This window comes from Ruegeria halocynthiae (assembly GCF_900106805.1).
GTDB classification, from domain to species: domain Bacteria; phylum Pseudomonadota; class Alphaproteobacteria; order Rhodobacterales; family Rhodobacteraceae; genus Ruegeria; species Ruegeria halocynthiae.
Genome location: NZ_FNNP01000015.1, coordinates 1 through 44,664, shown reverse-complemented (window position 1 = coordinate 44,664; position 44,664 = coordinate 1). Strand labels below are relative to the sequence as shown.

General features: G+C 57.4%; 39 protein-coding genes and 1 tRNA gene. 21 read left to right on the top strand and 19 right to left on the bottom strand.

Annotated features, from left to right (window positions below; translation table 11 throughout):
- Positions 1-158 precede the first annotated feature (158 nt).
- Positions 159-629: a hypothetical protein gene (locus BLU89_RS20225; RefSeq protein WP_074739416.1), complete on the top strand. Its 471-nt coding sequence runs from the start codon at positions 159-161 to the stop codon at positions 627-629.
- Complete coding sequence (locus BLU89_RS20220) at positions 630-1,337, top strand: hypothetical protein (RefSeq protein WP_074739414.1); 708 nt, start codon at positions 630-632, stop codon at positions 1,335-1,337.
- 1,190 nt (positions 1,338-2,527) lie between these two features.
- Here the strand turns inward: BLU89_RS20220 and BLU89_RS20210 are convergent.
- From BLU89_RS20210 to BLU89_RS20200, 3 genes are read right to left on the bottom strand one after another with little or no spacing between them, the layout of a single operon-like run.
- Positions 2,528-2,914 (bottom strand): carboxymuconolactone decarboxylase family protein, encoded by a 387-nt coding sequence (locus BLU89_RS20210; RefSeq protein ID WP_074739412.1) that lies wholly within the window; start codon positions 2,912-2,914, stop codon positions 2,528-2,530.
- Between the two features lie 12 nt (positions 2,915-2,926).
- Complete coding sequence (locus BLU89_RS20205; protein WP_074739410.1) at positions 2,927-4,015, bottom strand: aromatic ring-hydroxylating oxygenase subunit alpha; 1,089 nt, start codon at positions 4,013-4,015, stop codon at positions 2,927-2,929.
- Positions 4,012-4,899 carry a MurR/RpiR family transcriptional regulator gene (locus BLU89_RS20200; protein ID WP_074739408.1) on the bottom strand — a complete coding sequence of 296 codons (888 nt, stop codon included), beginning with the start codon at positions 4,897-4,899 and terminating at the stop codon, positions 4,012-4,014. Before BLU89_RS20200 ends, BLU89_RS20205 begins: the two co-directional genes overlap by 4 nt.
- A 65-nt stretch (positions 4,900-4,964) precedes the next feature.
- Between BLU89_RS20200 and BLU89_RS20195 the strand changes: the two genes are divergently transcribed.
- The 9 genes from BLU89_RS20195 to BLU89_RS21425 all read left to right on the top strand — a co-directional run bounded on the left by BLU89_RS20195 (position 4,965) and on the right by BLU89_RS21425 (position 13,616).
- Positions 4,965-7,424, top strand: coding sequence for an FAD-dependent oxidoreductase (locus BLU89_RS20195; RefSeq protein ID WP_074739406.1), 2,460 nt, complete (start codon positions 4,965-4,967; stop codon positions 7,422-7,424).
- The gene (locus BLU89_RS20190; protein WP_074739404.1) at positions 7,421-8,503 is read left to right on the top strand and encodes an alcohol dehydrogenase family protein; all 1,083 of its coding nucleotides are present in this window, start codon (positions 7,421-7,423) and stop codon (positions 8,501-8,503) included. The genes BLU89_RS20195 and BLU89_RS20190 overlap by 4 nt, the downstream gene beginning before the upstream one ends.
- A gap of 2 nt (positions 8,504-8,505) precedes the next feature.
- Positions 8,506-9,078, top strand: a complete 573-nt coding sequence (locus BLU89_RS20185; RefSeq protein WP_245709810.1) for a dimethylsulfonioproprionate lyase family protein — start codon at positions 8,506-8,508, stop codon at positions 9,076-9,078.
- Positions 9,075-9,227: a hypothetical protein gene (locus BLU89_RS21620; RefSeq protein ID WP_176797739.1), complete on the top strand. Its 153-nt coding sequence runs from the start codon at positions 9,075-9,077 to the stop codon at positions 9,225-9,227. Before BLU89_RS20185 ends, BLU89_RS21620 begins: the two co-directional genes overlap by 4 nt.
- Positions 9,224-9,508 (top strand): cupin domain-containing protein, encoded by a 285-nt coding sequence (locus tag BLU89_RS20180; protein WP_074739400.1) that lies wholly within the window; start codon positions 9,224-9,226, stop codon positions 9,506-9,508. The genes BLU89_RS21620 and BLU89_RS20180 overlap by 4 nt, the downstream gene beginning before the upstream one ends.
- Entirely contained in the window at positions 9,505-10,620 is a 1,116-nt protein-coding gene (locus BLU89_RS20175) for a mandelate racemase/muconate lactonizing enzyme family protein (protein ID WP_074739398.1), read from the top strand. The genes BLU89_RS20180 and BLU89_RS20175 overlap by 4 nt, the downstream gene beginning before the upstream one ends.
- Positions 10,621-10,729: 109 nt before the next feature.
- The gene (locus tag BLU89_RS20170; protein WP_074739396.1) at positions 10,730-11,833 is read left to right on the top strand and encodes a mandelate racemase/muconate lactonizing enzyme family protein; all 1,104 of its coding nucleotides are present in this window, start codon (positions 10,730-10,732) and stop codon (positions 11,831-11,833) included.
- A gap of 3 nt (positions 11,834-11,836) precedes the next feature.
- On the top strand, positions 11,837-13,114 hold the full coding sequence (locus BLU89_RS20165) for an aspartate aminotransferase family protein (RefSeq protein WP_074739394.1): 1,278 nt from the start codon (positions 11,837-11,839) through the stop codon (positions 13,112-13,114).
- A 64-nt stretch (positions 13,115-13,178) separates the two neighbouring features.
- A complete protein-coding gene (locus BLU89_RS21425) occupies positions 13,179-13,616 on the top strand; it encodes a PLP-dependent aminotransferase family protein (RefSeq protein WP_143030640.1) in 438 nt (145 codons plus the stop codon).
- On the opposite strand, the gene BLU89_RS20155 is transcribed toward BLU89_RS21425, so the two are convergent.
- The 5 genes from BLU89_RS20155 to BLU89_RS20135 all read right to left on the bottom strand — a co-directional run bounded on the left by BLU89_RS20155 (position 13,558) and on the right by BLU89_RS20135 (position 19,811).
- Entirely contained in the window at positions 13,558-14,640 is a 1,083-nt protein-coding gene (locus BLU89_RS20155) for an ABC transporter ATP-binding protein (RefSeq protein ID WP_074739390.1), read from the bottom strand. The genes BLU89_RS21425 and BLU89_RS20155 overlap by 59 nt on opposite strands.
- A gap of 3 nt (positions 14,641-14,643) precedes the next feature.
- Complete coding sequence (locus BLU89_RS20150; protein WP_074739388.1) at positions 14,644-16,299, bottom strand: alpha-glucosidase; 1,656 nt, start codon at positions 16,297-16,299, stop codon at positions 14,644-14,646.
- 9 nt (positions 16,300-16,308) lie between these two features.
- The gene (locus BLU89_RS20145) at positions 16,309-17,457 is read right to left on the bottom strand and encodes a carbohydrate ABC transporter permease (protein WP_074739386.1); all 1,149 of its coding nucleotides are present in this window, start codon (positions 17,455-17,457) and stop codon (positions 16,309-16,311) included.
- 11 nt (positions 17,458-17,468) lie between these two features.
- The gene (locus tag BLU89_RS20140; RefSeq protein WP_074739384.1) at positions 17,469-18,476 is read right to left on the bottom strand and encodes a carbohydrate ABC transporter permease; all 1,008 of its coding nucleotides are present in this window, start codon (positions 18,474-18,476) and stop codon (positions 17,469-17,471) included.
- A gap of 66 nt (positions 18,477-18,542) precedes the next feature.
- A complete protein-coding gene (locus tag BLU89_RS20135) occupies positions 18,543-19,811 on the bottom strand; it encodes an ABC transporter substrate-binding protein (protein ID WP_074739382.1) in 1,269 nt (422 codons plus the stop codon).
- A gap of 215 nt (positions 19,812-20,026) precedes the next feature.
- Here BLU89_RS20135 and BLU89_RS20130 point away from each other — a divergent pair, with 215 nt between their 5' ends.
- Both BLU89_RS20130 and BLU89_RS20125 read left to right on the top strand, forming a co-directional pair.
- On the top strand, positions 20,027-21,058 hold the full coding sequence (locus tag BLU89_RS20130) for a LacI family DNA-binding transcriptional regulator (RefSeq protein WP_074739380.1): 1,032 nt from the start codon (positions 20,027-20,029) through the stop codon (positions 21,056-21,058).
- Between the two features lies 1 nt (position 21,059).
- Positions 21,060-22,370 carry a GH1 family beta-glucosidase gene (locus BLU89_RS20125; RefSeq protein ID WP_074739378.1) on the top strand — a complete coding sequence of 437 codons (1,311 nt, stop codon included), beginning with the start codon at positions 21,060-21,062 and terminating at the stop codon, positions 22,368-22,370.
- Between the two features lie 51 nt (positions 22,371-22,421).
- Here BLU89_RS20125 and BLU89_RS20120 read toward each other — a convergent pair whose 3' ends face one another.
- Entirely contained in the window at positions 22,422-22,961 is a 540-nt protein-coding gene (locus BLU89_RS20120) for a ZrgA family zinc uptake protein (RefSeq protein ID WP_176797738.1), read from the bottom strand.
- Positions 22,962-23,188: 227 nt separating this feature from the next.
- Between BLU89_RS20120 and BLU89_RS20115 the strand changes: the two genes are divergently transcribed.
- The 6 genes from BLU89_RS20115 to BLU89_RS20090 all read left to right on the top strand — a co-directional run bounded on the left by BLU89_RS20115 (position 23,189) and on the right by BLU89_RS20090 (position 28,947).
- On the top strand, positions 23,189-24,457 hold the full coding sequence (locus tag BLU89_RS20115) for an imelysin family protein (RefSeq protein ID WP_074739374.1): 1,269 nt from the start codon (positions 23,189-23,191) through the stop codon (positions 24,455-24,457).
- 154 nt (positions 24,458-24,611) lie between these two features.
- Complete coding sequence (locus BLU89_RS20110) at positions 24,612-24,905, top strand: (2Fe-2S)-binding protein (protein WP_074739372.1); 294 nt, start codon at positions 24,612-24,614, stop codon at positions 24,903-24,905.
- Positions 24,853-25,338, top strand: coding sequence for a bacterioferritin (bfr, locus tag BLU89_RS20105; protein ID WP_074739370.1), 486 nt, complete (start codon positions 24,853-24,855; stop codon positions 25,336-25,338). Before BLU89_RS20110 ends, bfr begins: the two co-directional genes overlap by 53 nt.
- A complete protein-coding gene (locus BLU89_RS20100; protein WP_176797737.1) occupies positions 25,298-26,845 on the top strand; it encodes a di-heme oxidoreductase family protein in 1,548 nt (515 codons plus the stop codon). The genes bfr and BLU89_RS20100 overlap by 41 nt, the downstream gene beginning before the upstream one ends.
- A 2-nt stretch (positions 26,846-26,847) precedes the next feature.
- Positions 26,848-27,858 (top strand): imelysin family protein, encoded by a 1,011-nt coding sequence (locus BLU89_RS20095; RefSeq protein WP_074739368.1) that lies wholly within the window; start codon positions 26,848-26,850, stop codon positions 27,856-27,858.
- 3 nt (positions 27,859-27,861) lie between these two features.
- On the top strand, positions 27,862-28,947 hold the full coding sequence (locus tag BLU89_RS20090) for a DUF1513 domain-containing protein (RefSeq protein WP_074739366.1): 1,086 nt from the start codon (positions 27,862-27,864) through the stop codon (positions 28,945-28,947).
- A 335-nt stretch (positions 28,948-29,282) separates the two neighbouring features.
- Here the strand turns inward: BLU89_RS20090 and BLU89_RS20085 are convergent, their stop codons facing one another.
- From BLU89_RS20085 to BLU89_RS20045, 9 genes are all read right to left on the bottom strand, one after another.
- Complete coding sequence (locus BLU89_RS20085; protein ID WP_074739364.1) at positions 29,283-29,873, bottom strand: HD domain-containing protein; 591 nt, start codon at positions 29,871-29,873, stop codon at positions 29,283-29,285.
- 72 nt (positions 29,874-29,945) lie between these two features.
- Positions 29,946-31,085, bottom strand: coding sequence for an LPS export ABC transporter permease LptF (gene lptF / locus BLU89_RS20080; RefSeq protein ID WP_074739362.1), 1,140 nt, complete (start codon positions 31,083-31,085; stop codon positions 29,946-29,948).
- Positions 31,086-31,154: 69 nt separating this feature from the next.
- Entirely contained in the window at positions 31,155-32,570 is a 1,416-nt protein-coding gene (gene qhpG, locus BLU89_RS20075) for a flavin-dependent monooxygenase QhpG (RefSeq protein ID WP_074739360.1), read from the bottom strand.
- 4 nt (positions 32,571-32,574) lie between these two features.
- A complete protein-coding gene (locus tag BLU89_RS20070; protein WP_074739358.1) occupies positions 32,575-33,885 on the bottom strand; it encodes a radical SAM/SPASM domain-containing protein in 1,311 nt (436 codons plus the stop codon).
- Positions 33,882-35,642, bottom strand: coding sequence for a ferritin-like domain-containing protein (locus BLU89_RS20065; protein ID WP_074739356.1), 1,761 nt, complete (start codon positions 35,640-35,642; stop codon positions 33,882-33,884). Before BLU89_RS20065 ends, BLU89_RS20070 begins: the two co-directional genes overlap by 4 nt.
- A complete protein-coding gene (locus BLU89_RS20060; protein WP_074739354.1) occupies positions 35,635-37,308 on the bottom strand; it encodes a hypothetical protein in 1,674 nt (557 codons plus the stop codon). Before BLU89_RS20060 ends, BLU89_RS20065 begins: the two co-directional genes overlap by 8 nt.
- Positions 37,309-37,347: 39 nt before the next feature.
- Positions 37,348-38,913, bottom strand: a complete 1,566-nt coding sequence (locus tag BLU89_RS20055; RefSeq protein ID WP_074739352.1) for an FAD-binding oxidoreductase — start codon at positions 38,911-38,913, stop codon at positions 37,348-37,350.
- 123 nt (positions 38,914-39,036) lie between these two features.
- The gene (locus BLU89_RS20050) at positions 39,037-42,342 is read right to left on the bottom strand and encodes an AAA family ATPase (protein WP_245709809.1); all 3,306 of its coding nucleotides are present in this window, start codon (positions 42,340-42,342) and stop codon (positions 39,037-39,039) included.
- 229 nt (positions 42,343-42,571) lie between these two features.
- Positions 42,572-42,647, bottom strand: a tRNA-Trp gene (locus BLU89_RS20045).
- Between the two features lie 142 nt (positions 42,648-42,789).
- Here BLU89_RS20045 and BLU89_RS20040 point away from each other — a divergent pair.
- Together BLU89_RS20040 and BLU89_RS20035 are read left to right on the top strand one after the other, a co-directional pair.
- The gene (locus tag BLU89_RS20040; RefSeq protein ID WP_074739348.1) at positions 42,790-43,494 is read left to right on the top strand and encodes a lysophospholipid acyltransferase family protein; all 705 of its coding nucleotides are present in this window, start codon (positions 42,790-42,792) and stop codon (positions 43,492-43,494) included.
- 658 nt (positions 43,495-44,152) lie between these two features.
- Positions 44,153-44,494 carry a RidA family protein gene (locus BLU89_RS20035; RefSeq protein WP_074739347.1) on the top strand — a complete coding sequence of 114 codons (342 nt, stop codon included), beginning with the start codon at positions 44,153-44,155 and terminating at the stop codon, positions 44,492-44,494.
- Positions 44,495-44,559: 65 nt separating this feature from the next.
- Here the strand turns inward: BLU89_RS20035 and BLU89_RS20030 are convergent.
- Positions 44,560-44,664, bottom strand: a 105-nt coding sequence (locus BLU89_RS20030; protein WP_143030639.1) for an EF-Tu C-terminal domain-related protein, incomplete at its 5' end; no start/stop codon positions are given.

Below are 44,664 nucleotides of genomic sequence, written 5' to 3'. Positions count from 1 at the left end.
GACTCTGTCCGTTTCGTCAATTCGCTGAACTAGCGGTTTAAGCCGCAGGTTCGGTGTAAACTCTTCGTTCAGCCAGAAACTTCGCAACAGATCCTGATGCATCAGTTGCACCAACACGGGGGCTTCGGCTTGGGACCGATTGGTCCGGGACACTCACGGTGAAGCTTCAGGCCGCCGGAACAATAGCGGCTAATTCGAAGGAAGAGGCACCACAACCTAAAAAAGCCCCTTTTGAGGTGTTAGGGTTAGGTGTCGGTGACAACGTCAACACGCTGCGTGCATCTTTGCAGATTGGTCAGACAATCGTCCGGGCAAGCCGGATTGACGCCAAAGACGGCGCCATCCTGCACCTTTCCTTTGACGCCCTGACCCGCGCACGCGAGGCGCTTCAGGCGGCCACAGCCGATACGAAAATGTCGCTGACCCTTGTGTTTACCAACAGTGACGAAGCCGAAGCGATCACGTCGGAAACGCATCTGGAAACCGCCAACATGGTTCAGATGATCTTGCCGGTTATGCTGGATCCCGGCGCGCGGCGCGTCGTAGGGACACGCATGGATACACTGGTCTTTGGCGACCCATCCTACGACCGGCAACTGGCTGGTGAAACGCTTCCGGATCTGAAATGATTGGCAAAAGGCCCTTATCGGCTGGCCGTTGACCGGCGCGAATACATTGCTGACAGCCCGCTATATATCGCAGTCAGCCGCGTGAACGAGGCAACGGGAGGATTTCTGGACCGGACAGAGCTTGAAGATATTGAACGCAGCGCGCTTGGCGTCGTGAAATTCCAACGTATCCAACCTGACAAGAACGGTGTCACCCCACCGCCTACGGATCTGGTGCTTTACAAGCAGGATGGATCGCCCGCCGATACAAGTAATCTTGGCCTGGCTCGGGCAGTTCGCGTGAACGCAAGTGACCTGAGGAATAAAACGACCGGACTTGCGCCGCTTGAGCCAGGAGATACGCTGCTGATTCAGTTTACGATTCAGCTGGAGGATGAAAAGCTTGAACTCTCACTGCGTCCTCGGATTGTGGCAGCTCCCGTGATCGCTCCACCGCCTTCTGTTTATGTCCTGACGGAGGCGTTGCAAGGTTTTGTCGGGCGCGATGTGTCGCGGCTGCGCCTGCATGCCGCGTCAGCACTGCCTACGCGGATCGAACACCCTGACCTGTTTCAGGACCTAGGTCGGGGCCATGTGCGCCGTGAAGGCCTATTTGTCTGGCATTACGCGCGACCGAATTCCCCTGCACTACCCGCAGCATCTGACCCGGACGTGGATTTCATAAAAGTTGACCGGTCAGGAGGGGCGCAGTTGCCGGATGATCGTTGATGTCGGTTCTACTGAACCTGTCGAAACGCGCGCTCACTACGAACGATCACGCTGCAAATGGAAGCGTCGCTAACTCGGCGCTCGAACCGAGCTCAGTGCGTTTTCCCGTGCTTGTTTAATGATTCCGCTGTGCCCTGAACGCGAGGGCCATTTTTATTTCCGAGTAAATCCGAATAATCTCGATACCACGTTACTGGCCAAACAGAGCAATGGCATCAGATTAGCTCTCAGTTGAATAGCGATAATGTTCCGACGACATGCGCACGTATTGCACCTCGCGGAAGGAACGTCGCGTATCCTGTGTGTCAATCCTTAATCGCCGGAATTCGGAAATGTGTTTCCGAAGATGGGCAACACTTTTCCAAATCAGGACATTCGCAAATGAACAAATCAGACTATCGACTGGAAACAGCAGCGGCGCTGAAACGCGAACTTGGAGGATCACATCGGGCGGCAAAAGCGTCAATGAACTAGGCAGGTGTCTCGGAGCGAACCGCAAAGAACTGGCTTGCCGGAGCCAATGGACTCGCTGGCGAACCCCTGATCGACCTCATACGGCATTCAGGCGAGGTCGCTGCAACTGTTATGCCTCTTTGCGGTCGAAGCGAAGTTTGCATATCCTTGGAGCTAGCATGTCTCCGGGCCGTTCTTGTACGTTTGCCGACAACGACGTACGAAATCATGGGGACGTAAGCCTGAAAGAGCTACTCTTTCCCTGCAGTATCGTGAGTTTTCACTGAAAAGGCGGAAAAATTTCCCTGTTGGGATGTTCAGGGAACTCGCCCACAAGTCACTGATCTGTCTGCAGATTTCATGCCTACGGACGTCAACTAGCGTTAAAACGGTGCGATTTCCCTGTAAAGCCCCCTGTTATCAGGGAATTTTTGGGCGAGACTGGCTAGCTGCAAACTGCCTGCACAGCCATGATTTTCCAAAGCCAATAAAATCAAGGGGCAATACCTGCCCTGACGCGCCGCGTCACAATCCTCAGAAATTGTGACGCAGAGTGTGACAGATGCCGTTGCGCGCTATGCCCGCAAGCGCGCGGATTCGTCCCGTCGAAAACCACCAATGTTACGCATCTAGCTGATGCAAGCTGAACTGAACCCCGTATTTGAGGGAAGCTCCACTTAGGGCATCAGGGGTCATCCAGCATCGGCTGTTTTAGATCAAGATTAAGAGTGCAACCCCTAACGCGCGCGCTCTTCAAGCACCTTTCGCGCCACGCGGAAGCATTCCAGTGCCTGTGGAACGCCGCAGTAAATGCCGATGACATGGATGATCGCGCGGATTTCCTCGGTCGTGACGCCGTTTTTGATCGCGCCACGGCAATGGATTTCCCATTCGTGCATTTTACCCAACGCGCCGATCATCGACAGGTTCATCATTGATCGGGTCTTGGCGTCGATCACATCGTCACCCCAACCAAACCCCCAGCACCAGGCGGTCATCGCCTCTTGAAACGGACGGGTGAAATCGTCGGCAGCGGCCAGGTTCTTTTCGACATAGTCCGCACCCAGCGTCGCCTTGCGCTGCTCCAGACCTTTCAGGAACAGGTCTTCATCAAATGTGCTCATCACTCGATCCTTTTACTGAGGCTGTCCGTCAACGGCTTCGCGCATCCATTTTTGCAGATGCATGACGGGATGTTCCGAATTTACACCACCTTTGGGATCAACAACCAGAGGTCCGGGGCGATATCCGCGCGAATGCAGGCCGCGCTGCACGGATTCGACCAGCCTGATATCCTCTTCCACCGTAGTCGCACGGTCCTGTTCGGCCAGTTGCCGTATCTTGGGATCATCCACATCGCCCACAGAATACCAGCCGCGCCAGACCACAACATGATCCGCATCCACAGCGCGCCAGTGATAGGTATTCAGCACGTTCCCCGGATAGACCTGGAACGAAAACAAGGGCCAGAGGAACCAACTGGAATACCCATCAAAATGCTTGAAACCCGACTGAATGTCATAGGTCATGTTTTCAAGGCTCTGACATTCCGTTGTATGACGCAGACACATGCCTTGGGGTTGGATGTCGTAGGTTTCGGGTCTGACCACACCGTTCGCAAATGTCGGGTGGTTGAGCGAACAGTGATAGCACTCCGAGTAGTTCTCAACCGAGACTTTCCAGTTGCAGTGTTCCGGTATCTCGACCCATTCCAGCGGCTTCAGATCGGACCAGTTGGGAACCCAGCCTTCGAGCTCGACGCGGGCGCTCGGGAACCACTCGTCCATTGGCGCGGCTTCGGGATCGAGATTGACGAAGACAAAGCCGAGAAACTCTTCGCTGCACACTTCGGTAAGGCACACGGTTGATTTGTCGAAGCCTTCTACCGCCTTGAGGTTTGGTCCTGCCCGCAACTCTCCGGTCAGTTCATAGGTCCAGGCGTGATAGGGACAGACCACGACGCGCGTTGTACCCGTGCCTTCGACAAGCTGATGCGCGCGGTGCTGACAGACATTGTAGAACACCCGGATCTTGTCATCGCGACCCCGGATTGCAAACAGATCCTGCCCTGCAACTTCGAACGCGACGTATGCGCCTGGCTCAGCAAGTTCTGAAGCGTGGCAGCCAAACTGCCATGTGCGCGCCAGCAAGCCTTCGGTTTCCAACCGGAACACGGCTGGGTCTGTATAGTATCGGGCTGCAAGAGAGTGGATGGATCCTCTCACGTATCCTCCGAATGATACAGGCCTAGTTGATGACGGCGTTTGTGAAAAGTCTCGACACGGTTGACGATCTCATTGCTGGCAACCGCAATAACGAAGGACAACAGCGTCTCCAGCAACGCAATCGTGCTGACCGAGGACGGGAAGAATTGCGGCGTATCTGCCGAGATGACAAAGCTGTGGTCGGCGTTTCGCAGCACTGGGCTGGCTGGGCTGTCAGACAGCCCCACGATCTTAAGCCCTTGCTCGCGCGCGACGTGAACCGCCTCGACCACTTCGTTGCGATAGGGTTTGCAGGTCATGGCGATCAACACATCACGTTTATCCGCCCAGGCCAGATCGTCAATCGGGTTCGATCCGGAACGCGGGATTGCATGGAACTGCACCATCCCGGTTGATGCCAGATAAACGAAATTCCGGGCGTTCGAGTTGTTAACACCAACGCCAAGCACAAACACATTGCGCGAGTTCCAGATGTCTTCAGCCGCAGCCTTCAGCTGCCCGGACGAGATATTGGCAAAGGTCTCCTCGACATTGCGCAGCGCGTCCTGAACCATATCCGCGTAAAGCCCGCCCATGTTGCCTGACTTGCGAATGTCCTGCAACCAGCGCGCACGATCCGGGAAATCCGCCTGCCCGCGCCGGATCGCTTCTCGGAAGGGCACGCGAAAATCCTCGTACCCTTCAAAGCCCACCTGCCGCGCCATGCGGACGATGGTGTTGGGTTTAACATTAGCGGCCTCGGCGATTTCCCGCACGGTTGAAACCCCCACGTCGCGGGGATTTTCCAACACATAAGTGGCGGCTTTGCGTGCCTCGGGCGTCAGCTCTGACAGTTCGCCCGCCAACCGTTCCAGAATCGTATCTGATACATTTGTCCCAATCATGATTGACGATGGTACTTTTGTTTGCTTACGCTGTCGAGGTAAAATCGACTCAGAGGATTGATCCGATGGCACCTGTTTTCCCAACCCATGCACGCGTGGTTATTGTGGGCGGCGGCGTGATGGGGGTTGGTCTTGCCTACCACCTTGGGCACGAAGGCTGGGGCGCTGACACGGTCCTGCTGGAAAAGGCCGAACTGACCAGCGGCAGCACCTGGCACGCGGCAGGGCAGATCACTCATTCAACCTCGAGCTTTGGACTGGGAAAATGCGTCGACTACAATATCGGGCTCTATTCTGGCACCCTGGAGGCCGAGACCGGTCAGGCCGTGACATGGCATGGCTGTGGCTCATTCCGGCTGGCTTATACTGAAGACGAAATGGATTGGTTGCGCCATACCCTTTCGGTCGGCTGTTCTTTGGGCTTCAATATCGAACTGGTCGGTCCAGACCGGATTGCCGAACTGCATCCATTCTACAATCTGGACGGCGCGTTGGGTGCGTTGCACACCCCCGATGACGGCCATGTGGACCCGACCAATGTGACCATGGCGATGGCTGCGGGCGCCCGCCAGAAAGGTGTTCGGATCATCCGTCATTGTCAGGCGACCGACATTACGCAGGCCAAAAACGGCGAATGGGTTGTTGAGACACCCAAGGGCACAATCACCTGTGAACATGTGGTCAACGCGGGCGGCACGTATGCACGGCAGATGGGTGAATGGTCGGGCTTGCAATTGCCTATGACCTCGATGACGCACCACTACTTTGTGACTGAACCGGTGCCCGAGTTCGAAGCGTTGGACAAAGAACTGCCGGTGATCCGCGACGACAAAAAGGTCTCGGGCTATATCCGAATGGAACAAAAGCGCGGTCTGATTGGGATTTACGAGAAAGAAAACCCCAACTCAGTCTGGCATGATCATTGCCCGTGGGATTACGAGAACTGGCTGTTCGACGCCGATTACGACCGGGTTATGCCGTGGCTTGAAGAAAGCCTGAATCGGATGCCCATCTTTGCAGAACTGGGTATTCAACGCGAGGTGCATGGGGCCATCAGCCATCCGCCGGATGGCAACCCACTGATCGGTCCCGCGCCGGGTGTGCGGAACTACTGGTGTTGCTGCGGTACCCAGATCGGGATCGGTTGGGGGCCGGGCCTGACGCGCGAGTTGGCGCGGTGGATGGTGCATGGGGCGGCTGACATCTCGATGCGTGAGTATGACCCGCGCCGTTTCGGCAGCTACGCCGCAAAGGATTGGCAGGTGATCAAGGCCGAGGAAGATTATTGCCTGCGCCACGAAATCCCTTTTCCACATTTCAACCGGCTGGCTGGCCGTCCGATCAAACCGTCACCGCTGCACGAACTGTTGAAATCCAAGGGCGCCGTGCATGAAGAGGTATATGGATTTGAGCGCCCGCGCTGGTTCGCCCGCAATGAAGTGGCGCAGCACGATCATTATTCCTTCCGCCGCACCATCGTCGACAAGATGGTTGGACACGAGGTCAAAGCCGTGCGCGAACGGGTTGGCATCATGGACGTCACCGCCTTCACCAAAGTCGAAGTTTCGGGACCAGGCGCATACGCCCTGTTGGACCAGCTAACCGCCAACCGGATGCCGCAGAAGGACGGTTCGATCACGCTGACGCATATGCTGAACCGCAGGGGTCGGATTGAGCTGGAAACAACCATCGTCCGCATGGCACAGAATCGCTATTACCTTGTTTGTGCGGCGTTCTTCGAACAACGCCTGTTGGACCAACTGTGCGAGGCAAGAATTTTCGACGAAAATTCTGTCTCCGTCATCAGCCATTCGACCGACTGGTCAGCGCTGTCGCTCAACGGTCCAGATTCGCGCGATGTCCTGAGTGCCTGTACCGAAGCTGACCTAAGCAACGCCGGGTTTCGCTGGCTCTCTGCCCAGCTGATCAGGATCGCGGGTCACGAAGTCTGGGCATTCCGTCTGTCCTATGTCGGCGAGCTCGGTTGGGAATTGCACATGCCCAACGCCGCCTGTCTGGACGTCTATAACGCCCTTTGGGCTGCTGGTGAGGCGCACGGGATCGCCAATTATGGCAGCTTTGCAATGAATGTCATGCGGATCGAGAAAGGCTTTAAAGGAGCCGGAGAGTTGACGAACGAAGTCACGCTGGCCGAAGCGGGCCTGCTGCGCTTTGCACGCACGGACAAGAACTATCTGGGCCGCGATGAAACGCTGAACACGAATCTGCCGTGGGTCTGTGCGTATCTCGAAATCGAACCGGATGGCGAAATTGACGGCCATGGTGGTGAGGCCGTGCTGCTAAACGGGCGCGTTGTCGGCTCGACCGCTTCGGTGGCCTACGGGCACAGCGTCGGGAAGATTCTTGCATTCGCCTACATCAAACCCGCTGCCGCCGCCGCAGGCACCCTGCTGGAAGTGATTATCCAGGGCACGCCCCGTGCTGCGCGGGTTCTGTCTGAGCCCGCTTATGACCCGCAAAACCTGCGCCCACGCGCGGACATAATGATGGAGGTTTACGAATGACGCGGCCCGTTACAATGAAAGCCATGGTTACTAAGGGGCATGGGGATCTGGATCAGATGGTCTGGCACTCCGCGTGGCCCTGCCCCAGCCCTAAACCGGGCGAGGTTTTGATCAAGGTTGGGGCCTGTGGCCTGAACAATACCGACGTGAACACCCGATCCGGTTGGTACTCAAAAACCGTCAGCGACGCGACAACTGGAGACGCGTTTGAAGAGGTCGGCACAGACGACCCGACCTGGGGTGGTGCCCCTCTTGTTTTTCCGCGCATTCAGGGCGCAGACGTCTGCGGGCGGATCGTAGAAGTTGGCGCGGGGGTGGACCCAAAACGGATAGGAGAGCGCGTCATCACCGATGGCTGGTTGCGCGACCCGAAAGACCCGCTGAACAAGGATAAAACCGGCTATTTCGGATCAGAGCGGGATGGCGGCTTTGCCGAATATACGACCATCCCGGCGCAAAATGCGATTACTGTCCGCTCGTCCCTTTCGGATGCCGAACTGGCAACTTTTTCCTGCTCGTATTCGACTGCCGAGGGTATGCTCACCCGCGCCAAAGTGACCGAAACCGACACTGTGCTTGTTCCGGGCGCGTCGGGCGGCGTAGGCGGTGCTTTGGTGCAACTGTCCAAACGACGCAATGCCCGGGTCATCGCGCTGGCATCTGAAGCCAAACACGATGACGTGGCGCTTTTGGGGCCTGATCTCATCTTACCCCGCGCACCGGATGATCTGCGCGAATCCTTACGTACCGAGAAGATAACCGTTGTAGCCGATGTAGTTGGCGGACCCTACTGGCCGCAGCTTATCGCCATACTCGAACGTGGCGGGCGCTATGCCTGTTCGGGTGCGATTGCCGGTCCGATGGTCGAGTTCGACCTGCGCACGTTCTATCTGCGCGACCTGACCTTTGCTGGCTCAACCGTAATCGACCCCGAGGTAATACGGAACCTGGTGCGATATATAGAGGTGGGCGAGGTAAAGCCTGCCCTGGCTGCGATCTATCCCCTGGAACAACTGCATGAGGCGCAATCCGCCTTTATAGCAAAGAAGCACACCGGCAATATCGTGGTGATCCCATGATGATGGAGGACGTATTAGAAGCCGCCCGGCAGCTGCATCAGACCCACCCCACTTTGGCGGATTTTGGGGATTGGCCGACTGATCTCTCTGCTGCGGACGTGCAGCCAGTGCAGGTTCCCGCGACCCGGCTGATCAGGGAATTTGACCTTGACGGCACAGACACAACTCAAGCTCTGGTGACGGCCATCGCGGCAACTGCAAAGCTTGCACATTGGAAACAAACTTACACCGAGAAGGAAGTCGGAGCGGATTTTCTGGCTCGCTTCGGGTATTACGAACTTTTCGGCCCCGGCGGGCATTTCCACTCGACCCAACTGCGGGGGTACATCGCGTATTGGGGTGCGGGTCTGCACTATGACTGGCACAGCCATCAGGCGGAAGAGTTGTATCTGACCCTTGCAGGTGAGGCGCAGTTTCGGATCAGGGGTAATGAGAAAATCATCGGTCCGGGTCAGACCCGTTTGCATAAAAGCTGGCAAAGCCACGCCATGACCACGAGTGACAAGCCGATCCTGACCTTTGTCCTATGGCGCGGTGACGGTTTGGGCGATCTGCCCCGGATGGATGCCCCATGACGCTGAGTGACCGCAGCATATCCATGAACGGCTTTACTAGTACATGTGGAACCGCCACCGGCATGAAATACGCATCATCGACCACTGGACTGAGCGCCGTGCTGGAAATCCAGATTCTTTGTTCTCCAACTGATGAGGTCACCAAATGAGACCACAGGCCACCGCGACCCAGATGATCGACGATGCACGGGTACGCGTAACCCGTTTCGACTTTGTACCCGGCGCTGAAACCGGCTGGCACCAACACGCAATGGATTACGTCATTACGGCCATTTCCGATTGTCATATGCGTTTGGAGTTGCCGGATGGCACAATCAGCGAAGTGACGGTTCCCGCCGGAACAGCGTATCGCCGCGATGAAGGGGTCGAGCATAACGTGATCAATGCCGGAGAGACTCGGATGTCGTTTGTCGAAGTGGAACTGAAATGAAAATCACGCGGATTTCGGTCTTTCAAATCAACCTGCCGTTGGAGCACCCTTATTGGCTGTCCGGCGGACGATTGAAATTCGAAATGCTCGACGCGACATTAGTGAAAATTGAAACTGATGCAGGGCTGATCGGCTGGGGTGAAGGCACACCCTGGGGGCACACCTATGTTCCGGCTCATGGACCCGGCATTCGGGCCGGGATCGAGACGATGGCCGCGTTTGTGCTGGGGCTCGACCCGCGCCGGGTCCTGGACGTCGAACGCGCGATGGATCTGAACCTGCCCGGGCATCTCTATGCCAAAAGCCCGATCGATATGGCCTGCTGGGATATTGCCGGTCAGGCTGCGGGTCTTCCGATCGCCGATCTTATGGGCGGCGGATCGCGCACACCCCGCCCGATCGCCTCTTCTGTGGGGGCCAAGACGGTCCAGGAAACCCGTGCAGTCATCGATCGCTATCGCCAGCGCGGCTATATCGCCCATTCGGTCAAGATCGGAGGGGATGTGACCCATGACATTGCGCGCATCCGCGACGTCGAGAACCTGCGCCGACCCGATGAGATCATTCTCTATGACGTCAACCGCAGCTGGACCCGTCAGCAGGCCCTGCAGGTAATGAGCGCAGTTGCAGATCTAAACATAATGATCGAACAGCCCTGCGAGTCTCTGGACGATATCGCGGCGCTTGCGGGCCGACATGCCTCGCCGGTGTCAGTCGACGAGAGCCTCGTGACCTTGCAGGACGCGACCCGCATCGCCCGCGATGGCATCGCCGAGATTTTCGGCATCAAGCTCAATCGCGTCGGCGGGTTGACCAAAGCAGCCCGGATGCGCGATGTGGCGCTGGCCCACGGGATTGATTTATTTGTCATGGCGACCGGCGGTTCGATTCTGGCGGATACTGAAGCCTTGCATCTGGCCGCCACCATTCCGGATATGAATTGTCACGCGGTTTGGGCCTGTCAGGACATGATCACCGTTGATATTGCCGGGGGTCGCGGACCTCGTAATCAAAATGGCCACCTTCAACTGCCGGAAACACCCGGTCTCGGAGTCTACCCAGACGAGGATACCCTCGGCTCTCCGATCGCTACCTACGAGATCCCGCGATGATTTGCCTCGTCTTCTGGCCCCAGATATCACAGGGATTGAATGGGCCAACGGTCAAGAAAGCGGCTACCCTCTCCAACCAAACTCCACCTAACCCCGAGGGGTAGACTATATGAAAATCATAAAGTTAAGCCTCTGGTCGGTCGATCTCACCAGCCACGAAACTTATTACATGGCCGACGACAAAACCTGTGCCACTGTTGAAACCCATGTTCTCTGCCTCGAAACCGATACTGGCTTGAAAGGCTGGGGTGAGGTTTGCCCGATCCCGCATTACCTGCCCGCCTTTGCAAAGGGTGTGCCAAGCGCGGTGGCCGAGATGGGTTCTGAAATCATCGGCATGCCTCCGTTTGGTGTGGAAGCACAAATGTGCAAGCTGGATGGCTTTCTGCAGGGCCACGCTTACGCCAAGTCGATTGTCGATATTGCCTTGTGGGACCTGTTCGGTAAGGCCACGGGGCAACCGCTTTACACCCTGCTCGGAGGGCGGACGCGCAGGGACATGCCGCTCTATCACTCAATCACCTGCATCGCGCCGGACGAGATGGTTCGGATCGCCAAAACCGCCTTTCAGACCGGCATCCGACAGTTCCAGGTCAAACTCGGGGTCGAGGGCGATTGGCAGGCAGATGCAGAACGGTTGATCAAAGTGCGCGAGGCCGTTGGTCCTGGCCCGCTGGTTTATGGCGACTGGAACTGTGGTGCATCCCGCCTGCACGCCACGCGAACAGGCCGCTCCATAGCGCATCTGGACATCATGCTTGAACAGCCCTGCAAGACGCTGGATGATTGCGCCGCGGTACGTCAGGCCACAGGCTTGCCGATGAAAATCGACGAAAACGCGCACGATCTGGCCTCACTGATGCGCGCATCAGAGTTGGGCTGCATGGGCGCGGTTGCGCTGAAACTCTCTAAATTCGGCGGCCTGTCGGCAATGCGCCGCGCCCGTGATCTGTCGGTTCATCTGGGGGCCGAGATATGCGCCGAATGTACCTGGGGCTCCGATATTGTGACCGCCGCTTCGTTGCATTTTGCGGCGTCCACACCGCATGGTTCGCTGATGAACACCTGCGATCTGTCGGCTTATGTCTCACCGCGTCTGTGCCCGGATGCGCCGGAGCGCGCGGATGGTCGTATCGCACCGCCTGATGGTCCGGGGCTCGGCGTGGCGCCCGCCCCGGAACTCCTTGGAAATCCGATTTTGGAAGTGGTCTGACAGATGTTGAAAACGCATACTCAATCCGAATGGATCGCACGCGCCGAACAGGTTTTGCCGGCCGGAGGGTTTGGCAATTTTGAGCCCGGTATCCTCATCGCACGCGGCGAAGGCAGCCGCGTCTGGGATGAGGACGGCAAGGAGTATGTTGACTATCTGATCGGGTCCGGCCCAATGCTGCTGGGCCACGGCCACCCCGAAGTGATGGAGGCCGTGCTGGAACAGCTCCCCAAGGGCATGACCTTCTTTGCCAATAACAGCAAGGGTGTGGAACTGGCTGAGGCAATCGTCGGCGCCGTGCCATGCTGCGAACAGGTACGTTTTGTCGCCTCGGGTGGTGAGGCGGATATGTATGCGATCCGGCTGGCGCGTGCTTATACCGGCAAGGACAAAATCCTGAAGTTCGAAGGCGGCTATCACGGTATGAGCGCCGAGGCACAAATGAGCCTGGCCCCTGCTAAGCGCGTCAACTTCCCCCAAGCGGTGCCGGATAGTGCAGGTATCCTGCAAGGCGTTGTCGACCAGATGCTGATTGCGCCTTACAACGACCTTGAAGCCGTGGCTGCGCTGTTGGCAGAATATGACAACGTGGCCGCAATAATAGTCGAGCCCGTGCAACGGATCATACCGCCTGCACCAGGCTATCTGCAGGGGTTGCGCGATCTGTGCGACACACACAATGTGCTGCTGATCTTCGACGAGATCGTAACAGGATTCCGGTTGTCATATGGCGGCGCGCAAGAGCGCTATGGCGTGACGCCGGATATCTGCACTTTGGGCAAAATCATCGGCGGCGGTTTCCCGCTGGCGGCACTTGGGGCCAGCGCCGAGATCATGCAGCATTTTGATAAGGGTAAGGTCGGCGCCGACAAATGGCTGATGCAACTGGGCACGTTGTCGGGCAATCCCGTCGCCGCAGCCGCAGGCTTGAAAACAATGGAGATTCTGGCCCGCGCCGGTGCCTATGACCATCTGCGGGATGTCGGGCGCAAGCTGCAAGTGATGCAGTCTGACGCGTTAGTCAAAGCCGGGATCGCCCATCAGATTTGTGGGGATGAAACCCTGTTCGACATCTATTTCACAGACCAATCCTGCTGTAACTATCGCAGTGCGGCTCATGACGATCCCAGCCGCAATGCGCGCTACAACGCGGTGTTGCGCGAGAAGGGCGTGTTCAAATCTCCGGGAAAACTCTACCCCTCGATGGCAGTGACGCAGGCAGATCTGGACTTGACCCATGACGCTGTTCAGGCCGCGGTTGCGGCGATCAATCCTGACTAAGGTTTGGTTGTTCTTGCGCCTGCGCCACGGGATCGATGCAACCGGCACAATCTGACAGGATACCATGATCAAGATCGAGCCCATTGGCGTCGAAATCTGGATGGGCGAATGGGAAGCCAGATGCGCCTATCGTCCTGCGGAAACCTGTGTCGAAAGCCTGACCATCACCAAGTTTCTGCAGCTCGCCGAGCGGAACTCGGATGATCTGTCCGAATTGCTGGGGATGAAGATGACTATGGTGCGATCCGGCGCTCGGGTCGGCTGCGCGATGCGATCTGCGGCCTGTATGAACACCAAAAAGCGCGAGAATATCATCGTCACCCATTGTACATTCGGCGCCGAGGTGACGCCTATCCCACTGTGGGCCGAAAACGCCTACGCCAATACACCGTCAATCCTTCGGGAAGGGTTGGGAAGGTATCCGATTGCCTTGCGAGACAGAGCTAACGCCGCATCGACCGTCCATTGTGGAACAGATGCACCTTGTCGGGTGCAGCCGTGACCGAGACAGCTTGACCACGCAGGTTGCGCTGAATACCGGGTAGCTTGGCGACTACTGTCTCTCGGCCTTCGGGTGCAGCGAAGTAAAGCAACGTGACCTCGCCCAGGGCTTCGGTAAAATCAACCACGCCCGCGTAGACTGAGGCCCCCTCGGTCATCACCAAATCCTCGGGTCGCACACCGATGTTGACGGCCTTACCTTCGTCACCAGCAACGGTCGGAATTGAGGAGACCGCCACGCCACCGTCATCCAGCGTCACCGTCGTCGTCTCTCCGGTCGCGGTGATAATGCCCGGCAACAGGTTCATCGAAGGGGAGCCAATGAACTGGGCGACGAACTCGTTGTCAGGCGTCTCATAAAGCTCCAGCGGTGTACCTACCTGCGCGATCCCCTTGTCGGCCAGAACCACGATGCGGCTGGCCAGCGTCATCGCCTCGACCTGATCGTGGGTGACGTAGATCATCGTGCTATCTGGCATTGCTTCCTTGAGCCGCGCGATCTCGATCCGCGTGGCCACTCGTAGGGCAGCGTCAAGGTTCGAAAGTGGCTCGTCGAACAGATAAACCTTCGGATCACGCACGATCGCGCGGCCAATCGCAACCCGCTGGCGCTGCCCACCGGAAAGTGCCTTGGGAAGGCGATCCAACAAAGGTTCAAGTTGCAGGATTTGGGCCGCACGCTCTACCGCAGCGTCGACTTCAGCATTGGGCATCTTGGCAATCTTGAGCGCGAAGGCCATGTTCTCACGCACGGTCATATGCGGGTAGAGCGCATAGGACTGGAACACCATTGCGATGCCCCGCTGTGCTGGTGGAACATCGTTGACAACCAGCCCTTCGATTTCAAGCGTGCCGCCCGTGATCTTTTCAAGGCCCGCAATCATCCGCAGCAAAGTGGATTTGCCACACCCAGACGGACCGACAAAGACAATCAGTTCGCCCTGCTCGATTTCAAGATCGATATGTTTCAGAACATCGACCGGGCCATAGGATTTAGCCACATCCGTGAGTTTGAGTTCCGACATAGTTTACCTCTTTTCCCGAGCCAGCAGACAGAATTGAGCGGCGCTCAGCGTTACCGTGCCTTCCCCGCGAACGCCGCCCAAATCCTCCCCGATCACACGCCAGTCGCCTCCGGGTAGTTCAAGTTCTGCGGGCTCTGAACCCATGTTGAAGGCGCAAAACACCTGCTCTGTTGCATCTTCGCGAGTGAAGGTCAGAACCGATCCGATCTGCGACATCCCGGTCTGCGCCCCGGACATCAGCGCCGAATATGTATGGCGCAGTGCAATCGCCCTGCGGTAATGGTGCAGCGTCGATTGCGGATCCTGCTCCAATCTGTCCACAGCCCGTTCAGCTTGTGCGGAACTGACAGGCAACCACGGTCGACTTGAACTGAACCCGGATTGTTCATCCTGCGCAGCCCAGACCATCGGCGTGCGGCATCCATCACGGCCCTTGAACTCGGGCCAGAACTCGATGCCATAAGGGTCTTGCAAATCTTCAAACGCAACATCCGCCTCGGGCAGACCCAGTTCCTCACCCTGATACAGGCAAGCCGAGCCACGCAGGCACATCATGAGAACGGCGTGCTGCCGGATAGCTGCATCGTCCAAACCCCAGCGCGAAGCATGGCGTTGAACATCGTGGTTTGAGAAGGCCCAGCAGGGCCATGCATCACCCGCCTTGTCCTCAAGCTGGTCAAAAACCTGCTTTGCGTAAGCTGCCGTCAAAGCCCGCTTTTCAAGGAACTCGAAAGCATAGCACATGTGCATCCGCTTATCGCCGCGTGTGTATTCGCCCATGATCTCAAGCCCGCGCTGCGCGTCGCCGACCTCACCCAGACAGGCGCGGCCTTCGTATTCGTCAGTCAGCGCGCGAAGACGTTCGAGGAAGGCGATGTTCTCGGGCTGGCTTTTAGAAAACAGGTGATCCTGATGGTTATACGGGTTCACCATTGGCGCAATGGATGCGTTGCGCTGATCCATGGGGAGGCCGGGATTGTCGCGCAGCTGAGCGTCGTGGAAATAGAAGTTGATCGTGTCCAAACGGAACCCGTCGACCCCCAGGTCCAACCAGAATCGGGCCACATCCAGCAATGCATCTTGAACATCTTTGCAATGGAAATTCAGATCCGGCTGCGAGGTCAAGAAATTGTGCAGGTAATATTGCAGACGCCGCGCATCCCACTGCCAGGCCGAACCACCAAAGATCGACAGCCAGTTATTCGGTGGCGTCCCGTCCGGCTTAGGATCGGCCCAGACGTACCAGTCAGATTTTGGGTTCTCACGGTTGGCGCGGCTCTCGCCAAACCACGGGTGCTGATCCGAGGTGTGGGACAGCACGAGGTCGATCATGACTTTCAACCCGTGCGAATGCGCCTGATCCAACAAATCCCTGAAATCCGCCATCGTGCCGAACATCGGATCAACATCGCGATAGTCGCTGACATCATACCCAAAATCCTTCATCGGAGATTTAAAGAATGGCGAAATCCAGATCGCATCGACGCCCAGAGACGCGATGTAGCCCAGCCGCTGAGTGATACCCTTAAGGTCTCCAATCCCATCGCCGTTGCTGTCCTGAAAGCTGCGCGGATAGATTTGATAGATCACACCGCCCCGCCACCAGTCCGATGTCGCTTTGGTTGCTTTGGAAAATGTTGCGTTGGTCTGCACGTTCATCACACGCCCTTATTTTACGGATCCGGCCAACAGACCGCGAACCAGATATTTTTGCATCGCAAAGAAGACCACCAGCGGCACCGCGATTGAAACGAACGCCGCCGTGGCAAGGATTTCCCAGTTGCCGCCCCGTGTGCCCAGCAACTCAACAATTCGGTTGGTCATCACCGTCGTCTGACCCGTGGCATCGATCAGAAACACCTTGGCAACCAGCAGATCGTTCCATGTCCACAGGAACTGAAAGATCGCAAATGAAGCCAGCGCAGGGAAGCTGAGCGGCAGGATCAGTTTGGTGAATATCTGAAACTCGGTTGCGCCGTCGACCCGCGCGTTTTCGATCAGATCGCGGGGTAGCCCGGCCATGTAATTGCGCAGCAGATAGATCGCCAGCGGCATTCCAAAGCCGGTATGCGCGAGCCACACGCCCAGATACCCTTTGGGTATACCGATGCTCAGATGAAGCTTCAGCAGCGGGATCAGCGCCAATTGCAAAGGAACAACCAGCAAACCGACCACCGCTGCAATCAGCAGGGCACGGCCCGGAAAATCCATCCATGCCAGCGCATAGGCCGCAAAAGCGGCGACAAGGATCGGGATGATCGTTGCCGGGATCGTGACCGTGAGTGTATTGAAGAAGGCCTTGCCCATACTGTCGGTGCTGTCTTCGGCCAGCAGCACCTTGTGATAATTGCCCAGCGTAAACTCGGGTGGAAGCTCGGCGGTTACAAATACACGCGCACCGCGACTGCCCGAGAATTCTTCGGTGTTTTCCATGCGATAGTTGCCATCGGCGTCGACTGTGATCTCGCCACCACGGCGCAACTCAGCCGTTTCGCCCGGTTTGAACGCATCAATCGCGCGAGAGCTTACGCCCCATTGCGAAATCTTGGCCGTAACACCGGCGTCAAACAGATTACCCTTAATGACATAAAGCCCGTTCTCAAGCACCTGCGTCTCGGGCGCGGCGCTGCGCAGCGTCAGGTTCTGCTCGGATGGAAACAGTGATCTCCACCAACCGCTGGTCGCAATCTGATCCGCCGTCCGGAAGGATGAAATCAGCAGACCCAGTGTCGGGAAGACCCACAGCACCACCAAAAGAAGGACCGAGGCATGGACCGCCCATCTGAGGGCCGGTTTGGTTCCTGCAATATCGTTCATGCCGCCCTCCTCTACTGCATTTCTTTGCGCGCATTGCGCACGTTCCAGATCAGGATCGGTGTCACCAGCAGCATGATCACCATGGCCGAAGCCGACCCGACACCCCAGTCATTGGCGCGGAACAGCTTGTCGAACATGTAATTGGCCAGCACCTGCGTTTCCCATTGCCCGTTGGTCATGGCAAAAACGATGTCGAAGACCTTGAGAACGGTGATTGTGATCGTCGTCCAGACCACCAGAATGGTTGTCTTGATTTGCGGCACCTTGATCCGGAAGAATATCTGGAACGGGTTTGCACCGTCCAGAACGGCAGCCTCTATGGTTTCCTCGGGGATGCCGCGCAAGGCGGCAGAGAGGATGACCATGGCAAAACCGGTTTGTATCCAGACCAGAACGATCATCAGGAAGAAGCTGTTCCAGAACGGAATCGTCAGCCATGTCTGCGGCTCGGCCCCGCCAAAGAAGATGTAAAGCGCGTTCAGGATGCCGATCTGATCTTGTTCCGCCGGTCTTGTGTCATAGACCAGTTTCCAGATCACCGAGGCCCCCACGAACGAAATCGCCATCGGCATGAAGATCAGCGCCTTGGCCACGTTGCCCCAGCGGATGCGGTCAGTGAGTTGTGCCACCAGCAACCCGAATGCGGTCGACATCGCTGGAACCACGATCAGCCAGAGCATATTGTTGCGCATGGCTTCCCAGAATTTGGGCTCGGCGGCCATCTGGCGATAATTGTCGAGGCCAACCCACTTATAACCGCCTCCGGGGATGCGATCGGTCAGCGACAAGCGCAGCGTCTCAAAGACCGGATAGGCCAGATATAATCCCAGAGCGAGCAATGCGGGAAACAGGAACAGCCAGGGTCGGATCATGTTGGCGCGGTTGATATTCCGGCCTACATTCGGACCACGTGCAGGGAACAGAACCTTGTCCAGAACCTGGTTTGACAGGTAGAAATAGCCCACACAGCCCGACACGCCGATGGCGATGGTCAGCAGGCCTTGAAATGCCGGATGCATGACGCTCTCCGTTGCGAAAGGGGAATTGGGCGGCCTGATGTGCAGGCCACCCGGTCTCAGACCTGCTTAGTTCAACGCATCCCATGAGGACTGGATTTCGTCGGCAACCTCTTGGGCTGGCTTGCCGCCGGTATAGTCGACCATACCTGTCCAGAATGTACCCGCACCAACGCCACCCGGCATCAGATCGGACCCGTCAAACCGGAATGTGGTCGCGCCCAGAAGAATGTCGTTCATCTTCTTCAGCGTCGGGTCCGAGAACAAGGATGTATCCACCCCCTTATGCGGGGTCAGGAAACCAGTCAGCTGCATCCAGATCTCGTGCGCTTCGGGTGTTTGCAGATAAGCGATCAAATCGTGCGCGGCCGGGCTGTCATTGGTGATCGCCCAAAGCGTACCGGCACCCAATACCGGGCTGCCGAGGTCTTTTCCTTCATAGGCAGGAAAGTAGAAAAAGTCTGCATCCTCGCCCACAACAGCTCCCTCAGGAAAGAAGGCTGGTATGAACGACGCCTGACGATGCATGTAACATTGCGGAGGTGAGCTGAACATGCCCTTCGGGCTGTCACGGAAATCAGTCGTTGCGACCGCTCCAGCGCCGCCTGCAACATAGTCATCATTGCGAGCGAAAGCTCCGAATTCCTCGATGGCTTCGATCACCTTGGGGTCGTTGAACTTCATCTCGTTCGAGACCCAAGCGTCGTAATCCTCGGGCGACTGAGTGCGCAGCATCATGTCCTCGACCCAGTCCGTCGCGGGCCAACCGGTTGCGCCGCCAGAACCCAGACCGATGCACCACGGCGTCTCGCCATCTGCAACGATCTGGTCGGTCAACGCCTTGAGCTCTTCCATCGTGGTCGGCACTTCATAACCCGCATCTTCGAAATTCTCGGGCACATACCAGACCAGCGATTTCACATCGACCTTGTAAAAGAAGCCATAAAGATGATCTTCGCCATCGGCACCGGGGTAAGTGCCTAGATCGACCCAGGATTGACCGGCTGCATAATTGTCCCGGATCCAGTTCCCGGTGCCATCACCCAGAGGGGTCAGAAAACCCGATTTTGCCATATCCGCCGCAAGACCGGGCTGAGGGAACACAGACACATTCGGAGCCGATCCTGCCTCGGCATCGATCCTGATCTGCTGCTCAAAGCTGTCCGAGCCGACATAGGCGTACTCATGACCCGTCGCGGCAGCAAAGCCGTCCAGAACCTTTTCGACATTCTCCTGATCCGGCCCCAACCACGGTCCGAAAACAGTAACCTTGTCGGCCTGAGCAGCGCCCGCCATCAGGGCGAGCGTCGCCGCGCCTGCATAAAGCGAGTGTTTCATGAGTTCTCCTCCCAACTATAAATGCGTCTTTGAGACTCTTTTTCAAAGCGCTTTGGATGCATCATCTTATCCGCTAACATTGAATGCCTGTCAACATCTCTGCCAATCTTAACCGCAATAATAATATTATGAGTGCAATTGGTGAAACAGGTTGACGGAAGCGGATTTTCACAACAAAACAAAACAAGCAGTAATTTGAAGGCGCTTTGAAAACTATGAACCTGAAGCAGCTCTCTGAGATTCTGGGCCTTTCTCAAACCACCGTCAGCCGCGCTCTGAACGGTTACCCCGAGGTGAGTGAGGGGACACGCATCCGGGTTCAGGCCGCTGCTGACAAACATGGATACCGCCCCAATAGCCGCGCCAAAGGGTTAGCTACGGGCCGGTCCATGGTGATCGGACATGTGATTCCCAGCTCATCCCAGCATGAGATGGTGAACCCGATCTTCGGGGATTTCGTCGCCGGTGCGGCCCGGACATATGCCGAATACAACTATGACATGATGTTTACACACGCGCCTGACACATCGATCGAAGACTCTTATCGCAGCCTGTTCAACCGCGGCGTCGTGGACGGCGTGGTTTTGCAGGGCCCAAAGGTGGACGAGCCGCGGATATCGGTGTTGTCGCGCATGGGCGTTCCTTTCATTGTCCATGGCCGCTCGACCTGCGCCAAGGGGGCGTATGATTGGATTGATGTGAACAATCAGCGCTCGTTCGAGCGGGCAACGCGGTTTCTGATCGATCTCGGCCACCGGCGCATTGCGCTGATCAACGGCCTTGAGGACATGGATTTTGCCCAGCGTCGCAGAAGTGGATACGTGGCAGCCCTCGAAGAGGCCGGGATCGCGCTTGATCCGTGCCTGCTGCGCAGCGCAGAGATGACTGAGATCTACGGGCACCAGACAGCTTGCGAGATGCTGAAACTCGATGACCCGCCTACGGCCATTCTGGCCTCTTCGATTATTTCCGCAGTTGGCGTTCGACGCGCGCTTGAGGACAACGGGCTGAAAATGGGGCGCGATGTCTCGGTCATCGCCCATGACGATGAACTGTCTTACATGCGCAATGGCATGGACGTACCGATATTTACCGCCACACGCTCATCAGTCCGGCACGCGGGCGAGTTGGCCGCCGAGATGTTGATCGAGCGGATCAACGCACCCAACGACCCACCCAAAACGTGCCTGCTGGAGGCTGAACTTGTCGTTGGCAGCTCCACCGGGCCCGCCCCGCAGAGGGCTTGAAATGAAGCATAATCGGGCAGACTTCCCTCTGGATTTTCAGTTTGGTGTCGCAACCTCGTCCTACCAGATCGAAGGGCACGCACAGGGTGGCGCGGGCACAACCCACTGGGACAGTTTCGCGGCTACTCCAGGTAATGTGGCAAAGGGTGAAAACGGGGACGTGGCCTGCGATCACTACAACCGGTTCGAGGCCGATCTGGATCTGATCAAGGACGCTGGGTTCGACTGCTACCGCTTTTCGACCAGTTGGGCCCGCATCCTGCCCGAGGGTCGCGGGCCGGTCAACTCGCAGGGCCTTGATTTCTATGACCGGCTGACCGATGCACTTCTCGAACGCAACATAAAACCCTGCGCAACACTGTACCACTGGGAGCTGCCCTCACCTTTGGCCGATCTCGGCGGATGGCGGAATCGGGATATTGCGAATTGGTTCGCTGACTTCGCCGAAGTTATCATGGGCCGTATCGGTGACCGGATGTTCAGCGTCGCTCCGATAAACGAGCCGTGGTGTGTCAGCTGGCTCAGCCATTTTGAAGGTCATCATGCGCCTGGGTTGCGCGACATCCGCGCGACGGCACATGCCATGCACCACGTTCTGCTGGCTCATGGCCGTGCGATCGAAGCGATGCGCGGGCTGGGCCTGTCCAATCTTGGTGCCGTTTTCAATCTTGAATGGGCAGAACCTGCCGATGACAGCAGCGAATCGCAGAAAGCGGCACAGCTTTACGACGGGATCTACAATCGGTTCTTTCTGGGTGGTGTGTTCAACAAATCCTACCCCGAAAACGTTCTGGAAGGGTTGGAGCCTCATCTGCCGTTCAATTGGCAGGACGATTTCGACACCATCGGTGCGCCAGTCGACTGGTGCGGCCTCAACTACTATACGCGCAAACTGATCGCCCGCACCGCAACCACCTGGCCCGCTTTGAAAGAGGTGCCCGGCCCCCTGCCCAAAACGCAAATGGGATGGGAGATTGATCCCGCAGCACTCTCTCGCTTCCTGATCCGGACGGCGCGGGATCATACCGGCGATCTTCCCATCTACGTGACCGAAAACGGCATGGCGAGCCCCGAACGCCAGCAGGATACAGATAGAATAGACTATCTGGATCAGCATCTTGCCGAAGTCCGCAAGGCGCTGGAACACGGCGTTCCGATCAATGGCTATTTTGTCTGGTCCCTGCTCGACAACTACGAGTGGGCGCTTGGGTACGAAAAACGGTTCGGGCTGGTCGATGTGGATTTCGAGACGCTTGAAAGGACACCCAAAGCGTCTTACCGCGCATTACAAACCGCACTGGCCAGGGATTAACACGGTCTCTGGCCCGGCGAACCGGCCGTCGTGGACTGACCGCGCGCCAGTTTAGTTCGGCAGATTCAAAACCGGCATTGCCCTCTCGACGGTTAGGTTCTGCGTCCCTTCCGGTGACATAAGTTCGACAACAAGGCGCTCTGCACGGATAAACCGTTCAAAATAGACAAACCGGATCGACGTCACTAACGAGAGCTCCTGACACTGCACCAGATATTCGGCTTGAAACTCGGTGTGATGCGCAGAGTCATCGCTGGCTTGCCCCTCATCAGGAATAAAAAGGTCACCAACAAGCGCCACATTGGCGGTTGCCGTTACACACTCTGCCTCCGAGGGGGGTTCGAAGATTTCCAGCGGCTTGGACAAATCCGAGATTGCAGCCGCGACATCGGCCTGCTCGTCCTCGTTCTCGGCCGTATGCTCGAACCCGACGATATCGATACCTGGCACTTCGAGACTCAGGGTAAACCCAGTCTCTTCAATGGAAATTGTAATATGACCGGCGCCGTGCGTGTGCGCATCAATAGCAGACAGTTCCTGAGCCATCGGCGCGACGGGTATTAGCGTAATGAGAACTGTCGCGCATTTCATATTACTCACCATTAACCAAACAAATCGTAGGTATTTTAGTACAATTGCGCTTCAGCGCAATGTTCAGCAGTCGTTTTGACCTCCCCAGATATGGTTAGGCAGAAACGGGATATATTATCCGACAATAAAACTCAGGTTGACTTTGTTGACTATTTCCCTCAGATAACCGGCGTCTACCCCGCCGCTTTGTGGGGTTCATATCCCGTCAAGCAGGAAAGAGTTATCAAATGACCAGATTGTTCGCCGCGACCAGCGCCTTGTCCTTGTGTATCGCAAGCACAGCCGTCGCCGACGCTCCGTCAAAAGCCGATGTTCTTAGCACCTATGCCAACATCGCAGAAGCCAAATACGACGACAGCTTGATCGCCGCAAAAACACTGCAAGCTGCGGTTAACGCACTGATCGCCGATCCGTCGGATGCAACCCTGAACGCTGCCCGCGCAGCGTGGATCGCCGCTCGTGTGCCTTATCAGCAGACTGAAGTTTACCGCTTTGGCAACGCCATCGTCGATGACTGGGAAGGCAAGGTTAACGCGTGGCCTCTGGATGAAGGCCTGATCGACTATGTGGATGCCGCCTACGGTGGCCCGAGCGATGAGAACGAGTTCGCCGTACTGAACGTCATCGCAAACCCCAGCTTTGAGCTGTCAGGTGAGACCATCGACGCTGGCAAGATCACCCCGGCCCTGCTGTCCGACACTCTGCACGAAGCAGACGGGATCGAGGCCAATGTCGCGACCGGCTATCACGCAATCGAATTCCTGCTATGGGGTCAGGACCTGAACGGCCACGACGCTGGCGCAGGTAACCGTCCGTACACCGACTACGTTCAGGGCGATGGCTGCACCGGTGGCAATTGTGACCGCCGCGGGCAATATCTCAGCGCCGCAACCGATCTGCTAGTCAGCGATCTAGAGTGGATGGCAGCTCAGTGGGTAGAAGGTGGCGAAGCACGCGCCGCTCTGACTGCAGATGCGTCTGCCGGTGTCAGCGCAATCCTGACCGGCATGGGCTCTCTGTCCTACGGTGAACAGGCAGGTGAGCGTATGCGCCTTGGTCTGATGCTGAATGACCCTGAGGAAGAGCATGATTGCTTTGCTGACAACACCCACAACAGCCATTACTATGATGGTCTGGGCATCCAGAACGTCTATCTGGGCAGCTACACCCGTATTGATGGCACCCCGGTCTCGGGCGCATCGCTGTCGGATCTGGTGGTTGCTACTGACCCCTCTCTCGACACCGAAATGAAGGCGAAACTGGCAAACACTATGCAGGCCCTGGGTCGTCTCAAGTCGACTGCAGAAGCGGGCTTTGCCTATGACCAGATGCTGGAACGCGGCAATGAGGGCGGCGAAGCTCTGATCATGGGTGGTGTGAATGGTCTGGTTGATCAGACCAAGACAATCGAACGCATCGTGACTGTGCTAGAACTCGACCAGATTGAATTCGAAGGCTCGGACAGTCTGGATAGCCCTGACGCGGTATTCCAGTAGGAACTCAGGCCGGGTTCACTCATCCGGCCGAATCCGGGGGCGTGTTTCAAATGCGCTCCCGGGCGTTCAGCTTACCGGCATTGACAATTCAATCTGGACGTCAGTGTAATAACTTACTATTTGACTAAACTATCTCTGAGCAGGCTGAGTCGCCATGATCGTATGTCACTGCACCAACATCTCTGACCACGACATCCGGGCCGCGATAAACTGGATGCGGACAGCGGATCCGCAAACCATCATCACCCCCGGAAAGATCTACCACGCCCTTGGTAAGTCTGCGGATTGTGGCGGGTGTATGCCGCTTTTCCTAGACACGATGCGCTCAGACGATAATCTGAGAGTCCCCATGCAGCTACGCGCCCTGCGCACCAGGCCAACAGAGGAGACACACGATGAAGGGCGATCCCAAGGTTATCGAATATCTCAACAAATCACTGCGGCATGAACTGACGGCAGTTAGCCAGTACTGGTTGCACTACAGGTTACAAGAAGACTGGGGCCTTGGTCACATGGCCAAGAAGAGCCGCGAAGAATCCATCGAAGAAATGGAACACGCAGACAAATTGATTGAGCGAATTATTTTCCTCGAAGGTCACCCCAACCTTCAGAAACTCGATCCATTGCGAATTGGTCAGACGCCCAAGGAAACCCTTGAATGTGATCTGGCTGCCGAAATTGATGCAAGAGCCCTTTACAAGGAAGCGCGCGAATACTGCCGGGACGCCGGCGACTATGTGTCGATGTCGCTGTTCGAAAAGTTGATGTCCGATGAAGAGGACCATATCGACTTCCTCGAAACGCAACTCGACCTATATGAAAGGATCGGCGAAGCCAACTATGCGCAACTCAACGCATCAACAATGGACGAAGGCGACTAAGTTTGCCCTTGTATCGGTGGCCGCGCTGTCGGCCACCTCTTCCCTGGCGACCGAGCTACGGGATTCACATCTCAACATCCTTCCCAGAACCAACCAAGAGCGCACTCGGATCGACGCTGTTACCGCAGCGCCCGAAGATTTCAACGCACCACAACGGTTTGAAGATTTGTCCGCAGGGGCCGCTACCGTACGTGTGCGAAACGACGCGGACACGTTCTCGCAGCCCTCGGCCAATATCAGTTTCGAGCAAGAACTGGATTTCAAGGTTGGCAACGGGTTGTTCAAAAAGATCTGGGTCTCGTCGCCGTCTTCCACGTTGGCCTCGGACGGATTAGGCCCGCTTTACAACGCCCGCTCCTGCCAGCGCTGCCATATCAAGGACGGTCGGGGCCATACGCCCAACGGACAGGACGACAGTGCCGTGTCAATGTTTCTTCGGGTTTCCATCCCCGGCACACCCGAGGATGCACCTGCCGAAATCAAAGACTACATCGCCACCCTGCCCGACCCGAACTATGGCGGCCAGATGCAGGATTTCGCTCTGGCAGGTCATCCGGCGGAATACCGGCTGGATATCACCTATGAAGAAATTTCTGTCGAGCTGTCCGGCGGCGAAACGGCTTCGCTGCGCCGCCCCACCTACAAAGCTGCCGATCTGGGCTATGGACCGCTGCATCCCGATGCGATGCTCAGCCCGCGGGTTGCGCCGCAGATGATCGGGTTGGGATTGCTCGAATCCATCCCGGTTGAGGACCTGCTGACGAAGGCCGATCCAGATGATGAAGATGGCGATGGTATTTCGGGGCGCCCGAACATCGTGTGGTCGAAGGAATTCGGCGAGCCAATGATTGGGCGCTTTGGCTACAAGGCCGGAATGCCCACTGTGATGGAGCAATCGTCAGCAGCGTTCGCAGGGGATATCGGCATTTCCAGCCCGCTCTACCCCGCCCCGTATGGCGATTGTACAGAAGCGCAGATCAACTGCATTGAGGCACCGCATGGAGACAACGATGTGCGCGGCTTCGAGATCGACGAGGTTGGCATGGATCTGGTGGCCTTCTACAGCCGCAATCTGGGTGTTCCCGCCCGCCGCAACACCGAAGACCCAACAGTGCTGCGCGGCAAAGAGGTATTTCATACTTCCGGTTGCGCATCCTGCCACACTCCTGCCTATGTCACCCACAGGATGCCCGATAGGCCTGAACACAGTTTCCAGCTGATCTGGCCCTATACCGATCTGCTGCTTCATGACATGGGGGAAGATCTGGCAGACAACCGCCCTGAGGCGCGCGCCACGGGCCGAGAATGGCGGACACCACCACTGTGGGGCATCGGTCTGACGCAACGGGTCTCGGGTCACACTCAATTCCTGCATGACGGGCGGGCACGTAATCTGCTTGAAGCAATCCTGTGGCACGGTGGCGAAGCACAGACCGCCCGCGACACGCTTGTTTCGATGTCCATAACCGACCGCGATGCCCTCATCCGGTTTCTGGAGAGTCTCTGACCATGCGCACTCTTACATTTGTCACAGCGATTTTGTTGCCAATGGGCGCCCATGCACAGGATAGCGCGCCAATCCTGATGGATGTGACCGAAACGCACATTCTACCGCGCTTTGCAAAACTGACGGACACGACAGAAGCCCTGGCAACCACAGCGCAAACTGATTGTGAACCGGGATCGTCTGACCTGCGCGCGGCCTATGGGACGGCCTTCGACAGTTGGATTTCGGCCAGCCATTTGAGGTTCGGCCCGACCGAAACAGACGACCGGGCCTTTGCCATGGCCTTCTGGCCCGACACCAAAGGGTTCACGCCGAAGGCCCTTTCCCAGCATATCAATACCGAAGACGCGGCCGTAGATTCCCCAGAAGCGTATGCCGAGACTTCGATTGCCGGGCGTGGATTTCTGGCGCTGGAACGGATGCTCTACGATCCGGCCATCGCCGAACAGGGAAACGCAGCCTATCGCTGCGCACTGATCCGCGCCATCGCCACCGATATCGACCAGAATGCAAATGCGATGCACACCGATTGGCAATCCTATGCACCAAACATGACGCAGCCGGGCGATGACAGCCCTTATCGCTCGGGCGATGAGGCGATGCAGGAATTGTACAGGGCGTTGACGACGGGTCTGGAGTTCACCGCAGATACGCGGCTTGGGCGTCCGTTGGGAACATTCGAACGTCCTCGTCCCAACCGCGCCGAAGCGCGCCGGTCCGAGCGGTCGCTACGCCATGTAGAGCTGTCTTTGATCGCCTTGCGTGATCTGACCGCGCGCCTGTCTTTTGACCACCCCGAGATTGCCGCCGATCTGGAGGCCGCATTCGCGCGCGCCATTGACCGGGCGCAGTCGTTGAACGACCCCGCTTTTGCCGATGTAGGCACGCCGCAGGGCCGCATCCGGGTCGAGGCACTACAGCAATCAATCAACGACATCCGTGAAATCGCCTCGACCAAGCTTGGTCCGACACTCGGCATCAGCGCAGGGTTCAATTCTCTGGACGGGGACTGAGCGATGACAAGCCGCCGTATTTTCCTTGCCGGTCTCGCTGCCGCTAGCTTTGCTCCGGTGCGAGGTTGGCCATCCGTGGGTGGGCCAGATTTCCTTGCCGCCGCCCTGTTTCCCGATGGCACCTACAGGTTGTCGGGTCTGGACAGCACGGGCAACATCTTGTTCTCGATCCCTCTGCCCGCACGTGGCCACGCCGCAGCAGCGCATCCAATCAAAGCACAAGCCGTCGCCTTCGCCCGCCGCCCCGGCACATTCGCAATCGTAATCGACTGTGAAAGCGGGACTGTGATCAAACGGCTGAAGGCACCAAAAGGCCGCCATTTCTACGGGCATGGAGCTTTCTCAGCCGATGGCACCCAGTTTTTTACAACTGAAAACAACTATGAAACCGCAGACGGCGTGGTCGGTGTCTGGGACGTGGCAAGCTTTGCCCGGCTGGGAGAGTTCCCCTCAGGTGGCATTGGTCCCCACGACATGCGGCTGATGCCCGACGGGGGCACGTTGGTCATCGCCAATGGCGGCATCGAAACCCACCCAGAGTCGGGCCGGACAAAGCTGAACCTGCCTACGATGCAGCCAAACCTGACCTATGTCGACCTATCCGGATCGATACTGGATCAAGTTGAATTGCCCCCTGCGCTACACAAGAACTCGATCCGCCATCTTGCGGTGCGTCGTGACGGGCTTGTGGGCTTTGCGATGCAATGGCAGGGCAGTCAGACTAAGCACCCGCCCTTGCTGGGTTTGCACCGGCAGGGCGAAAAACCGCACCTTTTGTCAGCCCCGGACACGGGTCAAAGCACATTGCAGGGTTATGCCGGAAGCATCGCTTTTTCCGCCGACAACCAGTCGATCGCGATTACCTGCCCCCGAGGTAACGCTCTGCATCGGTTCAATGTGACAAACGGTACGTTCACAGATGCCTTTGCGCTTGAGGACGTCTGCGGATTGGGCGCTGGCTCTACGGGTCTGGTTTTCACAACCGGAACCGGTGCGTTTGGCACCCTGAACACCACACGCGCCGAAATCTCTGCCCAACTGAACTGCCAGTGGGACAACCACCTCATCCCAATCCGATCCTTTAGTTAAAACTCGGCCAGATCAAACGGCCGCCATTTACCTCGATACCGCAAGTTCCATCCCCAGGATAAGCCAAGTTCACCTATCACTGAAACGGTGCCTATCAGGAACGCGTCAAAGAGGCCGGCCTGACCGCGAGCATCGGCCCGGGCGTGACCAGCGTCTTCGCCAAAGTGCAGATAAAGGTCGACAAGACCCGCATCGACCCAGTGATGCGTGATGGCCTAAAATCATTCCGATCCCATTCCTGAAAGCCCGAAAATGCGCTGGTTTCAAAGTGGTCGGGCTTGCCCCAAGCGGAAATGCCGCCCCGGACTTTATCGCCCTATCTCTGATGGCTGTCGTTAACTATCGGCGGTTTCATTCAGCTCCATATGCCCCTCGCCCCTGCTCAGCACGCGGCGCAGCATGGGCTCGAAAAACTCCAGCGGCTTGGTTGGATAGTCCGGGTCAAACGCTTTCTGATCATATTCATGACAGAAATAACGGCAGTCCTCCCAGTAAGGGCTGTCGCGGTACTTGTCGCGCGCGTTCCGGTCGCCGCCGAGATGGTGATTATAGTAATAGCCCTGAAACACGCAGTGATGCTTGAGAATCCAATGGGTTTTCTCGCTGACGTAAGGCTTCATCATCGCTGCCGACAACTCTCCGTGATTGTACGGCGACAGGATATCGCCGGTGTCATGGATCAATGCCGCAACAACCAGCTCTTCATCTGCGCCATCCTCATAGGCCCGGGTCGCCGCCTGCAGGCTGTGTTGATAGCGATTGACAGGATAGGGCGTCCACTCCTCGTCCAGCGAACGGATGGCATCAAGGATACGATCCGGCAGCGCTGCGTTATAGGCCTCTTCATAATCCATGACCGCATCCCAATCGGCCTTGGTTGCCTCTTCAAAACTAGTCCAGGTGGGTTTGTGGCTCTTGTCCAGCATGGCGCGCTCCTATCGCTGCTTGCCCGGCCAGATTAGCGGGGCCAACCCGCAACGCAAAAGAATTTCAAGCCGTCACGCGGATGAAATAGCCGCGTCTCCAGTGTTTGAGGATCGGCGGAACAGCGGACGTCCGGCGATGGTCAGAAACAAGCCCGACAAGGCAACGCCCAGCATCGCTGGCACATAAAGCAATATCCAATGCCGGGGGTTTTCGATCACCAAGGGTGAGACGAAACCCCGCACGCCTTCCAGCACCACGAGAATTGTGAAAGCCGTCAATATCTGTGGCCACAAACCAAATCGGGAAAAACTGCCCAGCATCAGTGTTGAAAATCCGACCAGCGCAACCGCGATACATATGGCAATCCACGAGAACCTCTGGTGCAATTCGTCGACCAGATGGCCAATACTGTGATCATCCTTTTCAGCGACGGCCGCCCGCTCCCAGATCAGCTCTACCGTTGGGATCGCTTCGAGGCTGCGGTGACCCATGTCCGAGTCCCGGGTCAGTTCCGAAACATCGTATGAGGCATCTTCGAACAACGTGGATGACAGCGTATTACCCGCGCGATCAAAGCGCAGTGCAATGCCATCCAGCATCACCAGATGAATGCCAGAAGCCTGATTGACCAGATAGGCTGTTGTGCTGGAGTAACTGACAGGGTTCATCTCATCGCGCCCATCCGAGACAAATACTTCGCGCAACGTTCCGTCAAGATCGATACCGCCGATGTAGACGGTCACGCCCTCTGCGGGGTGCAGGAATTCCCCCTCGTTCAACAATTGCGCGGTAACGTCTCCGGCGACCTCATCCTGTCTTTGTTCAAGTTGATCAACCGATGCGGGCCGCAGGAATACGCTGATGACCGCCATCATCAACCCAGCGCCGAGCCCGAACATCAAGACGGCACGCGCCAGCCGCCAGGGGCTGGAGCCAGTTGCCAACATCACGGTCATTTCACTTTCGCGGCTAAGCCGGTTGGTGGCATAAACTGCTGCCGCAAAGACGGCCATTGGCATGACAGTCCGGATCAGCGTCGGTAGCGTCAGCGCTGTGAATTCCAGGAACACCATTGCCGATTGGCCACCGCTGATCACCCGATCAAACAGACTGACCGATCGGGTGATCCAGAAGACCCCAACAAGTACAAGAGTGAAAAAGCCAAACAGCACCAGCAATTGCCGCAGGAAATACCCATCAAAACGCGACATGCGACCTCATTGTTGGCTGTTGGCGTCGCGGCGGACCATAAGTGATTCAGCGGGCCGAGGGAACCGTGATTACGACCGATCTGCCGCCGCGATCAGGATGCCGTTATACCAGAGCCAGCGTATTATTCGCGCTGCACGTGAGGCCTCTAGCATATCCGACCAACACCCGGCGATTTCCAATACGGTTGCGGGATCTTCCAATCGCCGAAGCAGAGGACCAAGCAATACGCCTTCCAGATTTGCAACCGCCCGCGGAAGGTTTGGATGGGTTACGACCAGACCGGGCTCGATACCAGAGGCGGTCTGGACCCCGGACATCATTAGCGTTGCCTGCGGTGATAGCTTCAGCAGTTGCCCATCGGGCAATATTTCAGGGTTCGGAGCGGATTTCGTTTGTTTCAGCCATTCCAGCGGCTGTGCACGGTCGGCCCAGAAGCGGGATGGGCTGACCGCCTGTTGCCGCGCATAGAAATCGGCGGACAGAACCGCATGGGCCTGTATACGCTCGGACTGTCTGTCCGCATGGAACGACAACGCCAGATCGCTATGTTCGGGTGTGCCAAGCACCGTATTCACCACCGCCGCCACCTGTATTGCCTGCCCCATCGCCAGTTGCACGCCCTGCGACGAAAGTGCATCGACCGAAAAGCTGGCCTCTCCGACCCGCAGCAGGTCGCGCGCCGGAGATGTTGTCTCGGCCCGGCTGGTCGCATCCGCGCGTCGCACCTGCCCGATCCGGCGTTGTTCGAGACAGGGCGACAGCAAAGTCGATTGCGCCAGCAGGTTCAGGTAGAGATCGCGCCGACCCGCTGGCGACAGACCGGTGCAAGCATCGGGATCGACAAAGACCATTGCGTTGACCACACCACCGGGCAACTGCGCGCCCCAGTACCAGTGCGATGCGCCAGCTTCGATCCGCGCTTGAGGGCCGAAACCCGGGGGCACGTACCAATAAGCATAGAGCGCCAATAAAGGCTGAGAGGCCGGACGAAACCTGCGGCCCAGCCCAGCTTGCCGCCCTGCAGCATCCACAAGGATCTGAGCCCGTATCTGGAAGCCTTCCGTATCGGTGCGGACTGGTATTTCCCAGCCTGACCTTCCGCGCGTCGGGCGATACGCCCGTGCGGGCTGGATAACCCGGACGCCTGTCGCCTGTGCAGTGCGCAACAGCATTGCATCGAACTGCCCCCGATCCACCAAAAGGCCCGGATGACCGCCGTCCATGCCGCGACGTTCAAACGCTCCGGCCCAATGCAAGATTGATCCGCTTGATCGCAGAAACCCAGCTTGTGCGATGGGTTGATCAATCCCCAACAGCTTCAGGATCGGCCAGATCGAGGACGGCAGAGACTCACCGACATGCTGGCGCGGGAACTGTTGGCGTTCGACCAGGCAGACATTGCGGCCCAGTTGCGCCAGCCTCAGCGCGGTCGCGCTGCCCGCCGGGCCGCCACCTATCACACAGATTTCGGTCTCAATGACCATCCGATCAGGCAGAGGCCGCCAGCGTGGGCGCGCCGAAATAGTCTGGGCGCGCTTCGGACAAGCGGACATAGGCCTGCAAGCAATAGTGCAACCAGCCCCGAATATAGTCGCAGGCCGGGCGTCCGCGGTGGATGACCTCGTGATGACAACCGCCACCACACAGATACCGCGCCCAGCAAGTGTTGCAGGGGGATTGAGTGTGGACGTGCCGATCCGCCAGCCAGTTTTCGCGCCGCAGATCAGGGCCATCATAGACGTCACCCATGGCTCCGGCCTCGTCCTCGACAAAGCGATGGCAGGCGAACAGCCCGCCATCGGCTGAAACGCCGAAATACCCGCCGCCTGCGCCACAGGCATAGGGGCGGTGCGTGCCACGATGGATTTCCTGCATTGCCGCCGCCATGTTCGAGAACGGATAGCGCCGCCCTTGCATCACCGCTGCCTCAAACACCTCACCACAACGGATCATCTGTGCCAGCATCTCGTCCAGATCGTTCCGATCCAACTCATGCTGGCCGTTGGGTGACGCCAACATCGGTGAGAACCCAATTGAATGGAAACCCATCCCGACAAACCGATCCAACGTCTCGGGCAGGTTCATGTTCTGCGGTGTGACCGTGACACGCGCACCAACCTGCATGCGATGTTGCGCGGCCAGCAAAGGCTCGACCCGTTTCAGGATCGTATCGAAACTGCCCCGCCCACCGCGATTTGGGCGCAACTTATCATGCACCTCACCCACACCATCCAGACTGATCGTGACGGCAAAGCCATGCGCTTCGAAAAAGGCAGCGTCCTCGGGGCGGAGCAAGGTGCCATTGGTGGTGATCGAAAAGCCAACGCTCAACCCGTTTGCCTGTGCCTGCTCCACCGCATAGTCCGTGGTGCGCTGCACCAGATCGCGGTTAATCAGGGGTTCCCCGCCCAGATAGGCAAGGTTGATCCGCACGCCAGGCTCGGCCTCAGCCACCAGCCGATTGACCGAGGCTTTGGCGACCTCCCACTCCATATTCCTTGCAGGACCGCCAAATTCTCCACCTGCCGCATAGCAATAGGTGCAGGCCAGATTGCATTTCTGCGCCACCGCCAACGACAGCGACCGCACCGGCATGTCCTGCGGTGGCGTATCGTCAATGAACGGCGCACCATCCAACCCCATCGACCTGAGGAAAGCGCTTTGGCCGGGCTGATCCATCGACGCGAACTGATCCGCCGTTCCCGCAGGTACATCGAATACGCGTGATCCATCGACAGCCAGCATGTGGTCACCATGCTGGCTGTCAAAGAAATGCACCTGCGCGGCGGGTGGGATCACGCCTTGCCCTCCGTCCAGAACGGAATACCGATGTTTTTGGCGGCCAATGCTTCGCCCTCGTCCCGGAACAGCTTCATGTCATCGCGCACTTGCTGGATATAGGTTTGCGACTCTTCAAACTGGCCCTCGGCCTCCAGCGTATAGGCTTTGGCAAGCCCATCCTTGACCTTTGCATACAGATCCAGCGCTGTTTTGGCCTGCGCTTCGGTCCCGACCTCAATCGGGCGCAGATAGGCTGGTGTGTCTTCACCGGTGTCATACTTGGCCAGAACGTCCTTCATCTGACTGAAGCGCAGGAAATGCTCATCCCCGTCGGTGTCGATCCGAACCGCCAGAGCGTACAGGCGACGTTCGGGGAACAAGTCCTCTTGCTCCAAGGTCGCCACGCATTGCGCATAGGCGCGGTCGATAAATCCGCCGGGGCGTTCGATCTCGATGAAATCCGCAAGGGCTTCGGCGGTCAAGGGACGAAGCGCACGTGGCTGCGTCTTACACCTGCCAGCTGGCAGAGTTTCGGACGGGGTCAATATGGGTTCGTAATCGTCAGGCTCAAGCTCCCACAGCAGCTGGTTCGCCCAGCGCATATGGGTCATCTCGCCAATCGCGACCTCCAGCACCGAACGCCGAGCAAAGATCAGGTCGTCCTTGAGCGTCGGCCATTTCTGGGTGTCTGCCGTCTCAGGATCAGCCAGCGAGAAATAGGCATAGAGATATTGCAGGCTCAGCGTCATTTCCATTGCGGCCAAACGGGTTTTGAGGTCCTTGACCATATCCTCAGGCGTGTCATAGGGCTCGACACCCGGCATTTCAGGATCGACCTCGTAGACCTCGCCGGTTTCACGGCCTTCAACGACGATGGGCAGCTCACTCCACATCTGGTTCACCTGATAGTGGTCGATCTGATAAGGGCGGTTCTGCTCCACCGTGTTCAGAGCCGCCACATTGCCCGATGGCGACTTGTCCGAGCGTAGCCAGTCCAGATATGTCTCGGCCTCGATCGGGTTCTTCGACTGGCCCGAAGGCAGTTGATCGTCATGGGCCACCTCAGCCATCACCACGTCAGGGTGGTTCGAGGGCCAGTAATGGCAGCCGCAATCGCGGAAATCATGGGACCAGGGGTTGCACAGGCTCTGCGTCAGTTCACCGGGATCATAGGCTTCGCTGAAGACGCCCGCCTCGGTCCGGTACTGGCGTCGGAAACCGTGCAAGACAACTTGTTCAGTATCCACAATCCCTTCGTGATTGCGCCGCTCCAGAGCGATGCTGACCGGTTTGTCATCACCGTGTTCCAGACTGCGGATAAAACGCCAGATCATCAGGCCATCATAGGGCGTGCCGTCTTCCTCTTTGAAAGTGATCCGCTTGCCGCTTTGTTCAACCCATGAGAGGAACCAGCGCCCCTGGCTGAGTTTCGCACCAATGTCGCCGCTATAGGCCTCCAGCAAGGTCTGCACCCAGCCCTCGGGGCTGTTATCGGGCAGCATCGGGTCGTAGAAATAGTCGACAAAAACCAGATGAAAGCCCTGCGCATTCTTCGGCGCCTCGGGCACGGGGCTAAGCGGCACACGCACCGCGTTGAACACCAGTCCGGGAAAGAAACGCCGGTCGAGGTTGCGCACGTCCATTTCCAGACCGGGAAAGCAATTGCCCACCGATCCGTCCAGACGCGTGTTGCCGGGGTTTCCCGGAACCTTGTAGGCCGCACGCGCGGTCAGGTTACGGGGTGTGACGCGAATTTGGCCGGGTTGATCAGACATTCTGAGCCTCCGATTCCTGTGCAACCAGATAGTCGATGAACGAGATCACCAGATGATACTGTCTGCGCGACAGCGACAGCGGGTAGTAGTTGGAATCGCGCATATAAGGCGGCATCCGCGCGTCATGCATCGAGTCGCGGATGATGCGTGGATCACGAAAATCTGGATTGGGGTCTTGATCCGGGTTCGGGTCGGTCTCAAGCTCCGTCAGGATGCCATAAGGCGGGCGCAACAGAGTTTTCACGAAATCCGGACGACGGCGTAGGAAATCAAGCAGGTTCGCCTCGTCAATCAGTTGCTCATGCACGAATTTGGTCGCTACGGTATAGGGCAGCCGGTCATTGGGCACCGAATTCGAAAAGACCGAGACTGGCTGCGGGCGGATCAACTCATCAATCTTGTCCGGTGGCCTTACGTCATTTTCGGTCATTGAGGCCGCGTCGGTGGACGGTAGACCCGGTGTCGGGGAAATCCCGGTCTTCGCCTGTAGCTTGGCATTATCCTTCAGACCCTGCGCCCGAATATCGTCAAGGTTGATCAGACCGTTGGTCTCGAACGCGCGGCGGAAGATGTCGACCACTTCGGTCTTGGCCTGTTGGTAGTTGTCTTCGGTAACTGAAATCAACGATAGATCGCGGTCTGCCAAATCATCCTCAAGGCTATAAAACGGCCTTGCATCGGGCGCAAAGTCGGGCGGGCCGGTCATGATCTGCGCGCGCGCGGTCAGACGCTCACCGCGCACGGCCAGCGTCGCTTCGATCACGCCATCGCTGGTGTCATCGGCCACGCCCCAGGATTGGTCGTTGCCGACACGTGCACCATCATAGCTGTCATGTGGTTCGGGATCGTCCGAGGTGCCAGACATCATGATCCATTTCGACCATGGGGTGTCGGGGTTCAGAATGCGGTTCTGCTCGGGCACGATTTCATGGATGCGACCATATTCCGATTTCGGCGGGTCGTTCTGGTATCCCGGCACCGCCAGAGTGGCAGGGCCATAAGCCGCATCGGGTGGGCCATAAACCTCACCTTTCGGGGGCATGAAGCGCAAGCGCAGGATGCTGCGATCGATGAATTCGCCTTCCACCGGTTCATCATATCCCTGTACCGGATGGATCGCGCGGACCGAACCCAGCGGGATCGGATTATGTTCGTAGACCATTGGTTGCTGTTCGGACGTGTACGGGCTGAATGCCAACAGGGGTTTCGGTGTGAAATCCTGCCCTGCAATCTCGACCCGTGCGCGAAAACCACAGGCTGCGTCTCCGGTCCGACGCTCGGCCTTGGTGTTGCCGACGGTGATCGAATAGCGCACGTTCTGCAGCGACAGGCCCTGATCCTCGAGCAGGTCCAGCGTCACCGGCGTCTCATATTCCTCACCCGTCTCAGCGTCATGCATCCGCGCCCAAAGCTCAAAGAACGGCGCAACCGGACGCAACGCACCGCCTTCGTCACGAAAGCGGATCGTGTCGGGATCGGGAAGGCAGGCGGTAACGCTGCCATCTTCGACCTCACGCAGAGTTATGTTCGATCGGATGACCGTCTTGTTGTTGCCATGGGCATCCAAATCCTGCTGCCACTCATAACTTTCCAGCGGTGTTTCACCCGGTCCCAAACGGGCAACCGCAATGGGTGGCAGAAAGAAAATCTCCTGTATCGTGTCCATGCTGGGCCCTCCCCCGTTTGGCCTTGGCTGCCCCCGCTTTCAGGGGTTCGAATATGTCTCATAAGTGATGGTCGGGTCGTCAAAGATCGATTTCGACGTGTCCCGGACAATGTCCTCCGGCGCATCATCAGGCACGGGTGAGATGCTTTGCTGGTAGTGGAAGAAATTGTTCGGATCGAATTTCTGCTTCACGAACAGCAGCGAGTTGAAATACTCGCCCCAATATTGCCAGCGATAGTTCAACTGCGTCCGGCGCGGATAGTTCTGATAGACTCGATCAATGAAATAGTCCTCATCGGTCATCAGCTTCATGAACCCATCGAGCCAGGGCACGACGGTCTCTTTTTCTTCTTCGGACACCCAGAACACATCGACATAGAAGTTCAGCGACACATCGCGATGGATAAAGGCGTTGCCGTCCTTGCCCAGCGGCATCCGGTTAATCGCCCCGCCATAAGGTTCGATCGCGACGGCACCATAGGCATTGGGTGTACTGTCGAGGTAGTCCACAACGCGCTGCCATTCAGCTGCGCTGAGCTGACGCCTGATGTACCCGGCCTGTTTATCCTCACGCGCCTGATCGGGCACAACAGGGATGTCGTATTTATCGTCATAGAGCCACGAGTTGATTTCTTGATAGGTGCCATAGTTCTGATCATCCTCACCCATCTCGCCGCCGATCTCATCGCCGAGTAAGGGCTGAATGAACGCATTCCCCTCATCGGGCGTACCGTCGTAAAGCGCCGAGACCAGAAGAACCTTTCTATCCCCCTGATACGCAAGAAAGATATAGGCACCGAACCTGTCGTCTTCGCAGGTGCTCATGTAGTTCGCCTGCAGAAACTCCAGCGCTTTTGCGGCTTTGTCTAGCGGCCATGTGATGTGGCAGCCCCAGACCTTGTACAGCGGATGCAGCTGGTAACGAATTTCCAGCAGGACACCAAAGTTGTTGCCCGTCCCGCCCCGGATAGCCCAGAACAGATCCGGGTTTGTATCCTTATCCGCAATAACAATGCTCCCGTCCCACAACATCACGGTAACGCCCAGCACATTGTCGCAGGCCATCCCGAACCGGCGTGAGGTAAAGCCATAGCCGCCGCCCATCATAAAGCCCGCCACGCAGACATCCTGACAGGCCCCACCCGGCACATGCAGGTGGTACGAGTTCAACTCCGAGTTCAGCACTTTGAATGGCGTGCCCGGCCCCACATAGGCCATCGGCACATCCGGATCGACGGTCACATAACGGATCTTGCTGGTGTCCAGCACCATCTGGTTGTTGACCGAATACCCCGCCGTGCTGTGTCGCCCTGAGCGCGCAACAACCCACAGGCCATGATCACGCGCAAAAGCCAGACTGGCGCGCACGTCCTGAATGGTCTCGCAGTAGACAATGATCTCGGGGTAATCCTGAAACGCCGGGTTCCAGACCTGCCGGTCATTGTTGTAGTCGGAGTCGGTAGGAAGCGTGACCGTTCCGATCAGATCCTTCTCAAACGCCCGTATCTGTTCGGGTGTGATCGCGTGGTATTGTTGTAGCGCCAGATCGGTACGGCTTTGTGCAATTATATCCTTGGCCAGAAGGGTTTTGCTGATCTTTCGCATCGGATCTCCTTACACCAAATGTCCTGCCTGCACGGAGAATGAAGTCTCCGTGCCGCTATCCAGAATTTTAGATATCACCCCATATCCGCCAGAGCCCAAGCTGGCAGCAATGGCCCCCGCCGGTCAAGAGGTCGTTTCCATCAAAGCCCGCGCGTCTCTCAGGTCTGACTGATCATCATTTGTACCGAAATGCGACAAGGCCGTATTCAGTGTCTCACCAACGGGCTCACCACGGTTTTGGCGCCACTGGGTCAAGTCTACCGCGGCGCGCAGTTCGTAAAGGCATGCCCCCTGGCGCCGGGCCGTTTCGATTGCCCGTTTCAACAAAGGTTCCGGGTTGCCTCCGGTCTGGGCGGTCAGAGCCGCCTCGATGCGAAGCTGTTCGGCCTCGGCCCATTTTTCCTCGGTTTCACCAAGAAACCGGGCTGCCAGTGCCAAAGATTGCTGCGCAGCCTCGTGATCGCCGGCGCCGATCAGAAGTTCGGCAATCAGTGATGGAAAAAAGCTTTTGTAGTTACCCGCCCCGACCGACCACCAGTCTTCCGATGCCTGACGCAGGTTTTCGATATGCGCGACATCCGAGGTTATCGTCGCGGTCGCCCAGCAGTCCCATAGCCGCGCGATGGTTGCCATGAACGGCAGCGAATGTTCCTCTGCAACCTTCGACAGCGCTTCGACATCCCGTTGCAACGCGGGAATGTCGCGCGCCAGCAGATGAACCTTGCACATATAGACCATGATCTGCGCGACACTGTGGGCGTGTTTGAGGTTCTTGGACCACTCCAATGCGGTGCGCTGCACCTGCAAGGCGTCCTGATGCCGCCCCATCAGGCAGTAACACGTCCCCAGGAAGGCTGACGTTATCGCTGCATGATCCGTTCCATAGACATAGGCCAACTGGCTGTGTTGATCGAAATCATACAATGCCCAAGCCTGTTCAAGGTGCCTCTGCGCCGCGGGTAAATTGCCCAGATGCAACTGCACCGCCCCCATGGCGCGATGCCCGACCATTCGGTGTTCTGTCTTACCGCTTTCCGCTGCCAGATCGAGTATCTGAGCCGCCACATCCTGCGCCAAACGGTATTCTGCCCGCACCAGATGAAAGGCATATAGGCCATTGAGGACCGGGAACAACCGCTCGGTCTCGTCCGCCCGGTGACACAGATCGCGCAGGCGCCCATAGGCGTCCCCCGTAGCATCCCCCGAGATACCGCTGGTTGAGCGCAGCACACCCGCCCGCAGGATCTGAATGTCGATTTCCTGCAAATCCCGTTCGCGGCTTTTGGGCAAATCCGCCAGCTGATCCAGTGCCGTCGACAGATGCGTCAAGGCTTCGGTCTGGGCCGAACGTTCAATCGCCCGCTGCCCCGCGCTTTGCCAATGCATCACAGCCTCATCCGCACGTAGGGCCAGTGTGTAATGCTGCGCCAGAACTTCGGGCTGCGTCTGCGCCAGTTGCGGTTGGTTTTCCAGCAAGGCACCGGCTGCTCGGTCGTGCAACGCCTGCCGTTCTGTGCGCAGCAAGCTGTCGTAGGCCATGTCGCGAATCAAAGCGTGCCGGAAGATGAATTCATCCTCTGCCGCATCCGGAGCCTGCAGAATAATCCCGGCCGACGAAAGCTGTTCCAGCCCAGCCTGCAAAACCGTCGGAGACAGAATTGAAACCGAGGCCAACAAGGCAATCGAAAACTGCCGGCCAAACACCGCACCGGTCTGCGCCACTTCCTTGGCGGTGCCCAACCGGTCCAGACGTTCCATCAACGAGTCCTTGAGCGTACTGGGCACCGACAGCGATGGCAGTGGTCCCCGCAGCGCATATCCTTGATCGGTCAACCTGAGCTGTCCGGATTCCAACAAGCCGCGCGTTACTTCCTGTACGTAAAGCGGTATGCCATCGGTTTTGGCTGCAATCAGATCGCAGACTTCAGAGGGCACCGTGTTCCCCCCTGCCACTTCTGCAACGATTCCGGCAACGTCCCGGTTGGCCAGACGTTTCAGCGGCAGATGCAGCGTATTGTGGTGATGCCCCCAACCAGGGTCAAAACCGGGGCGCGCCGTCACGACAATCAGCACCGGCAAATCCCGAATCTGTTCTATCACCCGATTGGTCAGCGACAAGGTGGTCGGATCAACCCAATGGGCGTCTTCAAACAACACCAAGACCGGTTTCTCGCGCGCCAGCGCAGAAAGTCGCGCTGTCACCGCGTCAAGCGTCTGCTCAAGCTTGGCCTGAGGCGGCAGGTCGAGCGGCCCCAGCGCGGCGTCTGCTTCGACGCTCAGCAAATCAGCGATCAGGCGCAGATGCTCGGGCGGATGGTGACGTAGCATATGCGACAGTTTCACCAGTTTGTCCGGATCGCCGTCAGTCGGTGCAAATCCTGCCGCGCGTTCCAAATGCTGAATGATGGGATAAAGCGCAGAGTTGGCGTGAAACGGGGAACATTGGAAACTGAGGCGCAGTGCGCCCTGATCCTGCATCTCCTGACTCAGCCCTTCGATAAGACGTGATTTGCCGATCCCGGCCTCGCCAGAAATCAGTACCGACTGACCTGCGCCCTGACATGTTTCATGCCATTTGTCGGTCAGTTTGCGGAACTCGGCGTGGCGCCCGACAAGTCGACCTGCCCCTGCATCCGGCATGATGTCAAATCGCCGTTCGATCCGGGCCTGCCCTGTGACCGTCCAGGCTTGTATCTGTTCCGAAAACCCTTTGAGCGCGAACGACCCCTGATCCTCAAGCTCGAATGCGTTTCCGATCAACCTGCGGGTCGATGGGCTGATGATCAGGGTATTGGGCTCGGCCAATCCCTGCAGGCGCGCCGCCAGATTGGGTGTGCGCCCCATGACCACATCATGCTCTTTCAGCCCTTCGCCGTGGATCTCTCCTACAACGACAAGGCCAGTCGATACACCAATCCGGGCGCTCAGCTGTTCCTGACCTTCAATACGGGCCAGCCCGTCCAGAATATCCAGACCCGCATGAACCGCACGAGAGGCCGCATCTTCCAGTGCGTGGGGGTAACCGAAATAGATCATCGCCCCATCGCCCATGAAACTGGCGATATGACCGCCGAAACGGGCAACCGAAGTCGAGCAAATTTCCTTGAACCGCCGCAACAACTCGCCCAGATCTTCGGGGTCCAGACGCTCGGACATGGCGGTCGACCCAACGAGGTCCACAAACATCACGGTCAGTTGCCGCCGCTCAGCCACAATCTTACCACTGCCCTGAACCGGTGTAGAATTCGCCTCGCGCGCCTGCCCCAACGCAACCATCAGTCTACGTCGGGGGCCCAACGGCAAACCGAGATCGATCAGATCATGTTCGGACAGATGCGTAAGATCAGCCAGTGACACTTCGTTTGACGCAAAAACAGGCGCATATTTCGACAGCCCGAGTTCTTCGAGAAATACGTCAATTTCTGCCATAATCCCCAATGCCCCCGATCGGCTCCGGGTTCCCCCACCCGGTCAGGCTTGTCCAGCCCGGTACAAAAGTCAAAGGACTCAGGCACCTTAGCCGGACAACTCTGATGGCTTTTCCCTCAGCCTTGATCAAGCTTTTTCTTTCTTGCCCCGAACGTCAAGTGAATTGCGCCAAACACGCGCATTGACCTTGTGGCTCATAAAACTGGAATCGATTCGGTTCTGAGGAACGTGGCAGGGGCAGCAGGGTTCGAACCCGCGACCTACGGTTTTGGAGACCGTCGCTCTACCAACTGAGCTATACCCCTAGGCTGGGCCATCAGATATGCCAGAGGCGCAGAGGACTCAAGAGGCTTTTTGAGTTTTCCCGATACTTTGCAACGGACAAAAAAGTTGCACCCAGCGCGCAGTCCTTTAAGACAATGCTCGGCTAGCAAAAGGACAGCAGACTTGAGCATCCGCAAGAAAATCGCCGACAGCGAAGCCGTCCTTAACTGGGTCGCGCGGCGAATTGCCAGCTATATCCGGATGGTTAATAGCAACACTAACTGGCAGCGCATAGGCTATGAAGAACTGGACCAGCTAACCGAGCAGGGTGAACCGGTTATTGTGGTTCTCTGGCATCAGCGATTGGTACAGTCCCCATATTTCTTCCCCTTGGACAAGGGCCGCATCTGCTCAATCACCTCTGCCGCGCGAGCGGGCAGTATGGTCGGCCGAGTGCAGAAACTATTCGGTATGGACACGATCGCGATGTCCAGCCGCAAACGCCACGTCGCCCTATCACGCGAGGTGTTGGGCAAAGTGAAACAAGGTATCTCGATAGGAATCGCCGCCGACGGACCGCGTGGCCCTGAACGGGTATCCTCAACCGTACCCCTGATCTGGGCCCGTACATCTGGCAAACGTGTCTTTGGGATCACCTATTCTGCCAAGTACGGACGCGAAGCCGGAACCTGGGATCGCCTGCTGATGCCACGCCCATGGCGCAACGAAGGTGTATTTCTATGCCGCGAGTGGACCGATCTGGTCCCGCGAAAGGCAACTGAAGAGCAAATCGAAACGCTGCGGCTTAGCCTCGAGCGGCACATGAACGATATCACCGCCGAGGCTGACCGCATGATGGGGCGAGAGCCTTGGTCTAAAGGTACTTGAGTACTCTCTGCGCCAAGACTCATTCAACTCCGTGCTCAATGGGTGCCACCCGCACCATACCACTTATTAATGCCTGCGGATCATGACCTGCATCTCGCACCTACGCGCCGAACGCTTCCAGATACGTCAGCGAGCCTGATGTCGAAACGTTTCCGCTCGCGACAAAAATCACTGACATTGCAATCAACTTCCTGCTCATCTCCGCCCAAAACGGCGTCCCGCATATCATCCAGATCCTTGCTGTGAAGGATTTGAGTTCCATAGTTTATGAATTCAAAACCAAACATGATTTCCCCCTGATCTCAGCGGCTCGCCCCTACTGCGGTCCGCTTCATTTATTGCAGTTCACAGGTGGGTGTTTAGTCTTCGATTGAGATGGACGTCTGATTAAGAAAAATCACAGTCGCGTATCTTTGCGCCACCGCTTCGTCAGCTCTGAGATTATTCGTCGAATAATCTCTTCACCGTTACTGATTTACACAAGGGGTTCCGCATACCTTCGACGGATTAGTCGTATTTTTTTGAGCGCACTTTGAGACCAATCTCACTCACACCAATTTCAGTTTTGCTGAAGCCCACTCAATGGATTTCTGTTTGCCATGCAAGGTATCTTGTGACCAAGAACAGCCATACCAAATCTAAGAAAACGAGAATGCCAATGATTGAACGCATTGATACCGGCGAACGCTCCTCCAAAATCGTGAAACATAACGGGGTGGCTTATTTGACTGGACAAGTTGCCGAGGGTGAGACGATTCAGGAACAGGTCCGGATTTGCCTTGCTAAAATTGATGCCCTTCTCGACCAAGCTGGATCATCACGCGAAAAGATGCTGCGGGTGACGATCTGGCTAGCTGATATGAAGGATTTCGCTGGGTTAAACGAGGTTTGGAACGCTTGGGTTCCAACAGGCCACGCCCCGGCTCGCGCCTGCGGTGAAGCCAAACTAGCGCGCCCAGAATTGAAAGTAGAATTTATTGTAGATGCAGCCTACGACTAGTTTTTCTGCAAACGAAAAAAGGGCGCCCCTCGGGGCGCCCTTTTCTTTAGTTATCGCCAGAGCGATTACTCTACAATCTTCGACACGACGCCGGCGCCGACGGTGCGGCCGCCTTCGCGGATGGCGAAACGCAGGCCGTTTTCCATCGCGATCGGTGCGATCAGCTCAAC

Excerpts from the sequence above, each read along its gene's own strand:
- BLU89_RS20210 (WP_074739412.1), bottom strand. The coding sequence starts at position 2,914 with ATGAGCACATTTGATGAAGACCTGTTCCTGAAAGGTCTGGAGCAGCGC.
- BLU89_RS20200 (WP_074739408.1), bottom strand. The coding sequence starts at position 4,899 with ATGATTGGGACAAATGTATCAGATACGATTCTGGAACGGTTGGCGGGC.
- BLU89_RS20195 (WP_074739406.1), top strand. The coding sequence starts at position 4,965 with ATGGCACCTGTTTTCCCAACCCATGCACGCGTGGTTATTGTGGGCGGC.
- BLU89_RS20190 (WP_074739404.1), top strand. The coding sequence starts at position 7,421 with ATGACGCGGCCCGTTACAATGAAAGCCATGGTTACTAAGGGGCATGGG.
- BLU89_RS20185 (WP_245709810.1), top strand. The coding sequence starts at position 8,506 with ATGGAGGACGTATTAGAAGCCGCCCGGCAGCTGCATCAGACCCACCCC.
- BLU89_RS21620 (WP_176797739.1), top strand. The coding sequence starts at position 9,075 with ATGACGCTGAGTGACCGCAGCATATCCATGAACGGCTTTACTAGTACA.
- BLU89_RS20180 (WP_074739400.1), top strand. The coding sequence starts at position 9,224 with ATGAGACCACAGGCCACCGCGACCCAGATGATCGACGATGCACGGGTA.
- BLU89_RS20175 (WP_074739398.1), top strand. The coding sequence starts at position 9,505 with ATGAAAATCACGCGGATTTCGGTCTTTCAAATCAACCTGCCGTTGGAG.
- BLU89_RS20170 (WP_074739396.1), top strand. The coding sequence starts at position 10,730 with ATGAAAATCATAAAGTTAAGCCTCTGGTCGGTCGATCTCACCAGCCAC.
- BLU89_RS20165 (WP_074739394.1), top strand. The coding sequence starts at position 11,837 with ATGTTGAAAACGCATACTCAATCCGAATGGATCGCACGCGCCGAACAG.
- BLU89_RS21425 (WP_143030640.1), top strand. The coding sequence starts at position 13,179 with ATGATCAAGATCGAGCCCATTGGCGTCGAAATCTGGATGGGCGAATGG.
- BLU89_RS20155 (WP_074739390.1), bottom strand. The coding sequence starts at position 14,640 with ATGTCGGAACTCAAACTCACGGATGTGGCTAAATCCTATGGCCCGGTC.
- BLU89_RS20150 (WP_074739388.1), bottom strand. The coding sequence starts at position 16,299 with ATGAACGTGCAGACCAACGCAACATTTTCCAAAGCAACCAAAGCGACA.
- BLU89_RS20145 (WP_074739386.1), bottom strand. The coding sequence starts at position 17,457 with ATGAACGATATTGCAGGAACCAAACCGGCCCTCAGATGGGCGGTCCAT.
- BLU89_RS20140 (WP_074739384.1), bottom strand. The coding sequence starts at position 18,476 with ATGCATCCGGCATTTCAAGGCCTGCTGACCATCGCCATCGGCGTGTCG.
- BLU89_RS20135 (WP_074739382.1), bottom strand. The coding sequence starts at position 19,811 with ATGAAACACTCGCTTTATGCAGGCGCGGCGACGCTCGCCCTGATGGCG.
- BLU89_RS20130 (WP_074739380.1), top strand. The coding sequence starts at position 20,027 with ATGAACCTGAAGCAGCTCTCTGAGATTCTGGGCCTTTCTCAAACCACC.
- BLU89_RS20125 (WP_074739378.1), top strand. The coding sequence starts at position 21,060 with ATGAAGCATAATCGGGCAGACTTCCCTCTGGATTTTCAGTTTGGTGTC.
- BLU89_RS20120 (WP_176797738.1), bottom strand. The coding sequence starts at position 22,961 with ATGAAATGCGCGACAGTTCTCATTACGCTAATACCCGTCGCGCCGATG.
- BLU89_RS20115 (WP_074739374.1), top strand. The coding sequence starts at position 23,189 with ATGACCAGATTGTTCGCCGCGACCAGCGCCTTGTCCTTGTGTATCGCA.
- BLU89_RS20110 (WP_074739372.1), top strand. The coding sequence starts at position 24,612 with ATGATCGTATGTCACTGCACCAACATCTCTGACCACGACATCCGGGCC.
- bfr (WP_074739370.1), top strand. The coding sequence starts at position 24,853 with ATGAAGGGCGATCCCAAGGTTATCGAATATCTCAACAAATCACTGCGG.
- BLU89_RS20100 (WP_176797737.1), top strand. The coding sequence starts at position 25,298 with ATGCGCAACTCAACGCATCAACAATGGACGAAGGCGACTAAGTTTGCC.
- BLU89_RS20095 (WP_074739368.1), top strand. The coding sequence starts at position 26,848 with ATGCGCACTCTTACATTTGTCACAGCGATTTTGTTGCCAATGGGCGCC.
- BLU89_RS20090 (WP_074739366.1), top strand. The coding sequence starts at position 27,862 with ATGACAAGCCGCCGTATTTTCCTTGCCGGTCTCGCTGCCGCTAGCTTT.
- BLU89_RS20085 (WP_074739364.1), bottom strand. The coding sequence starts at position 29,873 with ATGCTGGACAAGAGCCACAAACCCACCTGGACTAGTTTTGAAGAGGCA.
- lptF (WP_074739362.1), bottom strand. The coding sequence starts at position 31,085 with ATGTCGCGTTTTGATGGGTATTTCCTGCGGCAATTGCTGGTGCTGTTT.
- qhpG (WP_074739360.1), bottom strand. The coding sequence starts at position 32,570 with ATGGTCATTGAGACCGAAATCTGTGTGATAGGTGGCGGCCCGGCGGGC.
- BLU89_RS20065 (WP_074739356.1), bottom strand. The coding sequence starts at position 35,642 with ATGTCTGATCAACCCGGCCAAATTCGCGTCACACCCCGTAACCTGACC.
- BLU89_RS20060 (WP_074739354.1), bottom strand. The coding sequence starts at position 37,308 with ATGGACACGATACAGGAGATTTTCTTTCTGCCACCCATTGCGGTTGCC.
- BLU89_RS20055 (WP_074739352.1), bottom strand. The coding sequence starts at position 38,913 with ATGCGAAAGATCAGCAAAACCCTTCTGGCCAAGGATATAATTGCACAA.
- BLU89_RS20050 (WP_245709809.1), bottom strand. The coding sequence starts at position 42,342 with ATGGCAGAAATTGACGTATTTCTCGAAGAACTCGGGCTGTCGAAATAT.
- BLU89_RS20035 (WP_074739347.1), top strand. The coding sequence starts at position 44,153 with ATGATTGAACGCATTGATACCGGCGAACGCTCCTCCAAAATCGTGAAA.